The organism is Tenacibaculum mesophilum (assembly GCF_003867075.1).
Lineage (GTDB): Bacteria > Bacteroidota > Bacteroidia > Flavobacteriales > Flavobacteriaceae > Polaribacter > Polaribacter mesophilus.
Genome location: NZ_CP032544.1, coordinates 2,249,044 through 2,306,714, shown reverse-complemented (window position 1 = coordinate 2,306,714; position 57,671 = coordinate 2,249,044). Strand labels below are relative to the sequence as shown.

The window sequence follows — 57,671 nt, the reverse complement described above, 5'->3', positions numbered from 1 at the left end:
TATTGAAGTAGTGTTTTTAGGTATTTCTATATTTTCACTTATCATTTTAAAATGTTTTAAAACACGAAGTGTTCCGTTAATACCTTGTTTAATAGCATGCTCTTCAAGCCGTAACGATTCTCCTCCTTCATAAACAATTACAGGAATATTATTTTTATAACATTGATTTCTAAAAGACTTCGGAATAAGTTTAGAGCCAAACATAAATGGAGCATTGAAAATATTGGCTAGTTGAACTCCTTTTTTATCTTCAGGAGTGTATCGTATTTGTGGGAAGTTATTTCGTTGTTCACCTCCCGTATGAAAATCAATAGCAAAATCTACATTATTGGTAATTTCTTTCATTAAATAATACGCCATTCTACTAGCTAAAGAACCCGTTTTTGAACCAGGGAAACTACGATTTACATCTTTACCATGCATGTCTCTCGACATATTTAAAAAGCCAAACACATTAAGTAAAGGAACCACGATAACACAACCTCGGTGAATTTTGTACGATTTATCAATTAACATTCTTCTGACTAATTCAATACTATTTACTTCATCTCCGTGTAGACCACCCTGTAGTAGAATAGTAGGACCTAATTGATTACCATTAAAAATATACACAGGAATTTCTATTAGAGTACCTGTAGGTAACCTATCAATTGGAATCTTAATTAATTTAGATTCGCCTAAACCAATTTTTTGTCCACGAATTTCTATGATTTCGTTTTTAAAATTTTGTTCGAACATTTTCTTCTAAAAATTTAATAATAACTTTAGCAATATTGTCTTTGGTGTAGGATTCAATTCCTTGTAAGCCAGGAGTTGAGTTGACTTCAATTAATAGAGGTCCTCTTTTTGATCGAATCATATCAACGCCAGCAATAGGAAGTTCTAAGTGTTGAGCTGCTTTAATAGCTATTTCTTCTTCTTCGGGAGTTAATGTAACCTTGTGTCCGCTACCTCCTTTATGAATGTTAGAACGAAAGTCCCCCTCGAGCCCTTTACGTTTCATAGAAGATACCACTTTGCCATTTACAATAAAAGCACGAATATCTTCACTGTTACTTTCCTGAATAAATTCTTGTAGTAAAATACTGGTATTTGTTCCGTGCATAGTATCAATAATAGACATCGCAGATTTTTTGCTTTCAGCTAAAATTACTCCAGAGCCATGTGTTCCTTCTTGTAGCTTAATAATTACAGGAGAACCACCTAATAAATCTATTTGCTCACCAATATTTTCAGCGTCAACAGAAAAAACAGTCTGCGGAATAGGAAGTCCATTTCTACTCATTATTTGTAAAGTACGAGCTTTGTTCTGTGCATCAACAATACCTAAATAACTAGCAGTACTATATACTCCGTTCATTTCAAACTCTTTTACAACTGTTGTTCCATGTTTCATGGCTGAAACACCTATTCGAGGAATAATAACATCAGGAATATCAATAATATTTTTACCGTTGTATAGAATAGCAGGTTTACCATCGCCAAGTTTTATAAAACATTTTAAATGGTTTATAATTTCAACTTTATGTCCACGACGACTTGCCTCTTTATATATTCTTTGTGTTGAATAAATCTGGTCACTAACAGAAAGAATAAAAATAGTCATAACCTAAAAATTTTGAGGTTAAACAAAGCTACTAATTTTTTGTTTGACAAGAACTTCAAAAAGAAGTCTCTCAATATTCTGTTAATTTTTTTGAAATAGTTTTTGCTTACAGTATTTTCACTTCTTCTAAACCAAATTATAATGAGAACCTTAGCCAAAGCTTTAATAGCTTTATTTCCGTTTACAGTAGCTGCACAGCAACCTACATCTGCAGAGAAAATACAACAAGCTTTACAACAAAAAGAAGCATTAACTTTAACTTCTACAGTAAAAAATATTCCCTTTAAAAATATAGGACCTACAGTGATGAGTGGGCGTGTAGTGGATATTGATGTAAACCCAGCAAATACTACAGAGTTTTATGTAGGTTATGCTTCAGGAGGAGTATGGCATACTAATAACAACGGAACAACTTTTACTCCAATTCTAGACAACTCTCCTACACAAAACGTAGGAGATATTGCTGTAGATTGGAAAAATGGAACAATTTGGGTTGGTACAGGAGAAAATAATTCTTCTCGATCATCGTATGCAGGAATCGGAATTTTAAAATCTACCGATAAAGGTAAAACTTGGACAAACGTTGGGTTACTCGATTCACATCATATTGGACGAATTTTAATCAATCCAAAAAATCCTGATGAAGTAATAGTAGGTTCTATAGGACATTTATATTCATCAAACAATGAAAGAGGAATTTTTAAAACTACAGATGGAGGAAAAACCTGGATAAAAACCTTATTTATTGATGAAAATACTGGAATTATAGATATTCAACCTGTACCAAATAACTTCAATATTTTATATGCTGCTGCTTGGGAGCGTGAACGTAAAGCATGGAATTTTGATGGAGACGGAAAAAATTCTGCAATTTATAAATCAACAGATGCTGGGAGTACATGGACTAAAATTTCTGATAATAATGGTTTCCCTAATGGAGATGGAGTAGGAAGAATTGGTTTAGCAGTATATGATCAAAACACGGTATATGCTTTTCACGATAGTCAATTCCGAAGAAAAAAAGATGCTGCTAAGAAAGAGAAGGGAGCAGGAGCCTTAACAAAAGAGGAGCTTGTATCAATTTCGGCAGATGAACTTTTGAATATGAAAGACAAAAAATTGAATTCATATATCAAAATGAATGGTCTTCAAGAAAAATATCGTGCAGAAAATATTAAACAAATCATTCGCTCAAGTCCGGGAGAAATGAAGCCAAGTGATTTAATTGGTTATTTAAAAGATGCAAATGCAGCGTTATTTGATACTCCAGTAATAGGAGCGGAGGTTTTTAAGACTACTGATGGAGGAAAAACATGGAAAAAAACACATGAAGGGCATTTAGATGATTTATACTATTCGTATGGGTATTATTTTGGAGAAATTCGTGTTGATCCTCAAGACAAAAATGGAATCTATGTATTGGGAGTTCCAATTTTAAAGTCGAAAGATGGTGGAAAAACATTTACATCTATTAGTAAAGAAAATGTACATGCCGATCATCAAGCATTATGGGTGAACCCTAAAAAACAGGGACACCTAATTGATGGAAACGACGGAGGGCTAAATATTTCATACGATGATGGTGAGAGCTGGATTAAATTAAACCAACCAGCAGTTGGGCAATTTTATACTGTATATGCTGATAATCAAGAAAATTATAAGGTGTATGGAGGATTACAAGACAACGGAGTTTGGGTAGGAAACCACAATGCAAAAATTGATAAAAGCTGGCATCAAACAGGAAAAAACCCTTACGAAAGTTTAATGGGAGGTGACGGAATGCAAGTTGCAGTTGATGACAGAAATCCGAATATTGTGTACACAGGCTATCAGTTTGGAAACTATTATCGAATTGATAGAGCAACAGGAAAACAAACTTATATTCAGCCGAAACCTAAAAAAGATAAACCAGTATATCGATTCAATTGGCAAACTCCTATCCAGTTGTCAAAACACAATCAAGATATCTTATACTTAGGAGGGAATAAGTTACACCGTTCACTAAATAAAGGTGATGATTGGGAAGAAATCTCAGGAGATTTAACCAAAGGAGAAAAGGAAGGAAATGTAGCTTACGGAACATTAACTACTATTTCTGAAAGTCCATTTCAATTTGGATTAATCTACGTAGGTTCTGATGATGGATTGGTACAAGTAACTAAAAACGGAGGAGGAAATTGGGAGAAAATCTCTAATTCTTTACCCCAAAATTTATGGGTAAGTCGTGTAATAGCTTCAAAATATAAAAAAGAGCGTGTATATGTTACGTTAAACGGATATCGTTTTGATGATTTTACACCGTATGTATACATGTCTGATGACTATGGAAAAACATGGAAAAATATAAGTAGTAATATTCCAGCTTCTGCGGTAAATGTGATTAAGGAAGATCCTAAAAAAGAGAATGTCCTATACTTAGGAACTGACAACGGATTGTATGTTTCTTTCAATCAAGGTTCAACATGGGAAGCTTTTAGCAACGGATTGCCAAATGTTGCAGTACACGATTTAGTAATTCAACCTAAAGCAAAACATTTATTAGTAGGAACACATGGGCGTAGTTTGTACAAAGCGAATATTACTTCTTTACAAGAATTTGATAACAAAGAAGCTATTTTCAGTATTAAGGATATTAAGAAAAGAAAATCTTGGGGTAGTTCTTGGAGTAAATGGTTAGAACCAAATACACCAAAAATCACAATTCCTTTTTATGTAACTACAAATAAAGAAGTTGTGTTAGAAATATATTCGGGTAAAGTTTTGGTAAATACTATAAAGGCTAAAGCAACAAAAGGATTTAATGAAGTAGTGTATGATGTTTCTTTTTCTGAAAAAGGAAGAAAAAAGTACTTAAAGAAAAACAAAGAAGCTAAGGTAAAAAAAGCAAAGAATAACAAGTATTATTTACCTAAAGGGAAATATAAAGTAACAGTGGGTGAGTTAAGTCAAACATTTGAAGTTCTTTAACAAAGAGATTATAAAAGAGAAAAACAAAACTGTTTTTCTCTTTTTTTGAAATAAAATTTACACAACTTAATAAAGAAACATTACTATTTTTGCGGTATGGGAATAATACGTGTAAACGACATTCGTGTTTTTACAAATCACGGATGCTTAGATGAAGAAGCAAGAATCGGTTCGGAATATAGAGTTGATATTGAAGTAAAAGCTGATTTACAAACATCTGCAAAAACAGATAATTTGGTTGATACGGTAGATTATGTGCATTTGAATAAAATTGTAAAAGAAGAGATGGCAATTCGTTCTAAATTACTAGAGCATGTTGCTCAACGAATTTTAAGTAGAATTTTTAAAGAAATACAACTTGTTGATGAAGCGGAGGTTAGCGTAGCAAAAATTAACCCACCCATTGGAGGAAATGTTGCTGAGGTTGCAATTGTTTTATCAGAAGTGCGTAAAAAGTAAAAAAAGCTTGCAAAAAAAGATAAAAGCTGTAAATTTGCAGTCCTTATCAATATAAGGTGTCGTGGCCGAGTGGCTAGGCAGTGGTCTGCAACACCATCTACAGCGGTTCGAATCCGCTCGACACCTCAAAAAGCTCATCAATTATTGATGAGCTTTTTTGTTTTCCTTAACAAATTAATTCGTTAAAATTCTGCATCTTTGTAGCTATGCGAATTTATCCGATAGAAACAGGAAACTTTAAATTAGACGGAGGCGCTATGTTTGGCGTAGTTCCGAAAACAATTTGGCAAAAAACAAACCCTGCCGATGAAAACAACATGATTTCAATGGGCATGCGATGTATGTTGATTGAAGATGGAGATCGTTTAACGCTAATTGATACAGGAATTGGTAATAAGCAGTCAGATAAGTTTTTTGGATACTACTATCTGTATGGAGACTTTTCATTAGATACTTCTTTAGCAAAACATGGTTTCCATAGAGATGATATTACAGATGTGTTTTTAACACACCTACATTTCGATCATTGTGGAGGAGCAATTCAATGGAACAAAGATAGAACGGGGTATGAACCAGCTTTTAAAAACGCACGTTTTTGGAGTAACCAACGTCATTGGGATTGGGCAGTACACCCAAATGCGAGAGAAAAAGCATCTTTTTTAAAAGAAAACATCTTACCAATTGAAGAAAGCGGACAACTAAACTTTTTACATCTAAACGCAAAAGATTATGTTGGGTTTGATGTGTTGTTCAAAGATGGACATACCGAAAAACAAATGCTACCGAAAATAGAATATCAAGGAAAAACATTGGTGTTTATGGCAGATTTACTACCAACAGCAGGTCATATTCCTTTGCCTTATGTTATGGGGTACGATACAAGGCCACTACTTACCTTAAAAGAAAAAGAAGCTTTTTTAAACGAAGCAGCAGATAAAGAATTTTACCTGTTTTTAGAACATGATGCTTACAACGAAGTAATAACCGTAAAGCATACAGAAAAAGGAGTTCGTTTAAAGGAAACATTTAAGTTTACAGATATTTTTAATTAAGATAGAGATTATGAGAGTTTTAAAGCCCGTATTTTACTCGGCAATTGCAGTGGCTACCTTGGCTAGTTGTAAAACAGTAAGCAAAATCCCTGTGCCAGCAGGAAGTAATACCGTAGTGAACATTCCAGCGAAAAAAGCTGAATTAACAGACTATGAGCAAGAAAACTGGCAGCATTTAGACTTGGCTACAGATACTATTCCAGGAATGAGTGTAAATAAAGCCTATGAGTTTTTAAAAGGGAAAAAGAATGTAGAAGTTGTAGTTGGTGTCGTTGATTCTGGAACTGATTTAAAACATGAAGATTTAGTTGATGTAGCTTGGGTAAATACCAAGGAAATTCCTGAAGATGGAATAGATAATGATAAAAATGGATATGTTGATGATATTAATGGATGGAACTTTTTAGGAGACTCATACAAAGAGCACTTAGAATACGAGCGTATTTTAATGAAACCAGAAGTTGCAAGTGCAGAACTATTAGCTGAGGTGAAGAATTTTCATGCGAAAAAAGTTGAAGAAGCAAGAGTGAGAAAATTAAATATGGAAAACCGTTTAGCAAATGTTAAAAAAGCACAAGAACAAATAAAAAAGCACCTTAATAAGGATGTATACTCAGCTGAGGAGATAATGAGTATCAATACTAAAGATAAAAACGTAAAAGATGCAATTAGTATAGCTAAAATGTACTTTGGCTATGGTTTTTCTTCATTAAAAGAAACCAGTGATTATTTGTCTAGTGATATTAAAAAATCTATAGCTACGATAAATGAAGATAACTTAAAAACAGATTACCGTACTGTTGTTGGTGATAATGCGTATGATATTAACGATAAACCAGGATATGGAAATGGTAATACAGGTCATTCTGAAAAAGATGAAGCGCATGGTTCTCACGTTTCAGGTATCATTGGAGCAACAAGAAACAACGATAAAGGAATGAACGGGGTTGCCAATGTAAAAATCATGGCTGTACGTTCAGTTTCTGAAGGAGATGAGTACGATAAGGATGTAGCCTTGGGTATTCGTTATGCAGTTGATAATGGAGCGAAAGTAATTAATACAAGTTTTGGAAAGGCTTTTTCACCAAACAAAGAGTGGGTTTACGATGCAATTAAATATGCAGCATCTAAAGATGTATTAATCGTAAATGCAGCAGGAAATGACGGTAAAAATATTGATGTAGAGAAAACTTTCCCTAACGATGCACCAGATTTAATGAATGAAGTTGCAGATAACTTCTTAACAATCGGAGCAATGAGTGCAAACTATAATGAAGAATTACCAGCAGCTTTTTCAAACTATGGTAAAAAGAATGTAGATGTGTTTGCACCAGGGGTACAAGTGTATTCAACAACTCCAGACAATGAATACAAGAAGTTTAACGGAACTTCAATGGCGTCTCCAGCAGCAGCAGGAGTTGCTGCATTAGTGCGTTCTTATTATCCTGAGTTAACAGCGAGTCAAGTAAAGCATATTTTAATGAATTCAGGAACGAAGATAGACTTGGAGGTTAATAAACCAGGAACAGGAGCTAGATATGGTACTGCGCCTGTAAAAGTTCCTTTCTCAGAATTATCAGTATCAGGGCGTGTTGTAAATGCATACAATGCAGTAAGAATGGCTGATAGAATGGTAAACGGAAGAAAATAAAACCAGTATAAACAAGCTAAAAAAGAGCATTATTTTTTGATGCTCTTTTTTTGTTATAAGAAAACACATGCAACTAGAATTCAACAAAAAAACACAGGAATTAACAATAAAAGATGAAGTGCCAATGCATTCATGGTTAATAATCTCTTTGATGTTAATTAATGGAATTAATATGGGAGTTCAGTTGTATTTAATGAGTTATAAAAACAATGAAACTCTTTTTGTTTTTATGTTTTTACTTGCAGTAGTTTCTGTAGTAGTAATATTTTATTACGTGGTAAAAAGATCATGGAAATCTAAATACTTACTTAATGAAATAGAAGGGATAGAAACCCGAAAAACCAACGGAAGAGAACGGGTTTTTCTAAAATTACGTAATGGAAAAAGACGTAGTTTTCCAGTATTAAAAAATGAAAAAGAACTAAGTGATTTTAAGAGAACACTAACCTTAATGGGGATTAAATCAGTTTAAACATGAAGAAAATAATTTTAAGCCTTTTATTGTTACCGGTTATTTCTTGTGCTACCGTAAATAGTACAAAAAACAAAACTGTAGCAAAGACAAAAGTACACAAGCAATCTAGCCAAGGGTATTGGCAGCAACATGTTGATTATACTATTGATATTGATATGGATGTTAAAACATACCAATACAAAGGAACACAGAAATTGGTGTACACAAACAATTCACCAGATGCGTTAAATAAGGTATTCTATCATTTATATTTCAATGCGTTTCAACCAAACTCACAAATGGATGTTCGTTCAAGAAATATTCAAGATCCAGATAGAAGAGTAGGAGATCGTATTAGTAAATTATCACCTTCAGAAATAGGATACATTAAAGTAAGTTCTTTAAAACAAAACGGTTCGGTAGTAAAACACGAAACTGTTGGAACGATTTTAGAAGTTACATTAAACAAACCAATTCAACCAGGAGAAAGTGTAACGTTTGATATGATTTTTGATGCGCAAGTACCAAAACAAATCCGTCGTTCGGGTCGTAATAGTGCTGAAGGAGTTGCTTTGTCAATGACACAATGGTACCCTAAAATGGCTGAATATGATTTTGAAGGTTGGCATACACCACCATACTTAGGAAGAGAATTCCATGGAGTTTGGGGTAATTTTGATGTAACACTTCATATTGATAAAAATTATGTAGTTGGAGGAACAGGATATGTACAAAACCCACAAGAAGTAGGTCATGGTTACGAAGACAAAACAAAACCGTTAAACCTTCCGTCAGGAGATAAATTAACATGGAAATTCACTGCGCCAAACGTACATGATTTTACTTGGGGAGCAGATCCTGAGTTTATTCATGATACTTATAAAATGGATAATGGAATCGACTTACATTTCCTTTATAAGAAAACATTAGATGCTGAGTATTTAGAAAACTGGAAAAAGTTACAACCTAAAACAGCTGAACTAATGACGTATTTTAGTGAGCACATAGGTCAGTATCCATACAAGCAATACTCAGTTATTCAAGGAGGAGATGGAGGTATGGAATATGCAATGTGTACATTAATTACAGGACAACGTAAGTGGGGAAGCTTATTTGGAGTAACAGCACACGAATTAGCACATACTTGGTTTCAATTCTTGTTAGCAACTAACGAAAGTAAACATCCTTGGATGGATGAAGGATTCACCACTTATATTTCAAACAAAGCAGAAAATGAAATTTTAGGAGAAGGAAAAGAAAATCCACATGCTGGATCTTACCGAGGGTATAATTACGTGGTAAAAAATAATATTGAAGAACCTTTAACAACACATGCTGATAGGTATCATACAAATACAGCGTATGGAGTTGCGAGTTATTCAAAAGGAAACATTTTCTTATCTCAATTAGAATATATTATTGGAAAAGAAAATGTAGCAAAAACACTAAAGAAATATTTTGAAGACTTTTCTTTTAAGCATCCAACACCAAATGACATTAAACGTACAGCTGAAAAAGTTTCAGGACTTCAGTTAGACTGGTATTTAAATGAATGGACGCAAACAACACATACTATCGATTACGGAATAAAATCAGTAAACGGAAAAGAAATTACCTTAGAACGTATTGGTCTAATGCCAATGCCTATTGATGTTGAGGTAACGTACACAGACGGTTCAAAAGAATCATTTAATATTCCCTTACGTATGATGCGTGGAGAGAAACCAACCAATGCTACAGTTATTACAGATTGGACTTTTGCACATCCAACATACACTTTTACAACAAAAAAAGAGGTGAAATCAGTTGAAATTGATCCATCAAAACTAATGGCAGACGTAAATCAAGAAAACAATTCGTTCGGAAAGTAAGTTCAAACCAAATAAAATTATTAAAACGGAAAATCTATACAGGTTTTCCGTTTTTTTATTAAAAAAAATAATCCATAATTTTCTTTGTGTAATTATCTCATAGATTCTATGTAATTTTGTTGCTTAAACCTTTTAGGAAGCTCTTAATTGATTCTATTTTAAGAGAGAACAATAAGAAGGTAACAAAAATAGAACACGTACATAATTTATAAAGATGTCAGAAGAAAAGAAATCATTGAATTTTTTAGAGCAAATTGTTGAAGAAGATTTGGCAAATGGAATGCCAAAAGAAAATTTGCGTTTTCGTTTTCCGCCAGAACCAAACGGATACTTACATATAGGACATACAAAAGCTATTGGTATTAGTTTTGGTTTAGGAGAAAAATACAATGCTCCAGTAAACCTTCGTTTTGATGATACAAACCCAGCAAAAGAAGAGCAAGAATATGTAGACGCTATTAAGCGAGATGTAGCTTGGTTAGGGTATCAGTGGGAAAAAGAATGCTATTCTTCTGATTATTTCCAACAATTATATGATTGGGCAGTTCAATTAATTAAAGACGGAAAAGCATATGTAGACAACCAATCTTCTGAAGCAATGGCAGAACAAAAAGGAACGCCAACGCAACCAGGAGTAGCAGGTCCAAATAGAGATAGAAGTATTGAAGAAAATTTAGATTTATTCACACGTATGAAAAACGGTGAGTTTGAAGAAGGTTCTCATGTGTTACGTGCTAAAATAGATATGGCTTCACCAAATATGTTAATGCGTGATCCTATAATGTATCGTATTTTAAAGAAAGAGCATCACCGTACAGGAAGTGACTGGGTAATTTATCCAATGTACGACTGGACACACGGAGAAAGTGATTATATAGAGCAAATCTCCCATTCACTATGTTCATTAGAGTTTAAACCTCACCGTGAACTATACAATTGGTTTAGAGATAATGTGTATGAATATAGTCAATCAGAATACCCATTACCACCAAAACAAAGAGAATTCTCACGTTTAAACTTAAGTTATACCGTAATGAGTAAACGTAAGTTGATGAAGTTGGTTGAAGAAGGAATCGTTTCAGGATGGGATGATCCACGTATGCCAACTATTTCAGGATTACGTCGTCGTGGTTATACACCTGCTTCTATACGTAGCTTTATTGAAACGGTAGGGGTTTCTAAACGTGAAAACGTTATTGATGTAGCATTACTAGAGTTTAAAATTAGAGAAGATTTAAATAAAACAGCAAATCGTGTGATGGCAGTGTTGGATCCAGTAAAAGTGGTAATAGATAATTATCCAGAAGATCAAGACGAGATTTTAATTGCTGAAAACAATCCAGAAGATGAAAATTCAGGTACAAGAGAAGTTCCATTTTCAAGAGAGATTTATATAGAGCGTGAAGATTTTAGAGAAGAAGCAAACAAAAAATTCTTCCGTTTAAAATTAGGAAAAGAAGTGCGTTTAAAGAATGCGTATTTCATCACGGCTAATAGTGTAGAAAAAGATGAAAATGGAAACATTACGGTAATTCACTGTACATATGATCCATTAACAAAATCAGGAAGTGGAACAGAAGAAAGTAAGCGTAAGGTGAAAGGAACCTTACACTGGGTTTCTATAAAACATGCAGTAAAAGTTGAGGTGAGAGCGTATGATAGGTTGTTTTCAGATGAAGCACCGGATAGCCATAAAGACAAAGATTTTATGGAATTTTTAAATCCGAATTCGCTAGAAAAAATTACGGCTTATGTTGAACCAAGCTTACAAACAGCAAAGATTGGAGATCGTTTTCAGTTCCAACGTTTAGGATATTTTAATGTAGATGATGATTCAACAGCAGAAAATTTAGTATTCAATAAAACGGTTGGACTAAGAGATAATTGGGCAAAGAAGAACAAATAGTCCCTAAAGACATAAAAACAAATAAAAAATGCTGCTTTTTAACTTAAAAGCAGCATTTTTTTTAACAAAAAAATCAATTTTCACTTTTCATTAGAATATGTATCTTTACAGATTAAGGATAGTTGTTATAAAGTAAATTTTATACGACTGAAAATCAAATAATAAAAATATTTTTTGATACTGTAAATGCACAGGTTTAAAAAATATTTCAAAAAAATATATTATCGTATGAGTTGTAGCAGTTGCTCAACTAACAAAAGCGGTGTGCCAAATGGCTGTAAGAGTAACGGAAATTGTGCAACAGGCACATGTGGAAGTGGAAATAAGCTCGCTGTTTTTGATTGGTTATCGAACATGACTTTACCTTCAGGTGAAGCACCATTTAATATTTTTGAAGTCCGTTTTAAAAATGGACGAAAACACTTTTATAAAAATCCTGAAAACTTAACCCTTTCCATGGGAGATGTGGTTGCAGTTGAAGGATCTTCAGGGCACGATGTTGGTATTGTTTCTTTAGCAGGAGAGCTAGTAAGAGTTCAAATGAAAAAAAGAAAAATTACTGCGGATAGTGATGATGTAAAGAAAATTTACAGAAAGGCATCTCAAAAAGATATTGATGTTTGGCAGGAAGCCAGAGGAAGAGAGTTAGAAACACAACGAAAAGGAAGAGAAATAATTAGCCGTTTAGGCTTAAAAATGAAACTTTCTGATGTTGAATATCAAGGAGACGGAACCAAAGCTACTTTTTATTATACAGCAGACGAACGTGTAGACTTTCGTCAGTTAATTCGTGACTTAGCTAGTGCTTTTTCTATACGAGTAGAAATGCGTCAGGTAGGAATGCGCCAAGAAGCAGCTCGTTTAGGAGGAATTGGTTCATGCGGTAGAGAATTATGTTGCTCTACTTGGTTAACCGACTTTAGAAAAGTAAATACAGCAGCAGCCCGTTATCAGCAACTGTCATTAAACCCATTAAAGTTAGCAGGACAGTGTGGTAAACTAAAGTGTTGTTTAAACTACGAATTAGACACGTATTTAGATGCATTACAAAGCTTTCCGAAGCAAGATAAAGTGCTAAAAACAGAAAAAGGAGATGCTGTTTTCGTTAAAATGGACATATTCAAAAAATTACTTTGGTATACCTACAAGGAGGAAAGTTTTAAATGGTATAAACTATCGTTAGATCAAGTTCAAGAGATTATAGAATTAAACAAAAATAATGAACTTGCGTTACCGTTAGAAGAATATGAATTGGAGATAGCTGAAGAGGTTTCTGTCGATTTTGAGAATGTTGTAGGTCAAGATAGTTTAACGCGTTTTGATGCACCTAAAAAAAGTCGTAAAAACAGTAGGCGTAGAAAAAGAAAACCAGCAAATAAAGCGGAAGTAGAGAAACAGCCACAAACAAATAAAAGGCAAAAGAAAAAACCACAAGGAAAAACGGAAAAAACTGAAGGAGGCCAAAAAACAGAAAAAAAGAGAGTTGATAATAGGAAACCAAGACCTAAAAACAATCCAAAAACTAGAAAGCCAAAACCAGAAAGTAAAACAACTGATAAACCACAAGGACAACAAAAAAAACCGAGAAATCCCAGAAGAAAAAACAACAATCAACGAAAAAGAAATAATAGCGATAATAAAAACAATACCAATAATGAGAAGTAAAATTGGCATCATTTTTTTAGTAGCCATACTATTAGCTTCATGCGACTCAAATAGTGAGTTTGACAATTATATTGCGCTTCCTAAAAGCTCATGGAATAAAAAAAATGCAATACAGTTTACATTTCCAATTAATGACTCTATTGGTAAGAAAAATCTTTTTATAAACCTTAGAAATAATAAAGATTATGCATACAGCAATCTTTTTTTAATTACGCAAATGAATTTTCCTGACGGACAAATAATCATAGATACATTGGAATATGATATGGCAGACGTTACAGGGAAATTTTTAGGACAAGGTTTTACAGACATTAAAGAGAATAAACTTTTTTATAAAGAAAACATAACGTTTCCCCGAAAAGGAGAATATACTTTTAAGGTTCGACAAGCCATGCGAAAAAATGGAAAGTTGGAAGGAATTGAAGAATTAGAAGGAATAACTCATGTAGGGTTTAGAATAGAAAAAATAAAGTAATGACAGAGAAAAAAACAACAAATTTTAGCAAGTACATTAAATGGTTTTGGGGTATCATTTTAGGAGGGTTCTTATTTGTTTGCCTACTATTTTTACTAGCTTCTTGGGGAGTGTTTGGTGCACTACCTACTTTTGAAGAGTTAGAAAACCCAGAGAATAATTTAGCTACAGAAATTATTTCAGCTGATGGTAAAACTTTAGGTAAGTACGCTGTTGAAAACAGAACACCTATAAAATATAAAGACATTCCACAAAATATGGTAAAAGCGTTAGTTGCAACAGAAGATGAGCGTTTTTATGAACATTCAGGAATTGATTTTAGAGGAACAGCAAGAGCCGTTTTAAAACCAGGAAGTGGAGGGGCGAGTACAATAACCCAACAACTAGCAAAAATGTTGTTTACAGGAAAAGCTTCTCGCAATATTTTCAAAAGAGTACTTCAAAAGGTGAAAGAATGGGTAGTAGCTGTTAAGCTAGAGCGTCAATACACTAAAGAAGAAATCATAACCATGTATTTGAATAAATATGACTTCTTAAATCAAGCAGTAGGTGTTCGTTCAGCAGCTCGAATTTATTTTGGAAAAGAACCTAAGGAGTTAGACGTAGAAGAATCAGCAATGCTAGTAGGAATGCTTAAAAACTCTTCCCTTTTTAATCCTTTAAGGAGAAAAGAGATGGTAAAACAACGAAGGAATGTTGTTTTAAAGCAAATGAATAGAAGTGAGTTTATTACTTTAAAACAAAAAGACTCATTACAAAAATTAGGTCTAGGACTTAATATAAACAGAGAAGGGCATAGTGACGGTTTAGCAACATATTTTAGAGAGCATTTAAGAAGTATCTTAAAAGAGTGGGTTAAAGAAAACCCAAAACCAAATGGAGAAGAGTATAATATTTATAGAGATGGATTAAAAATTTACACTACTATAGATTCTCGTATGCAAAAATATGCTGAAGAAGCGGTTTATGAACACATGGAAAACCTTCAATCATATTTTGATAAAGAACAAAAAAGAAATAAAAAAGCTCCTTTTTATGATATAGGGAAAAAGGACATAGAAAAAATAATAAGAAGAGCAAAACAAAACTCAGACCGCTATAAGCGAATGAAAGCAGCAGGTAAGTCTGAAAAAGAAATAGATAAGGTGTTTAACACAGCTACTGATATGCGTATTTTTACGTGGAAAGGTGAACGTGATACAGTAATGACTCCTTATGACTCAATACGTCATTATAAACACTTCTTGCGTTCAGGTTTGGTGTCTATTGAACCTCAAACAGGTCACATTAAAGCATGGGTTGGAGGAATTAATCATAGATACTTTAAATATGATGCAGTTGAGCAACAAAAACGCCAAGTAGGTTCTACATTTAAACCTTTTGTATATGCTACTGCAATTAATCAATTAAAAATGTCACCTTGTGATAAATTACCAAACACACCATACACCATTCCGAAGGAAAAATATGGAATGCCAGAAGATTGGACACCAAAAAATGCAGGAGGTAAATATGGAGGTGAATTAACGTTAAAAGACGCCTTAGCAAAATCAGTAAATGTGATTACAGCACAATTAATTGATAAAGTCTCACCTATAAATGTAGTTCGACTAGCAGAGTCTTCAGGAATACAATCCAAATTAGAAGCAAATCCGTCTATTGCATTAGGAGCAATTGATTTATCTTTATTAGAAATGGTTAGTGCATATTCAACTTTTGCGAACAAAGGGTTACGTGTTAGTCCACTAATGGTTACTCGAATTGAAGATAAAAACGGAACAGTTTTAGAAGAGTTTGTTCCTGAGACAAAAGAAGTGTTAAGTGAAGAGTCAGCTTATGTGATTTTAGATTTAATGAAAGGAGTAACTCAAGTAGGTTCCGGAGCTCGTTTAAGATCAACATGGACATCAGGAGGAGATGCAGTAACAGGTTTCCCTTATAAATTTACGAATCCTATTGCAGGTAAAACAGGTACAACACAAAATCAATCAGATGGTTGGTTTATGGGAATGGTGCCAAACTTAGTAACTGGAGTATGGACAGGAGGAGAAGATAGAGCAACACACTTTGCAGGACTAAGATATGGTCAAGGGGCAACAATGTCACTACCAACATGGGGAATATTTATGAGAAAATGCTATGAAGATAAAACGCTAGAGGTTAGTAAAGGAAATTTTGAAAAACCTAAAGATATAAGTATTAATTTAGACTGTTCAAAAGTTGAAGAAGCTAAAGAAGGAGAAGAAGAAACAGTACCAGACGATACGGATTTTTAGTAAATTGTAAAGTATTTAAAATCTCACCTAGTAGGATAAAGCTTAAAACAACAACTATAATGATAAATAAAAAAGTAAATAACGTACAAGAAGCATTGCAAGGTGTGCAAGATGGAATGACCTTTATGTTAGGAGGGTTCGGTTTATGCGGAATACCTGAAAATGCTATTGCTGAGTTAGTAAAAATAGGAGTAAAAGATGTTACTTGTATTTCTAATAACGCAGGAGTTGATGATTTTGGCTTAGGGTTGTTATTGCAAAATCGTCAGATAAAGAAAATGATTTCTTCTTATGTAGGAGAAAATGATGAATTTGAGCGTCAAATGTTATCCGGAGAATTAGAAGTAGAATTAACACCTCAAGGAACTTTAGCCGAGAAATGTAGAGCAGCACAAGCAGGATTTCCAGCATTTTATACTCCAGCAGGTTATGGAACAGAGGTAGCAGAAGGAAAAGAAACTCGTGAGTTTGACGGGAAAATGTATGTATTAGAGCCAGCATTTAAAGCAGACTTTGCTTTTGTAAAGGCATGGAAAGGTGATGCTGCTGGAAACTTAATTTTTAAAGGAACTTCAAGAAACTTTAACCCTAATATGTGTGGGGCAGCTACAATTACAGTTGCTGAGGTTGAAGAGTTAGTTCCAGTAGGAGAATTAGATCCAAATCAAATTCATATTCCAGGAATTTTTGTACAACGCATTTTCCAAGGAGAAAAATATGAGAAGAGAATTGAACAACGAACAGTAAGACAAAGAAGCTAGTTATGTTAGATAAAAACGGAATAGCGAAAAGAATCGCAAAAGAAGTAAAAGACGGATATTATGTAAACCTTGGTATCGGAATTCCAACATTAGTAGCCAATTTTGTTCGTGATGATATTGAAGTAGAGTTTCAATCAGAAAATGGAGTATTAGGTATGGGACCTTTTCCTTTTGAAGGAGAAGAAGATGCTGATATTATCAATGCAGGAAAACAAACTATAACAACTATGCCAGGAGCTAGTTTTTTTGATTCTGCTACTAGCTTTTCAATGATTCGTGGTAAACATGTTCACTTAACTATTTTAGGAGCTATGGAAGTAGCTGAAAATGGAGATATAGCAAACTGGAAAATACCAGGAAAAATGGTAAAAGGTATGGGGGGGGCAATGGATTTAGTAGCCTCTGCCGATAACATTATTGTAGCAATGATGCATACCAATAAAAGAGGAGAATCGAAGCTACTTAAAAAATGTTCCTTACCATTAACAGGTGTAGGTTGTGTAACTAAAATTGTAACCAACCTAGCGGTATTAGAAATTAAAGACAGTAAATTTTACTTATTAGAAAGAGCACCGGGAGTATCTGTAGAAGAAATTCAAGCAGCTACAGAAGGAACTTTAATAGTCGAAGGAGACATTCCAGAAATGAATATTTAACAAAATTATAGGATAAAAAAAAGACGTAAAGCGTTAAGCTTTACGTTTTTGTGTTTTAAAAATAGATGAAAATAATCTCATACAACGTAAACGGAATTAGAGCAGCATTAAAAAAAGGGTTTATCGATTGGTTACAAGCAGCGAACCCTGATGTAATATGTATTCAAGAAACCAAAGCTCATAAAGAACAATTAGATGTAACTGAGTTTGAAAACGCTGGGTATCCATACCATTATTGGTTTTCAGCAGAGAAAAAAGGGTATTCATCAGTAGCAATTTTTTGTAAAGAAGAACCAAACCATGTAGAGTATGGTACAGGAATAGAATCTATGGATTTTGAAGGGAGAAATCTTCGTGTAGATTTTGATGAGGTCTCTGTAATGAGTATGTATTTACCTTCAGGAACTAATAGTGCTCGATTAGACTATAAGTTCAACTACATGGATGAAATTTTAACCTATGCTACAGAGTTAAGAAAAGAAATTCCTAACTTGGTTATTTGTGGAGATTACAACATCTGTCATGAAGAAATAGATATTCACAACCCGAAAATGAAAGGAGTATCTGGGTTTTTACCAGAAGAGCGTGAATGGCTAGGGAAGTTTATCAATAGTGGATTTATTGATAGTTTCCGTCACTTGCACCCAGAAAAACAAGAGTATTCTTGGTGGAGTTATCGAGCAAATGCAAGAGCGAATAATAAAGGTTGGCGTATTGATTACAACATGGTAACCGAACCATTAAAAGATAAAATTTCAAGAGCATATATTTTACCAGAAGCAAAACATTCAGATCATTGCCCAATTGCAGTTGAATTAGATTTATAAAACCAACATGAAGAAATTATTAACACTACTACTTTTTACAACTTCAATTTTTGCGCAACAACCTGTTGATAGTCTTTTTATAGCTAAAGACAGTATTGATGTTGTGGTAAATGACTCTATAAACTTATCGCAAAACCAAGAGCTATTTTCTACAGAAGATTTAAAGATGATTGATAGCTTATTGATTGAAGAAAAATTTAATTCATCGTTGTTTGACAGTATTCAATATGTAATTAACGATAAAGATATTTTAGGAAATACAACCACAATTCTAACAACAGATTTATTAAAGAAAAGATTACAAGACCTAAACGTAAAAACACCGTTTCATTTAGAGTATAATCCTGCGTTAGAAAAAGTAATAAACAGTTATTTAAAATACCGAAAAAAATACTATCCAGCATTAATGGCTCGTGCTCAATATTATTTTCCAATGTTTGAGCAATACTTAGATCAATATGATATTCCGTTAGAAATGAAATATTTGGCTATTGTTGAGTCAGCATTAAGACCAGACGCTCGTTCTTGGGTGGGAGCTACAGGTTTATGGCAGTTTATGTATGGAACAGGTGTTCAGTTTGATTTGAAAGTAAATTCGTATGTAGATGAACGTCAAGATCCAGTAAAATCAACAAAAGCAGCTTGTCAATACTTAAGTCAACTATATAAAATTTTTGGTGATTGGGATTTAGCTTTAGCAGCATATAATTCGGGTCCAGGAAATGTATCAAAGGCAATAAAGCGTTCTGGAGGATATAAAAACTATTGGAATATCCGCCCTTTTTTGCCTCGTGAAACAGCAGGGTATGTACCAGCATTTTATGCAACGATGTATATTTTTGAGTATGCAGAAAAGCACCATATTTACCCTGAAGCACCGAAAATATTCAATTTTGAGACAGATACAGTTCGTGTAAAAAGAACCATTAGTTTTGATCAGATTTCAGAAAAAACAGGGATAGATTCTGATTTATTAGCGTTTCTAAACCCGTCGTATAAGCTAGATATTATTCCATATGTAAAAGAAAAAAATTATGCAGTTCGATTACCTCGAAGAAACTTAATGGACTTCTTAGAAAAGGAAAAAGAAATATATGCTTTAGCAAATGAAGATGACGCTAAAAGAGAAAAGCCATTACCAAAGTATTTTGAAATGGATAAACGTATTCGTTACAGAGTTCGAAGTGGAGATTATCTAGGTAAAATAGCTAATAAATTTGGAGTACGAGTAAGTGATATTAAACGTTGGAATGGTTTACGCACACATCATTTAAAAATAGGTCAGAGATTAAGTGTTTATCCTAAAAGAATGGCTGTTCCAAAGAAGGTTTCAAAGAAAAAATATAAAGCACCAACAGGTAAGCATGAGGTGTATGTTGTTAAAGAAGGAGATTCATTATGGACTATTTCAAAAAAATATCCATCAGTTTCTGTTGATGAAATTAAAAAATGGAACAATATTTGGAGTGTTAAGAGTTTGAAACCAGGAATGAAACTTAAAATATTTAAAAGCTAAAAAACAACTACTAAACACCACAAACTATGAATAAACTAATAGCATTATTTGCCCTGATTTTTATAACAGTTTCGTGTAAAAATAAAGGAGAGAAAAGCGACTATGTTTTACCAACATCAAATGGAAATACTAATAAAATATTAGTAGTAATTAAAGGAAATGATTGGGAAGGTAAAATTGGTGACGAAATTCGCTCTGTTTTTGGGGAGCATCAGGTAGGATTACCACAGCCTGAAACATTACTTTCAGTAGGACAAATAGACCCTATAGGATTTAAAGGTTTTATAAGGAATGCAAGAGCTGTTTTGATTCTTAGAGAAGGAGAAAAAGAAAAAATAGCAGTAGAAAAAAACAAATATGCTGAACCTCAAATTTTAGTTTATGCAACAGCTAAAAGTAAAGGAGCTTTGGTTGACTTGATTCGCAACAGAGGAAAAGAGATTATTAAATTATTTAAAGATGAAGATGTAAAATTTACTCAAAACATTTTTAAAAAAGAGAAATTAGACGAAAGCCAATTCAAAACAATAAAAAAATTAGGTATTTCATTAACCATTCCTGAAAGGTTTAAACTTGTTGAAGATACGGGAGACTTTTTATGGTTACGTCAACACTTAAAAAGCGGAATAGCAAGAGGAGATGGAACCAACAATATTTTAGTGTATAGTTATCCATTAGAAGATGAAAGCAAAGTAGAAGATAATATAACAAGAATGCGCGATACGATTGGTAAAAAATATATTCCAGGAAGTAAAGAAGGAATGCACATGATTACCGAACAAGCATATACACCATTTACTTTCGATGCAGAAATTGATGGAAGAAAAGCTTATGAAACTAGAGGTAAATGGGAAGTAAAGAATGATTTTATGGCAGGACCGTTTATTAATTACTCGATAATTGATAAAGAAAACAACCGTGTGCTTGTTTTTGAAGGCTTTACTTATGCACCTTCAGTAAATAAAAGAGATTTTATATTTGAGTTAGAAGCAATAGCAAAATCTTTAAAAATAAAATAAAAGATAAATCATAACAACGGTAGAAAAGCATCAATTTTTAAATTGATGCTTTTTTTATGTAACAAAAAGTTGTAGAAAAAGACAAATAAGATAATCAACCAAATACAAAACCAAATGATTGCACATTTTTTAAAGTTAGAGTGGAAGCAGTTTTTTCGCTCTTCTTATTTCGGAAAAAGTATTGCATTAAAAATTATCATGGGCTTTTTTGCATTGTATATGCTAGTTTCATTTTTAATGATAGGAATAGGAGGGTATTTTTTCATTAAAAAAGAATATCCAAATACAGATCCACTTTTTTTTGTGAATGGATTTCTTGTTTTTTTATTACTTGGAGATTTAATTTTTCGCTACTTAATGCAAAAATTACCAGTACTAAACATTAAGCCGTTTCTAAACTTACCGGTAAAAAAAGAAAAGTTAGTCCATTTTGTATTAGGAAAATCAGCAGTGTCATTCTTCAATATAATGCCGTTGTTTTTTTATGTGCCTTTTTCAATAGTATTAATAGGTCAAGGCTATGATATTATGGGGGTTTTAGGATGGTTGTTTTTAATGGTTATGCTAGTGTTAAGTGCTAACTACGTAAATTTTTTAATAAATAAAAACAATTATGCACTAGGAGTAATGATTGTTGTACTAGCAATATTGTTTTTTGGAAATAAATACCAGCTGTTTAACGTAAATGATGTGTTTGCTCCTGTTTTTCAATCAGTATATAACCTTCCTGCTTTTGCATTAATAGGAGTGGTTCTATTGATAGGTTTATATTATATAAACTTTAAATTATTAAGAGAAAAAGCATATTTAGATGACGCTATAAAAAGTAAAGAAGAAGTAGCAAAAGAATCAGACTTATCTTTTGTTGATAGATTAGGAGATGTCGCGCCATTTATTAAAAATGATATTCGTCAAATTTGGAGGAATAAACGTACCAAAACAGTATTTTTTATGTCGTTTATATTTCTTTTTTACGGAACTATTTTCTTTGGAGAAGAAACATATCGAGAAAAAATGCCTGCTTTCTTAGTCTTTGCAGCAATTTTTGTGACAGGAGGTTTTACGATAAATTATGGACAATTTATTCCTGCGTGGGATAGTGAGTACTACAACATGCTTATGAGTCAAAATATTCGTTACCGAAAATTCTTAGAAAGTAAATGGTATTTAATGGTTGTAATGTCAGGAGCATTATACCTATTGAGTATTCCTTATGCTTATTTCTATGGAGTAAATATTTTTTTAATGATAACCGCAGGAGCAATATTTAATATTGGTTTTAACTCGCTCTTTTTGTTATTTGCAGGTTCTTTTAACCGAAAACGTATAGACCTAAATAAAAGTGGGTTTTCAAATTATCAAGGAACCAGTGCAACCCATTTTTTAATCATAATTCCCATAATCGGAATTCCTATGTTCTTATTCTGGGTTTTCAACAAGTTTGTGAGTTTCAATGCAGGAGTTTTAGCAATTGCAATTGCAGGAGCTTTAGCCTTAGCATTCAAAAACTACTTTATGAACATTATAGAAAAAAGGTATATTAAAAGTAAGTACGCATCAATACATGCATTCAGCCAAAAATCATAACTAACCAAAAACTAAACAAAATGATATCTATACATAATATTTCAAAAACATACGGAAGTACACAAGTCTTAAACATAGAAGAGTTGAAGATTCCAAGCGGACAAGCTTTTGGGCTAGTAGGGAATAATGGAGCAGGAAAAACAACCCTGTTTAACCTGTTATTAGATTTAATTAGACCAACCACAGGAGAGATTGTAAATAATGAAGTAATTGTAAACAAAAGCGAGAATTGGAAAACGTTTACAGGGTCGTTTATAGATGAAACTTTTTTGATAGGATATTTAACACCAGAAGAATATTTGGATTTTGTTGGAGATTTACGCGGGATGAATAAAGCTGATGTAAAAGCTTTTTTAGCTCAGTTTGACGAGTTTTTTAATGAGGAGATTTTAGGAAAGAAAAAATACTTACGAAGCTTAAGTAAAGGAAACCAAAAAAAAGTAGGTATTGTTGCTGCAATGATGGGAAATCCACAAGTGATAATTTTAGATGAACCTTTTGCAAACTTAGACCCTACAACACAAATTCGATTAAAAAAAATAATTAAAAAATTAACAGAAAATAATGATGTAACTGTATTAGTTTCTAGTCACGATTTAAGTCATGTAACGGAGGTGTGTGGGCGTATCGTAGTCTTAGATAAAGGAAATGTTGTAAAAGATATAAATACATCACAAGAAACTTTAAAAGAGCTAGAAAGCTATTTTTCTGAATAAAACAAGGTAAAAATCACCTTATAATTATTATTTTTACCTCTTTACGTACAAAAAATGCAATTATTACGTTGTTGTACTGTAAAAGTAATAGTATATGAAAAAAGGGGTAAAGATAATAGTATTCAGTGTTTTAGGAGCTATCGTGTATTCGTGTAGTGTTAAAAAGGATGCTTTTTTGAATAGAAGTTACCATGCCGTTACTACTAAATACAATGTGCTTTTTAATGGGGAACAAGCGTATTTAAAAGGACTTGAAGAACTTCAAGAAAAGCACGAAGACAATTTTTCGAAGCGCTTACAATTAGAACCTATAACTTTTGATGAAAGTAAGTTAGCTACAAAAGTACTTACACCAGGTACAGGGTTTAATACTGACGAGGAGGAGGAAGACAAAAACCTAACTCCTTTTGAAAAAGCAGAAGAAAAAGCAATAAAAGCCGTTCAAACACATTCAATGAATATTAATGGCTATGAAAAAAATAGTCAGATAGATGATGCTTATTTATTGTTAGGAAAGTCAAGATATTATACCCAGCGTTTTATTCCAGCATTAGAAGCCTTTAACTACGTAATAGTTAATTATCCAAAAGCAAATTTAAATTATGAAACAAAAATTTGGAGGGCGAAAACAAATATTCGTCTAGGTAATGAAAAAAGAGCTATAGAAACATTAATGTTGTTATTAGATGTTTTAGATGAGAAAGAAAAAATAAATAAAACGGTAAAAGAACAAGCTTATACAGCCATGGCAATGGCATATGAACAAACCGATACCATTCAAAAAATGGTAGATTATTTAAAATTAGCAACTAAAACACGTTACAATAAAGAGCAAACAGCAAGAAATATGTTTGTGCTAGGTCAGGTTTACAGCGAATTAGATAGAAAAGACTCTGCAAGAATGGTGTTTCGAAGATTATCAGAATTTAAAAGAGCACCAGACAAGTTCCGTATTCGAGCAAATATTGAACTTGCTAAAAATACTCCAAATGATTCAACATCAATATTAATGTTGGCAAGGTTAAGAAAGCTGATTAAAAACTCTGATAACCGCAAGTTTTTAAACGAGTTATACTACCAAGCAGGGGTGATTCAAGAAGGGAGAAATAATCCTGAAGCGGCAGCAGAATATTATAAAAAATCTTTACAAGCGAAGCATAACAACAATTACCAAAAAACATATGCATATGAACGCTTGGCAAATATAGCTTTTGAAAAAGAGAATTATTTGTTAGCAGGCTCATATTATGATAGCGTATTGCAGGTGGTTTCCAAAGAGTTTGATCAAGAAAAAAGAATTCGTAGAATTCGTAGAAAGAGTAAAGGGTTAACAACTTTAAGAAAATATGAGGAAACTGTTAAAAATAACGACAGTATTCTTAGTTTAGTTGGAATGACGCTAGATGAAAGAACTTCTTTTTTTGAGACATATATAGAAAAAATAAAGAAAGAAGACGAAGAAAAAAGACAACAAATGCTCAATGCTCAGAACTTTGGAAATGGTTTTGGAGGCGGTGTATCTATAAATAATAGTGCAAATAAAGGGAAGTGGTACTTTTACAATACTCAAGCATTAGGATTTGGAAGAGCAGATTTTCAAAAAATATGGGGAACACGCCCTCTAGAAGATAACTGGCGATTATCAGACAAATCTATTAGCGTCACAGAAGATGTGTCTGATGATACTAATGGAAAAAAAATCAACAAAAGATACGAGCTTTCAACATATCTTGAAGCTATACCAACTGATGACAATGTAATTAATGACCTTGTAAAAGAGCGAAATGATGCATTATATCAATTAGGACTAATTTATAAAGAGCAGTTTACAAACACTACACTAGCAATTAAAAACCTAGAACGCTTAAGACAGGTGAGTATAAATAATAAGTTGGAACTGCCAATAAGTTACCACTTGTATCAAATATATAAAAAGCAAGGAAATGTAGCTAAGTCAAATGATTATAAGAACATTATCCTAGAAAAGTATCCAGAAACAAGTTTTGCTCAAATAATTTTAAACCCAGATAAAAAACTTGTTAAAAAGAAGAAAGAAGATGAGGTTTTAAATAAGTATAAAGAAATATATTATTTATATAAAGAAAATAAATTTGAAGAGGTTGTTAGTGAAATAGATAAATTTTCAAGTACACTAAAAAATTCAAATTTAATCCCTAAATTCGCACTTCTAAAAGCCTTGGCGATAGGTAAATATCAAGATAAAGAGACCTATAAAAAAGCGCTAGAGTTTGTTGCAGTTAGTTATGCTACTACTCAAGAAGGTAAAAAAGCAAAAGAAATTATAGAACTATTAAATAAAGCATAACCCCTTAAATTCCCCGAATATGTTTGGTAAAGAGAGTAAAAAAACAGGAGAAAACAAAGTTGCAGAGAGAAACATTATAGGAAAAAACACTAAAATAATAGGTGAGATTATTTCAGAAGGAGATTTTAGAATAGATGGAATATTAGAAGGAACCATAGAAACTAAAGGAAGAGTAATAATTGGAAATACTGGTTTAATTAAAGGAAAAGTTGAATGTACTAATGCAGATATAGAAGGAGAGTTTTCAGGAGAGCTTTTTGTTTCAAACACTCTTACAGTAAAATCTTCAGCAAATATTAATGGTGATGTAATTATAGGAAAATTATCTGTAGAACCAGGAGCAGAATTTAATGCCACTTGTGCCATGAAAGGAGCGGTAAAAGAATTAAATAAAAATGAGCAAGGACTCAAAGAAAAAACCGCTTAATAAATACATACGATTCACAGGAGTCGCACTTCAAATGGGATTAACTATTTACCTAGGAAGTTTGCTAGGTAAATGGTTAGACCAAAAATATCCAAACAACAACCAACTTTACGTAAAAATTTGTACACTTGCAGCAGTTTTTGGTGCTATTTACTCTGTAATACGCCAAGTAATTAAGATAACCGACAATAATGAGTAAACGAATTTTAGTATTTTCTTCTATTATATTAGTATTAGGTATAGGAGGCTTCTTTTTAAACAGTTTTTTGCTTTCTAATGCGGGTGTAACACTTTCTTTTTCTGTATTACAAGTATACTGTTTTAATGTAATAGCAACTATTTTAATTTATTCTTTAATAGAATGGGTACTTGGATATTTACCAAATGAAACAGGATATTTATATTTAGGAATGTTAATGGTAAAATTCGGAATTTTTATTTTACTATTCCAAAAGAGTATTTTTTCAGAAGCAGGGTTAACAAACCCAGAAAAAGCAACCTTATTAATTCCTATTATGGTGTTTTTAGCTATCGAAACTGTAGCGTTGTCAAAAATACTTAACACTAAATAGATGAGTTGTTTATGGCGATGTGTGGTGTTCTTTAAAACTAAGCAAAAAAAGGGTTTGTAGTTTTAATTAAATGTGTACCTTTGCACCGAAATTTACAGACCCAAAATCTATATTTAGTAAAGGTATGATGGTAGCAAACAAAACTATCAAGTTTTTAACACTTTTAACACTTGTGTTTTCATCGTTAACTGCATTTGCAGGTGGAGACGATACAACTTCTAATGATAGTGGTAGAATTAACACTAAAGAGTCAATAGATGCTTATATTAAGCATCACTTGGCAGATTCTCATGATTTTAACTTGTTTTCATATACAAATGATGCAGGAGAGCGTAAGCATATAGGCTTTCCATTGCCCGTTATAGTGAAAACTACTAAAGGAATTAAGTTTTTCATGTCGTCAAAATTTCATCATAACGATGATGGTACATTGGTTGTGGATGCAGGTGATGTGAAATTGGTGAAAATACATAGTAAAATATATGAATTAAATGCGGGTGAAGAAGTGGTTGCTTTTGATGAGGAGCATCATGCTACTAACGCACAGAAAGTATTGGATTTGTCTATTACCAAAAGTGTGTTTGGTATGTTTTTGGCAGGTTTGTTAATGTTCTTTGGATTTAGAAGTTTGGCTTCTGGGTACAAAAAAGGACCAATACCAACAGGTGTAGCACGTATATTAGAACCTTTAGTTTTGTATGTAAGAGATGAAATTGCACGTCCTAATATTGGAGAGAAACATTACCGTAAATTTATGGGGTTCTTATTAACGGTGTTTTTCTTTATTTGGGTTTTAAACTTATTAGGATTAACCCCGTTAGGTTTTAACGTAACAGGTCAAATAGCAGTAACAGTTTGTTTAGCCTTATTTACATTTGTTATCGTACAATTTAGCGGAAATAAAGATTATTGGAAACATATCTTCTGGATGCCAGGTGTGCCAGTCTTAATGAAATTAGTATTAGCACCAATTGAGGTGTTGGGTATGTTAACTAAGCCATTTTCTTTATTTGTGCGTTTGTTTGCGAATATTACTGCAGGACACTCAGTAGTTATGGGTATCGCAGCGTTAATGATTTTATTAAAAGCAAAGTTTGGAACAGCGGGAGCAACAGGAATCTCTTTCTTTTTAACCTTGTTTTTAACTATTATAGAGTTGTTGGTAGCTTTTCTACAAGCTTATATTTTCACCATGTTATCATCGTTATTTATTGGTATGGCGGTAGAAGAACATGACCATCACTAAGAACTAGAATCAAAAATTTGTTTAATTATATATAAATCAATTATTATGACACTTAATTTAGTTGGAGCAGGATTAATCGTAATCGGAGCAGGATTAGGATTAGGGAAAATCGGTAGTAGTGCAATGGAAGCTATTGCTCGTCAACCAGAAGCTGCTGGTAAAATCCAAACTGCAATGATTATTATTGGAGCATTATTAGAAGGTTTAGCATTCGGTGCTTTACTTTTAGGATAAGCAACAAAAAACAAACAAATTCCTGTAACGGTTGGTTGCAGGAATTGTTTACACAATTAAACAAAAACACACAAAAATATATATAATAATGGGAATATTTAATGACTTTTCTGTAGGGTTGTTTTTTATGCAACTAGTAATTTTAGCTTTATTAATCTTTATAATGGCAAAGTTTGCATGGAAGCCTATTTTAAATGCGTTAAATGAGCGTGAGGAAGGGATTCAAGGTGCTTTAGATGCTGCAGAAAATGCACGTAAGGAAATGCAAAACTTGCAAGCGGATAACGAAAGATTAGCAAAAGAAGCCAGAGCAGAGAGAGATGCAATGATGAAAGAAGCTCGTGAGATAAAAGATAAAATTATAGCTGATGCTAAAAAAGAAGCAGAGGATCAGACTACTATAATGATAGATAATGCAAAAGCTACAATAAAACAAGAGCAACAAGCAGCTATCGCTGAGTTAAAGAAAACAGTAGGTAACTTATCTATCGAAATAGCTCAAAAGGTAGTAAGAAAAGAATTAGCTTCACAAGATGAACAATTAAAGCTTGTGGAAGGAATGTTAGAAGAGGTTACTTTAAACTAATCAGTAGATGAAAGAATCAAGAGCAGCATTACGTTACGCCAAAGCAATTTTAAATTTAGCTAAAGAATCAGGAAATGAAGCTTTAGTAAATGATAACATGAAGTTAATCGTAGATACAATTGCCGAAAGCGCTGATTTAGATGTTATGCTTAAAAGTCCTGTAATTAAAGCTGCAGATAAGCGTAAAGTTTTAAATGCACTTTTTGGAGATAAAGTAGACAACATAGTAAAAGGGTTGTTTAATTTATTAGAGGAAAATAAGCGTATGGTGATGTTAGACCCTATTGCTAAGCAATATGCAGTTATATATGATCACTATAAGAACACAAAAATTGCCAGAGTTACAACCGCAGTAGCTTTAACAAAAGAGTTAGAAGATAAAATACAAGCTAAAATTGTAGCCCTTACAGGAAACAATGCAAGTATTGAGAATATAGTAAATCCAGAGATATTAGGAGGATTTATCTTACGAGTTGGAGATGTGCAGTATGATGCAAGTATCTCTAGTCAATTTAATGAGTTAAGGAGAGAGTTTGACAACGGTCATTACATTCCAAAAATTTAATTATACATCAAAAGAAATAAGATGGCAGCAATTAAACCAGCTGAAGTATCAGCAATTTTAAAGGAACAATTAACAAATTTTGAGTCTAAAGCTTCATTAAATGAAGTAGGGACTGTATTACAAGTAGGTGATGGTATTGCACGTGTTTATGGATTATCTAACGTACAATACGGAGAATTAGTAGAATTCGATAACGGATTAGAAGGTATCGTATTAAACTTAGAAGAGGATAATGCAGGTGTTGTATTATTAGGAGCTTCTACTTCAGTAAGAGAAGGATCTACTGTAAAACGTACAGAAAGAATTGCTTCTTTAAAAGCTGGAGAAGGAATTGTAGGACGTGTTGTTAACACTTTAGGGCAACCAATCGATGGTAAAGGACCAATCGAAGGGGAAACTTTTGAAATGCCTTTAGAGCGTAAAGCACCAGGAGTTATCTTCCGTGAGCCTGTAACTGAGCCAATGCAAACAGGTATCAAATCTATCGATGCAATGATTCCAGTAGGACGTGGTCAACGTGAGTTAATCATTGGAGATCGTCAAACAGGTAAATCAACTGTTGCTATTGATACTATCTTAAATCAAAAAGAATTTTATGATGCAGGACAACCAGTGTACTGTATCTACGTAGCTATCGGTCAAAAAGCTTCAACAGTAGCAGCAATTGCTAACATGTTAGAAGAAAAAGGAGCGTTAGCATATACAACTATCGTTGCTGCAAATGCATCTGACCCTGCACCTATGCAGGTATATGCACCATTTGCAGGAGCTGCAATTGGAGAATATTTCCGTGATACTGGTAGACCAGCTTTAATTGTTTATGATGATTTATCTAAGCAAGCAGTAGCGTATCGTGAGGTATCTTTATTATTAAGAAGACCTCCAGGACGTGAGGCTTACCCAGGGGATGTATTCTACTTACACTCAAGATTATTAGAACGTGCTGCTAAGGTAATTGCTGATGATTCTATTGCAAAAGATATGAATGATTTACCAGAATCATTAAAATCTAAAGTAAAAGGAGGAGGATCTTTGACTGCATTACCAATTATCGAAACTCAAGCAGGAGACGTTTCAGCATATATTCCAACAAACGTAATTTCGATTACTGATGGTCAGATATTCTTAGAGTCTGATTTATTCAACTCAGGGGTTCGTCCAGCAATTAACGTAGGTATTTCTGTATCACGTGTAGGAGGTTCGGCTCAGATTAAATCAATGAAGAAAGTATCTGGTACACTAAAGTTAGATCAAGCTCAGTACCGTGAATTAGAAGCATTCGCTAAGTTTGGTTCTGACTTAGATGCTGCAACTTTAAATGTAATTGAAAAGGGTAAGCGTAACGTAGAGATCTTAAAGCAAGCTCAAAACGATCCTTATACTGTAGAAGATCAGGTAGCTATTATTTATGCAGGTTCTAAGAACTTGTTAAAAGATGTGCCTGTAAACAAGGTAAAAGAATTTGAAAAAGATTATTTAGAGTACTTAAATGCGAAGCATAGAGATACTTTAGATACTTTAAAAGCAGGGAAATTAACTGATGAAGTAATTGATACTTTAAGAGACGCTGCTAAAGAAATTTCAGCTAAATTTTCAGCTTAATAAAAACAAAAAAGGCATCCCCGTGTTACAACGGGGGTTTTATAAATTTTAAGTTCAATTAAATGGCAAACTTAAAAGAAATACGTAACAGAATTACTTCGATTAAATCAACAATGCAGATTACCTCTGCCATGAAAATGGTATCGGCTGCAAAGTTGAAAAAAGCTCAAGATGCAATTACAGCAATGCGTCCGTATTCATCTAAGCTTACCGAATTATTACAAAGCTTAAGTGCTACATTAGATAGCGATGCAGGTGGAATATATTCAACAGAAAGAGAAGTAAATAAAGTATTGTTAGTTACTATAACTTCAAACAGAGGTTTATGTGGAGGTTTTAATTCATCTATCATTAAAGAAACAGTTAAAACAATTAACGAGAAATATAATAATACTGCTGTTGAATTATTAACAATTGGTAAAAAAGGAAACGATATTCTATCAAAAGATTACACCGTTGTAGAAAATAGAAACGATATTTTTGATAACTTAACTTTTGATAACGTTGCTGAAGTTGCTGAACAGTTAATGAATTTATTTGTAGATGGTTCTTACGATAAAATAGAAATCATTTACAACAGATTTAAAAATGCAGCGACTCAAATACCACAAGTAGAACAATTCTTGCCAATTCAACCTATAGAAGGAGAAACAAATGCTAATTTAGATTATATTTTTGAACCGTCTAAAGAGGAGATTATTTTAGAATTAATTCCTAAGTCATTAAAAACGCAATTATACAAAGCAATTCGTGATTCATTTGCTGCCGAACACGGTGCTCGTATGACTGCAATGCATAAAGCAACAGATAATGCAACAGAACTACGTGATGAGTTATTATTAACTTATAACAAAGCACGTCAAGCTGCAATTACAAACGAGATTTTAGAAATAGTTGGTGGGGCAGAAGCTTTAAATAACTAGAATAATATTTTCAATCATTTAAAAGGTCAAAGCTTATTTAAGTTTTGACCTTTTTGTTTTCTAAGCTATTCTTATATAGATATAAGTATACTAATAAAGGAACCAACCCGTGAGGAAGCCTATATATTGTTAAGTATAAGTATTGGTGCATAATACTCAAAGAAAAATCATAGTGAAAAGCGCTAAAAATTCTAGCCAAAGCAGTTACACCCCCCCAAAAACAAGCATATAGCAGGACTGGTTTTGAAAGTTTGGGAATAAATATAGCAATAGCAATGATAAAATCTAAAACACCAGCTACGAATAATAGGTTTTTAGCCATTTCTTCTTGTACAGGTAAGATGTTTAAGGTCATAGTAACAAAATTACCAGGTAATGGATAAAAAATACCAATAGCGTACATTCCATGACATATAAAAGCTAGGGCGATAAAAACTTTAAGATAAAAAAGTAAAAGAAGTGCGTTTTTGTGTTTTAAGAAATATAATAAAGCAATAGGAACTCCAAACTGAATAGTGTGCTCAAAAAACATTATAAGGTGAAAAAACTTATTCTTGGTAATCATTAAAGCTAAAAAAATTAAACTTACTGCACCTAATTTTAAGATACAACGCATCCATTTTTTTGAATTTTCATTTATTATTATTGAAATGATTGCACATACTAAGTATAAAACACCAATACTTCTAGTTAAAATTTGGATAGCTAAATCTGTATTTAGGTTTGTAACATACGACTGCCAACTAATGTCAAAAACAAAATTAATCACAGGTTCTAATAAGTGTTGGTCCCAAAAGAAACTTCTGTATGGAGCATCCCAAAATAAATGCTGGTAAGCTCTACCGAAAAAAATAAAAAAAGAAGAAATTTTTAAAAAAGAAAGAAGGGTTTTAGTACTCATAAAGTAAGGTTTAAACAAAAGTAAAAATAGAGGATATCTAGTTTGTTAAAATAAGATTAGTAAACTATAAAAGAATAGTTAGGTTAATGTTAGTCAGGTTATTATATAATTAATTTTAATAAAAACAAACGATTAACTTGAAAGGTAAAAAATATATTTGTGATAACTAACTAGTAAACTTAAAAGCCCCCTCACCATGAAAAAAATTATTTTAACACTGTTATTTTTAGCAGTTTTTAGTACTTACGCCTCTAATGATAAGTACCGATTAATCATCACAGACAATCCAGCAGCAACTATAATGATTGGTTGGAACCAAATTTCAGGATCTAACCCAATTGTATACTATGGAACGACTGATAATGGAACTAACTGGTCAAATTATCCAAACTCTAAATCTGTAGACCGTTCAGTTTCTTATAAAGGAATGAGTAATACTTTTGCTAAACTAACGGGTTTGAGTCCTAACACAAACTATTATTTTGTAATTAAAGATAGCCAAGGGGTGAGTAGTCGATTCTGGTTTAAAACAGCTCCAAGCACCAATGATAAAATGTCGTTTATTGCAGGAGGAGATTCAAGAAACAATAGAACACCGAGAAGAGATGCTAACTTATTAGTTTCTAAATTAAAACCAACTGCAGTGTTTTTTGGAGGAGATATGACTAATGGAGACTCTAGCTCTGAATGGCAAGATTGGTTTAACGATTGGCAATACACAACAGCAAGTGACGGAAGAATGTTTCCTATTGTACCAACAAGAGGAAATCACGAAGGCTCAAATAATAGTATTTATAACTTGTTTAATGTTCCTTCAACGAGTGTTTATTACGATATCACATTTGGAAATAACTTGTATACAATTTATACATTGAACTCTGAGATTTCTGCAGGAGGGAGTCAGTATTCATGGCTAAGTCAAAAGTTGAATGCTAATAACTCTATTTGGAAGTCGGCTCAATACCATAAACCGATGCGTCCACACGTATCATCAAAATCAGAAGGAAATGATGAATACGCTAGTTGGGCTCAATTATTTTATGACAAAGGAGTGAACTTGGTATTTGAATCAGATTCTCATACAGTAAAAACTACATGGCCAGTAAAACCTTGTTCCAGCGGAAGTAATTGCGATGAAGGCTTTGTTAGAGACGATGTAAACGGAACCGTTTATGTAGGAGAAGGTTGCTGGGGAGCACCTTTACGCTCTTCGAATGATTCAAAAAACTGGACGAGAGATGCGAGTACCTTTAATCAATTTAAATGGATTTTTGTTGAAGAATCTAAAATAGAGGTTAGAACGATTAAGGTAGATAATGCGAGTAGTGTAGGTTCAGTTTCAAATCAAAATCCATTCACAATACCCTCTAATTTAGATATATGGAACCCATCTAACGGAAGTGTAGTAACAATTATAAGTAGTAATGTTAGCTATCCAGAAGTTACAATTACAAATCCATCATCAGGCGCATCACATACCGTAAACACTCCAGTAACAATTTCTGCTACTGCAACCGATAGTGATGGAACTATTTCAAGTGTTAAGTTTTACGTAAATAATACTTTAGTAGAAACTGATATGAGTACTCCTTATTCTTATAACTGGACACCAACAAATAATAACCAATCATATACTATTAAAGCAATAGCAACAGATAATGATGGATATGAAACTACTTCTGAAGAAGTTTTAGTTTTTGTAGGAAACGTTTCTAAAACTGTTACTTCAACAATCAATAGTACCAATGATGATGCTGAACAATATGAATCGTCAGGGCAAATGTATATGAACAGTTCTGATTTAGAATTGGTTTATGATGGAAGCTCAAAAGGAAACCAGCATGTAGGAATGCTATTTAGAAACTTAAATATACCTGCAAATGCTACGATAACGAATGCGTATATACAATTTACAACAGATGAAACAAATTCAGGAAGCACATCATTAACAATCAAAATTCAAGATTCGTCAAATGCACCAGATATTACTTCTCAAAGCTATAATATAACTTCAAGAAGTTATTACAGTCAATCGGTTGCTTGGAATCCTAGTTCTTGGAGTTCTGTTGGAGCATCTGGAACAGCACAAAGAACTCCTGATTTAAAATCACTGGTACAATACGTTGTGAACAAGTCCAATTGGAGTTCTGGTAACTCTATGATGTTTTATATTTCTGGAACAGGTGAACGAACGGCAGAATCATATGATGGAAGTAGTGCTAGTGCTCCAAAATTGATGGTTACTTATAGTACAGGATCTCCTGATAATGGTGGAGGAGAGATTCCAGAATGTGAGGATATAAACGTAACAATTACTTTTGATAAATATTCTTACGAAACTTCTTGGACCTTGAAGGATAACAATGGACAAACAGTGATAAGCGGAGGTGATTATACTCAAGGAAATGGAGAGTCTATTACTGTGTCAAAATGTATACCTGTAGGATGTTATGATTTTACAATTAATGACGAATATGGTGATGGTATATGTTGCAGTTATGGAAGTGGTTCATATGAAATAACAAATAGCAAAGGTGACGTATTAGCTTCAGGAGGAAGTTTTGGCTCATCTGAAACCAAACAAGTTTGTTTGAATACTTCTACTGCTGCAAAGGAGCAATTAAGAAGTAAAAAAACAGAAGAAACAAACAATTCAGAAATGAGTATTTATCCAAACCCAGCTGTTGATAGGATTTATATTAAAGGAGGAAAGAATACATTTTTATGGATTGCAAAAATAGTAGACGTATCAGGAAGAAAAGTAATAGAAATACCTGTAATTAATAACTCAATAGATGTTTCTACAATTTCAAATAACTCAATTTATATTGTTGAAATATATGATGAATTAGGACAAAAGAAACTTTCTGAAAAGATAATGAAGAAATAGATTTTGAAATAAAGAGTTAAAAAGCGAACCAAGTTGGTTCGCTTTTCTTTTATAATAAATCTTGAATTGTTTTTTTAATTGAATTAACATTTATTCCACAAACTTCTTGTAATTGTTGAATCGTACCGTGATGTATAAACTCATCAGGAATTCCTAATAGTTTCACTTTTCCTTGGTAGTTTACTTCGGAAGCATATTCTAATACTTCACTTCCAAATCCACCTTTGATAGTGCCATCCTCAACAGTGATAATGGTATCAAATTTGTCGAAAATAGTATCTAAAAGTTGGGCATCTAAAGGTTTTACAAAGCGTAAATCGTAATGTGCAACCAATTCTTTATTTTCAAGCTGATTAACCGCTTCAGAGATATTATCAGCAATAGTTCCTACAGACAACACAGCTACTTGATTTCCTTCTTTTAAACAAGCTCCTTTTCCTATTTCAATGTTTTCAAAAGAAAGCTGCCATTGTTCTAGTTTTCCCTTACCTCTTGGGTAACGAATTGCAACTGGATGCTCTAACCCTTGTTGAGCGGTAAACATCATATTACGCAACTCAATTTCGTTACGAGGAGCAAATATAATTAGGTTAGGTATACAACGTAAATATGCCAAATCAAAAACACCGTGATGTGTTGCTCCGTCTTCACCTACTAATCCAGCTCTGTCTAAACAGAAAATTACAGGTAAGTTTTGTAGAGCTACATCGTGAATTACTTGGTCGTAAGCCCGTTGTAAAAAGGTAGAATAAATATTACAAAAAGGAACCAATCCTTGAGTAGCCATACCTGCAGCTAAGGTTACAGCATGTTGTTCAGCAATACCTACATCAAATGTTCTATCAGGAAACTCTTGCATCATAAATTTTAACGAACTTCCAGTTAACATAGCAGGCGTAATTCCTACGATTTTTTCGTTTTGTTGTGCTAGTTCAACAATGGTTTTTCCAAAAACATCTTGAAATTTGGTGTATTTACTTTCTTCTTTAGGTAATACATCCCCAGAAACTTTATCAAATTTTCCAGGAGCATGATATTTTACTTGATCTTGTTCTGCTTGTCGTAACCCTTTTCCTTTGGTAGTAATTACGTGTAAAAATTTCGGACCTTGAATCTTTTTTAATCGATCTAGTTCACGTAGTAACTCTTCAAAATTATGTCCGTCTATAGGGCCTGAATAATCGAAGTTTAATGCTTCAAAAATATTATGCTGTTCAATCTCTAATCGAGGGGCTTTGATTTTTGTTAGATAATCTTTTAACGCACCTACCGATGGATCAATTCCAATCGCATTATCATTGAGAATAACCAACAAATTAGCATTAGTGTCTCCCGCATGGTTTAACGCTTCAAAAGCCATTCCACTTGCGATAGAGGCATCACCAATCACCGCAATATGATGCTTTTCAATGTCTTGTAATTTTGAGGCAATTGCCATTCCTAAAGCAGCTGAAATAGCAGTAGAAGAATGTCCTACACCAAAAGTGTCGTACTCACTTTCTGAGCGTTTAGGAAATCCTGAAACTCCGCCAAATTGACGATTAGTATGAAAAACGTCTTTTCTTCCTGTTAAAATTTTATGTCCGTATGCTTGATGTCCTACATCCCAAACTAGTAAATCGTTAGGAGTATCAAATAAATAATGAAGTGCTATGGTTAGTTCAACCACACCTAAGCTTGCACCTAAATGCCCTTCTTTTGTGGAAACCACATCAATAATAAACTCACGCAATTCCTTTGCTAGTTGCGGTAGGTTTTCAGGTGTTAATTTCCTTACATCCGAAGGAAAATCAATATTTTTTAACAGCTTTTTTGGCATAGGACAAATGTAAGAAAACTTTGTTGTAGCTTTGTTGTATGAGTAAACTGTATTTGGTACCTACACCGATTGGAAATTTAGAAGATATTACGCTAAGAGCACTCAATATTTTAAAAGAAGTAGACTATATTTTGGCGGAAGATACACGTACAAGTGGGAAGTTGTTAAAGCACTATGATATTGCTACACCTATGCAATCTCATCATATGCATAATGAACACAAAACGGTTGAAACGATTGTAAAACGTTTGCAGAGTGGTGAAACTTTTGCTTTAATTTCAGATGCAGGAACTCCTGCAATTTCAGATCCTGGTTTTTTACTTACCAGAGCTTGTGTACAAAACGATATAGAGGTGAAATGCTTACCAGGAGCGACCGCTTTTGTACCTGCATTGGTAAACTCAGGTTTACCGAATGATAAATTTGTTTTTGAAGGCTTTTTACCTGTAAAAAAAGGACGTCAAACACGTTTACAATTCTTAGCAGAAGAAACACGTACTATGATTTTTTATGAGAGTCCGCATAAATTATTAAAAACGTTAGCAAATTTTGCTGAATATTTTGGAGAGGACAGGCAAATATCTGTTTCTAGAGAATTGACAAAATTGTTTGAAGAAACCAAACGAGGAAGTGTAAAAGAAGTGCTATCATATTATACTGAAAAACCTGCTAAAGGTGAAATTGTTATTGTTGTTGAAGGGAAAAAATAGGTTAGATTTTTGTATTATTTATTTCTTAAATTTTTAATTGTTGGTAAATTTATATTCTGGATACTGTTCTTCGAGAAGTTTTTTAGCTTTATTGGGTATGATTATTAAACTTATGTAACCAATAATAATTGCTAGTGTAGTAACAAAAGCTATGATTACAGAAGTAAAACCACTTAGGTTTTCATATGAACTAGGAGTTATAAATTGAAAAATGTAAAATAATAGAAATACAACATTTCCATGATTTTGAGTTTGTATAATATCCTCCAACATCCATTTTTTTCCTGTTTTTTTGAATTTTACATTTAATTTTTTCCTTTTTTTGAACAACATAAAAAACTCTATTAGGATAACTATAAAGAAAAATCCATTAAATAAATTTTTAGAAAAAGAAAACTGTAATAAAAGATAGAAGCAATAAAACATAGAGAATGTTAATACTATTTTAGGAATAGAAAACCACTGTTTTACAAAACCTAAAATAATTAGAAAATATTTTTTATTCATCTGTTTTTGTTTTTCTTCTACTACATTCATAAATCCAAACACACCAAATTTTTTAAACGATTTATCGCGAGCTTGCTCAAAAGTTAGTGTTGGATTTTCTTTCCAAATTTGTTCAATATCGTTAGCAAGATGGTCTACTAACTCAGTTTGCACATCATAATGCTCAACAAAATGTTGACGTGTAAACTTGTATAATTGTTTTATATGTTGGTCGGTTAGTTGCATAGCTATTGAATTAAATACTGATATTTTTTTTCAATAAAATCTCTTTTTTCTAGAAAACTTTGAGAGAGTAAGTAATTAAAAACAAAAGCAGTTAGATAAACATATATAGCACTTTTTTGATAATTACCATTATAAAAAATATCTAAAAAATTAGGAAAGTTTAAAGCAATAATAATAACAACTGAGCTTACAAAAGAGTAAGTTTTTACAATTTTAAGAAGCTTATATTTCTTTGTGAAATTATAGGAAACATATGACGTATATACAAGATTTAGCATTAATGAACTAAAAATAAAAACAGAAGTTTCTTTAACATATTTAGGACCAAAAAAGAAGCATATAAACGAAAAGAAAAGTATAACGAGTACATTTTTAGGATATATGACTTTTTTTAAGATGTCTTTTAAAATAGTTTTAGTATAATACCAATGTAATTTTTTAGTTTGTTTTTCATATCGGTTTTTTAGAGCTTTTTTTCTGCTCAACATATACTTTATAAAAGGTACTTGAAAACCTTTGCCTTCAAAAAAAGCATTCGTATCTTCAACTGTATTTTCAATATCAGTAGCAATATGATCTACCATTTCAAAACGGATCTCGATATATTCAATTCCTATTCCTTCTAAGAAGATATCTATTCTTTTAATTTGTTCTTTTGTTAATTCCATAGCTAAAAAAATTACTCCAAACTAAACTTAGGATTTACCAATTGTTGCATGGTGTTTAAAAACTCCTGCATTTCAGAAAGACGATTAACTGTTTCTTTTGTGCCGCTTTCCGTGAGTTTATAATATTTACGTAAGCGATTGCCAACTTTAGCAACTTCAACATCCAACAATCCTTCAGCTTCTAATTTATGTAAAGCTGGGTATAAAGCTCCTTCAGTAATTTTTAATTCACCTTTGGTAAGCTCTTTTACTTTTTGTGTTATTTCATACCCGTACATTTTATCATTTTGAGCTAATAATTTTAAAATAATAGTTTGTAATGATCCTTTATATAGTTTTTGATTTCCCATGATTATGAGTTTTCTTATACCTAAGATTTTTAGGTATACAAATATACATAATTTACTTATGTATGAAAATCTTAAATGTACTTTTTGTAAAACCCTAACTTTTGTTCGTGTTGAGTTTGTTATTTTTGCTGTTCAAATTAGACTACATGAGTACTTTTTATAAATTAACAATAGAAGAAATAATAAAAGAAACAAAAGATGCTGTTTCAATACTTTTTAATGTTCCTGCAGATTTAAAAAGCAAGTTTCAATTTATAGCAGGACAATACATTACTTTAAAAACAATAATTAAAGGAGAAGAAGTTCGTAGAGCTTATTCTATATGTGCTGCACCGAAAAGTAATCAACTAAAAGTAGCAGTAAAGGCTGTTGAAAACGGGAAATTTTCAACATTTGCAACTACTCAATTAAAAAAAGGAAATGAATTAGAAGTAGCAGCTCCTGAAGGAAAATTTATATTAACTCCTGAAAACAACAAAAATTATATTGCTTTTGCAGCAGGTAGTGGTATTACCCCTGTGTTATCAATGATTAAAAGCGTTTTAGAAGATTCATCATCAACCTTTACGCTAGTTTATGGTAACAAAAGTATTAATGATACTATTTTTTATAATGATTTAAATTTATTACAACAAGAGTATCCTGATCGATTTAATTTACATTACGTGTATAGTAGAGAGCGTAAAGAGAACACATTGTTTGGAAGAATTGACAAAGGACACATAAACTACTTTGTAAAGAATCTTTATAAAGAAGTAGTATTTGATGAAGCTTTTTTATGTGGACCAGAAGAAATGATTAAGATAGCTTCTGAAACACTTAAAGAAAATGGTTTATCAAAAAGCGCCATTCACTTTGAATTATTTACAGCTTCTACAGCTGAGGAAAATACAGATTTAATAAAAGAAGGAGAAACAGAAATTAAAGTAGTATTAGATGATGAAGAGACTAGCTTTACAATGAAGCAAACAGATACTATTTTAGCTGCAAGTTTACGAAATAAATTAGATGCTCCTTATTCTTGCCAAGGAGGTGTTTGTAGTAGTTGTATTGCAAAAGTTACAGAAGGTAAAGCTGTTATGACCAAAAACTCTATTTTAACTGATGATGAGTTAGAAGAAGGTTTAATACTTACTTGTCAAGCGCATCCTACGACGCAGAAAGTTGTAGTAGACTTTGATGATGTATAAGTAAAACCGTAACTTTATAAAATGGATTTTTACGACTTTAAAAACGCCTTCTTTGTTGGTGTTTTCATGGCTTTTATGATAGGGCCAGTATTTTTTATGCTCATTAAAACAAGTATTTTAAAAGGTGCTCGTGCGGCAATAGCCTTTGATATAGGTGTGATCTTAGGTGATATTTCATTTATGTTAATAGCCTATTTTGGAAGTAGAAGTCTGTTGGAAAAAATAAAAGATGATCCACGCTTGTTTCTTATTGGAGGATTGGTGCTTATTATTTATGGGTTAATTACTTATTTAGATAAAAATAATAAGAAAGAAGCAGAAGCTCCTGATGTTGTTTTACCAGAAAGCAATAATTATTTAAAGCTTCTTTTTAAAGGTTTTTTCCTAAATTTTATAAATATAGGTGTATTAGCCTTTTGGCTTGGTTTAATCGTGGTTATAGGACCAACATACGATATGAATCCTAAGTACTTAGTTTGGTATTTTGGTACTGTAATAGCAGGCTACGCAATTACAGATTTAGGAAAAATATTACTTGCTAAACAATTAAAAAGTAGGCTAACTCCATTAGTTATTTATCGAATAAAACGAGGAATGGGAGTATTGTTAATTGTTTTTGGTGCTGTATTAATGCTAAAAGGATTTATTCCTGAAAGTAAGATTGATAACCTGATAGAAAAAGTAGAATCAATAGATTAAAAACCAATAATTATTTTGGCTATTGAAAAGTAGATTAAGATTCCAAAAATATCATTACTTGTTGTAATAAAAGGTCCTGTAGCAATAGCTGGATCTATGCCTCTTTTATCTAAAAATAAAGGAATAAAAGTACCCACTAAACCAGCAACAATAATTACTGCAAATAAAGAAGATGAAATAGCAGAGGCAATTGTTATGTCTCCTTTCCAAACCCAAATAAAGAAAAACAAAATAATAGCTAAAACAAGTCCGTTTACAGCAGCTAAAGACATTTCTTTTAATAACCTATTAGTAACACTTCCTTTTACATCATCATTAGCTAAGCCTTGAACAATAATGGCAGAAGATTGTACCCCTACATTACCAGCCATAGCAGCAATAAGAGGTGTAAACATAAAGAGAACAGCATTATCTTCTAAAGCACCTTCAAAAAAACCCATAATTCTTGCTGCTCCAATACCTCCAATTAAACCTAAGAATAACCATGGTAATCGAGCTCGCGTTAATTGTAAAATGCTATCTTCGGAGTCAACATCTTGAGTAATACCTGCGGCTAATTGATAATCTTTTTCAGCTTCTTCTTTAATTACATCAACAATATCATCAATAGTAATTCTACCTACCAAAACACCTAATTCATCCACAACAGGAATAGCTTCTAGGTCATATTTACGCATGATGTTAGCTACATCTTCGGCATCGTCGTGTACATGAACAAAATCTACTTTTGGAATGTAGACATCTGAAATTTTAGAACGAGTAGATGCCATTAACAAGTCTTTCAAAGACAAACGTCCTTTTAGCTTACCTTCATCATCAACTACATAAATAGAATGAACTCTAGTAACCTCTTCTGCCTGCAGTCGCATTTTTTTAACACAAGTAAGCACATTCCAATTCTCATTAACTTTTACAAGCTCTTTTGCCATTAAACCCCCAGCAGAGTCTTCATCATAACGAAGTAGCTCTACAATTTCTTTAGCGTGCTCTCTGTCTTCAATTTTTTGAATAACAGCTTGTTTTCGCTCTTCAGGAAGTTCGGCAATAACATCGGCAGCATCATCGGTATCAAGTTCATTAACCTCTTCGGCAATTTCTTTGGCAGAAAGTTGTTCAAAAACTTTTTCACGAACCCCTTCATCAACTTCCATTAATACATCTGAAGTTGTTTCGCTATCTAATAAACGTATAATGTAAACTGCTTCTTCAAAAGTGAGTTCATCTAAAACTTCAGCAATATCAGCATAGTGAATATCTGAAAAAACTTCAGAAAGAGCTGTGTCTTTTTGTTGCTGAATCAGTTCTTTTACGTTTTCTAATAAGTCTTTTGTGATTTCTAGTGCCATTACTTGCAATTTTGCTCGATTATCGAGGTTTTGAATATGTTGAAATCTAATTCAAAAAGAAGACTTGTTCTTGTCTAAAAAGGACTCTTAACTATTATTTTGAGCTATTTTTTGTGTCAACTCAATGAATTTTTGCACCGATAATTGTTCGGGACGCATCGCAAATATAGGGTCTTCTTTTAAGGTATCCGAAAGATTAAAAGATTTTAAACTGGAACGTAACATTTTTCTTCGTTGATTGAAAGCTGTTTTTACCACTCTAAAAAATAATTTTTCATCAACAGGAAGTGTATAGTTCTCTTTTCTGATAAGTCTAATAACTCCAGAATCTACTTTTGGTGGTGGATTGAATACAGAAGGAGGTACGGTAAATAAGTATTCAGCATTGTAAAAAGCTTGTGTTAATACCGAGAGTATTCCGTAGGTTTTGCTTCCTTTTTTTTCTGCAATTCGTTGAGCAACTTCCTTTTGAAACATTCCTGAAAACTCAGGAACAAATTCGCGGTTTTCAATAGCTTTAAAAACGATTTGAGAAGAAATGTTATAAGGAAAGTTACCAATAATGGCTACTTGTTGCTTATCAAATATTTTGGTAAAGTCTTTTTTTAAAAAATCACCTTCAATAATGGTAAACTTCTCTTTTGAAGTGTCTAACTTAATATGTTCAACAGGAAATGTTTCTTGTAAATAGGTTACCGATTCTGAATCTAGTTCCATTACGGTAACCTTAGTTTTTTTTTCTAATAAATACTTTGTTAAAACCCCCATTCCAGGACCAATTTCTAATACATTATTGTATCCGTTTTCAGTTAAAGTATCAGCTATTTTTTTTGCAATGTTTTCATCGTTTAAAAAATGCTGTCCTAAATGTTTTTTAGCTCTTACGGTCATTTTTATTGTATCTATTTGGTTGGCGATTTTATTGTTAACGCTATAAATGTTAGTCCAAAACCTATCCCACTAATTACTCCACTAATGGTTTCCCAAGGATTATTTTCATAAGTGCAATACCCCATGACTCCACCTAAAGTTGCTATGAGTATGCCTATTATTATAAGTAGTTTTTTCTTTTGATAGATTTTTTCTTGCATCTCTAGTTACTATTCACTGTAGGATAAAATTCATTTACTATTTTCAATTCAGTTCGAAAAGCAAGCATTTTATCAGCAAACTTTTTTAATCCGTCATTACGTAGTTTGTCTGCGCTATATTTATAATAGTTATCTAAATCTTCACGTGTTTTCGCGGTATATTGAATAGAGTAGGTAATACCTCCCATTTCTTCCTCAACCAACACTTGTGTCATTTTAGCACTTAAAAAGTGTCCTGTAGCTAATACTTCAGGTATATGGCTTTCAATCCATGTTAACCATTCTGCATGTATACTTTCGTCTATATTTATTGTTACATTGTATATGTACATTTCTTTTAATTTGGAAGTTTGAAAATAAAGTAATTGATAAATTTTCAAACTTGGTTTATTAAATATCGTCTCCTCTTAATTTTCTAAATTTTTTTCGAGCTTCTACTAGGTAGATACTCGACGGGTGGTCAAAAATAATCTTTTGATAGTATTCTTTAGCCTTTTCTAAGTTATTTAATTCGTTATTATATAATTCAGCCATGTGATAATATACATCGTCAACGTAAATGCCTTTTTTATCTAGGGCTATTATTTTAGTGTAATTTAAAATAGCCTTATCATATTGTTTCTTTTTAACAAATAATTGAGCTTGTTTAAATAAGGCTTCATCTTCAATAGGTTGCCCACTGTAATTAGTAATTATATTACTTAAAATAGCTATTGCTTCGTCATTTTTATTTTGATAAGCTAATAAATCAGCTTTCGCATATTCTTTTAAACCTGTACCAATGCTATCTTTAGGCTCGTTATCTGAAATTGTTAAGAACAAATCGGCAGCATCATTGGCAATAAGCTGTGTAGCAGATCCTTTTAGAACTTTTAGTTGAGCTTTTGCCCAAGTAAAATCATTTTTAAAGTAGGAAGCTTGCGCTACTTTAAAGCGGGCTTCTTGACCTATGTAATTATTTTTGAACAGTGTTTGAACTTGAGAAAAATAAATTAGCCCTTTGTTAAACTTACCCATATAAACAAAAACATCACCAAGTTTAAGTTTTATAGTTGCTTTTATAAATTTTGAATTGGTAAAGTTTAAGGCATTCTTTAAAATGATAGATGCTTCTTCTGGATTGTTTTTTGTAAAGGTTAAGTAATTAGCATACTCTATTTGTGTGAAAAGTGTTTTTGAGTTAATTCCGTATTCTTTGAAGATGGAATTAAAACGCTCCTCTACATCAGGTTGTTTTGTCTCAATTGCTATTTTTAGGTTGTTGTTTATGGCATTGAACTTATCTCTTGGGTAATTCGTTTTCTCAATAATAAGATCAAAGCACTCTTTTGCAGTTTCATAGTCTTTATTCTCTAAAGCTATTTTACCTAAATCATTAATTTTACCCAAATTATCAGGGTTTCTTGCAAGTAATGCTTTGTTTTGAATAAGGGCTTTGCTGTATTGCTTTTGCCTAATAAATAACCAAGAAAGTAAATCGTTCCAAATATCTTTGGGGTTACTTATCGACTTTCGTAATAGCGCTTTTTTAAACAAAATGTTATTTTCCTCTTCGCTATCATCAGTTAAATATTTACCAGCATAACGTTTTACATTGTTGAGGTAGCCTTCGTTTTTATCAACCAGATCAATATACGACTTGAACATTTGTTCAAAATCTCCTTTTTCACCATAAATTTGTGCTAATTGAAATCCATAATTAGCTTTTGGGTTAATTTCCATTACTTTATTAAAAGCTTCAATAGCTAAATCTAACTTGCTGTAATTTTTAAATAAACCAGCTATTAAAGAACCATAATTAGCTTTTTTATTAATGGACTCAATTGCTTTTTGATAGTATTCATTAGCATCTTCTATTTTTTCTTGTCGTTCACTATTATAACCTAGAATTACATATAAGTAAGATAAATTGGGTCGTTCTTTTAGTTTTTGAGTGAGTAAATTTTCAGCAGCTATAAATTGTTCTGTTTCTTGATAACAAGTAATTAGTTTTTTTAAATAGGTTGTATTATAGGGGCTTTGATCATACAGCCTTTTGTATAATTGAATGGCTTTTTCATACTCATTATTTCTAAAATAATTTTCAGCAATAATAAACTCATTTTGTTGTGCGTGACAAAATAAGCTTAAAATGAGTAAATTAAATAGAATAATGATTTTCTTCATTTTGGAAAAGTTTAAGCGTTTTGCTTTATGTTTAATTCAGCTAAGAGCGGTTTTATCTACCAAAAATACAGAACATAATTGTTAAAATACTATTAAAAGAGATGCTTTTTTAAATAGAAGTGTAACATTTTGGCACGAACTTTGTCTTATTAATAAAACAACTAAACAGTGTAAACTATGAGAAATTTTACGACACAATATGAGTTAGCAAAGCAGAATGCAAATGAATTTATGAGAAAAGGGCAAATACCTCAGTATTTTGAAGCTTTGTTAGAAATGAATAAATACAAGAGATTAATGGTAGCAGTAGTTGCCAATTAAACATATTTTTTTCAATGGGGATTGATTAATTAAAAATCCCAAGCATCGTAATTGAGGCTTGGGGTTTTTTCATTTTTTATATTATAATTGATTAATCAATTATATCAAAACCACAATAAGGAACTAGTACTTCAGGAATTTTAATTCCATTTTCAGTTTGGTAGTTTTCTAAAATACCAGCCAATACACGAGGTAAAGCTAAAGAACTACCATTTAGTGTATGTACTAATTGACTTTTACCTTCTTTATTTTTGAAGCGTAACTTTAAACGGTTTGCTTGAAAAGTTTCAAAATTTGAAGCAGAACTAATTTCTAACCAACGCTCTTGTGCTGTTGAGTATAATTCAAAATCGAATGTTAAGGCAGAAGTAAACCCTGTATCTCCACCACATAAGCGTAAAATACGATATGGTAATTTTAACTCACGTAAAATATCTTTAATGTGTTCTACCATTCCGTTTAAAGCATTGTATGAATTGTCAGGGTGCTCAACACGAACAATCTCAACTTTATCAAATTGATGTAAACGATTTAATCCACGAACATGCGCTCCATAACTTCCTGCTTCTCGACGAAAACAAGGAGTGTAACCTGTAACTGTAATAGGTAAATCAGCCTCTTTAACTAAATCGCCTCTAAACATATTAGTTACTGGAACCTCAGCAGTAGGAATCAAATATAAGTTATCTCCAGTTACATGGTACATTTGTCCTTCTTTGTCAGGTAATTGTCCTGTTCCAAAACCAGAAGCTTCATTTACTAAATGAGGAACCTGTACTTCGTTATACCCAGCAGCGGTATTTTTATCTAAAAAATAGTTGATTAAAGCACGTTGTAAACGAGCTCCTTTTCCTTTATAAACAGGAAAACCTGCACCCGTAATTTTAGCACCTAAATCAAAATCAATAATATCATATTTCTTCGCTAATTCCCAGTGAGGTAATGCATTTTCTCCTAAATTAGGAACAATACCTTCTTTAAAAACTTCTTCATTATCTTCTTCATTCTTTCCTGCTTTTACTGATGGGTGAGGAATATTAGGGATTTGATATAATAATTCGTTTAATTTCTCTGCAGCTGAATTTAATTCTTCTGTTAACTGTTTAGATTGCTCTTTTAATTCACCTGTTTTTGCTTTTAGTTGATTTGCTTCTTCAACTTTACCAGACTTAAAAAGCCCGCCAATTTCTTTGGATATTTTGTTAGATTCAGCTAAAATAGTGTCTAAAGAAACTTGTGTAGTTCTACGTGTTTCATCAGCAGTTAATACTTCTTCAATAATTGTTTCGGCATTAGCAAAATTACGTTTTGCTAATCCGTCTAAAACAGTTTGTTTGTTTTCTCTAATAAACTGAACCTGTAACATCTTTTTAATTTTTTAAGAAAAGCAAAGATAAAAGAAGCTATAGACTTAAGCAATGTGTTTTGTGTACTAAATTTCTTCGAGCATTACAAAGAAGTCAGATAAAGTAATATTAAAATAGTCGCATATTTTTTGAAGAGTGGTGATAGTAACATTTGTTTTTCCTTGTTCTATTCTAGCTAGGTGTATTCCAGTATCAATATAAAATTCACTTGAAGTAATGTGGTATTCTTCTCTTAAAGCTTTTACACAAAGTGCTACCTTTTTTAAAGTAACCTCTTTTTTTGACAGCATCATTCTTTTTTTGATACAAATTCTTAAAAACATATGAAATACATAATGACATACTTGTCATTATATAGGGGTTAAAAAAATTAACTTTGCGTGTAGTTACGTCAATAATACTAATTCTAAAAATATTTGAAACCGGGGGGCTTTAAGTATAGTTTTAAGGTTAGGGTTTGACGTAACTTTTTAGAAAAAGTAACGAATTCTGTTTATCTTTTTTCAGTTGAGAAATTAAACAAGAAACAGAATCAAATTTTTGTTCATTTCTTAAATAGTAAAGTAATTCAATAGTTAATTCTTTACAATATAGATTTTGGTTAAAATTGAAATAGTGTACTTCAATTGTTTGGTGTTCACCGTCAACTGTTGGTCGATTACCAATATTCATCATTCCATAAATAGTAGTGTTTTCAATAATAGATTTTATTATATAAACACCTGTTTTAGGAATTAATTTATAATCTTCAGGGATATCAATATTTGCGGTAGGGAAACCTATTTTTCCTCCTAGTTGTTTGCCATTCACAACTTTTCCAGTAAGAGAAAAATTATATCCCAAGTAATTATTAGCTGTTTTTAAATGCCCGTTAGCAAGAGCTTTTCTAATTTTGGTAGAACTAACTGATACATCATCAATATCTTGAGCGGGAATTTCTTGAACAGTAAAATCATATAAATGAGAATACTCTGTTAATTGTTCAATATTACCTTCTCTATTTTTACCAAAATGGTGATCGTAACCAATAATCAGTTTAGAAATATTTAGTTGATTAACTAAAATATCACGAACAAAATCTAAAGCGGTAAGTCTTGAAAACTCTTTACTAAAAGGATGAATTATTAAATAATCTAACCCTAATTTTTCTAGGTGTTGAGCTTTTTCGGTAATAGTATTGATTAACTTAATAGAAACATCTTTTTGTAATACCATTCTTGGGTGAGGAAAAAATGTTAGTAACACCGACTTTTTATTACTAGCTTTTGCTTCACTAACTAACTTTTCAATAATCTTTTGATGCCCAATATGCACTCCATCAAAAGTACCGATGGTGATTATTGTTTTTTGAGAAGGGTTAAGGTCAAAAAGAGAATGTATAACTTCCAAGATAACTAATAAATTTAAGCAAAAATACAATTTGTATGAGATGATAAATAATAAAAATTTAAATAAAATGTAAAATTTGTTTTTGGTAAGTTTTTCGATGTATAATTAGTATAATTGTAAAAAAACAGGGTAAATATTCTGTAAATGAAAAAAAATTGTATTTTGCACTACAGTTAACAAATTACTTTACATTATGATGAAAAAACTATTACTTGTTGCATTTGTGCTATTTGGTACAGCAATAATGGTTGCTCAAACTACTATTACAGGTACGGTTAGTGATGCTTCGCTTGGCGGACCATTACCGGGAGCAAACATTAAAGTTTCGAGAAAGACAGTAGGAACGTCTACTGATTTTGATGGTAAATTTACAATGACGGTAACAGATACTCCTCCGTTTACTATTGAAATTTCTTCCTTAGGGTATCAAACAAAAACAGTTGAGATAACAAAAAACAACCAAGTTGTTGAAATTAGCTTAACAGAAAACGCAACCTCTTTAGATGAGGTAGTTGTATCAGCTTCAAGGACTCCAGAACGAGTTATGGAATCACCTGTAACAATTGAGCGTTTTGATTCAAGAGCAATAAAGAATACAGCTTCTGCTTCATATTATGATGGATTAGAAAATTTAAAAGGAGTTGATATTAACTCAGGAGGCTTAACATTTAAAACAGTAAATACACGTGGTTTTGCTACCTTTGGTAATGAGCGTTTTGTACAGTTAGTTGATGGTATGGATAATGCTTCACCAGCATTAAATTTTGCCATAGGAAACTTATTGGGAATCTCTGAAGTAGATGTAAAAAGCGTTGAAATTTTACCAGGAGCAGCTTCAGCTTTATATGGAGCTAATGCTTTTAACGGTATTATGTTAATGCGTAGTGAGAACCCGTTTAACGAGCAAGGTATTAGTGTTGGTCTAAAAACAGGCTTAACAAGTCAAGAAGCAGCAGGAGATAATGGATATTATGATGCTACAATTAAAATGGCACATGCTTTTGATGATTATTTTGCAGTTAAAGCTAGTTTTTCTTACTTAAAAGGAGAAGAATGGCATGCAACTGATTACAGAAACACAACAGGTATCGGTGGTACATATATTCCAGGTATGAATCATACTGATGATCCAAATTATGATGGAGCAAATATATATGGAGATGAAGTATCTGTTAATTTAGGAGGAGCAATAGGAAATGTTAGTAGAACAGGGTATAGAGAAGTAGACTTAATGTCTAACGAAGCTAAAAGTGTAAAGTTTAATGGAGCTATTCATTACCGTCCATTGGGAAATGACCGTGTTGAAATAATTTGGAATTCAAAATACGGTACAGGTAATACCATTTATCAAGGACAAAACCGTTATAATCTTGCTAACTTCTTTATGGAGCAACATAAACTAGAAGTAAGAGGTAAAAACTTTTTTGTAAGAGGGTATTATGCAGGTGAAGACGCTGGAGATTCTTATGATACTCGTTTTGCTGCAATAAATATAAACAGTAAATGGAAAGAGAACTCAGTTTGGTTTGGAGAATATGCAGCTGCGTATTTAGGATCCGTTCCTGGAGTACAGGCAAGCAATCATAATCAAGCAAGAGCTTTTGCTGATAGGAACAGACCAGAAGCAGGTTCTGCTGAGTTTACAAGACTATTTAATGAAGTAACTGCTGATCCAGATTTAATGACAGGGTCTAGATTTAGAGATAATACAAGTTACTATCATGCAGATGCAAACTTAAACTTACGTGATTACATTGATTGGGCTGAAGTTCAAGTAGGAGGTTCTTACAGGCAGTACAAGCTTAACTCTTTTGGTACTATTTATACTGATAGTGATGGGCCTATTAAATATGGAGAGTACGGTGTATATACACAAGTTCAGAAGAAAATGATGGATGACCGTTTGAAGTTTACAGGATCTATCCGTTATGATAAGTCTGATAATTTTGATGGAAATGTTACACCAAGAGTCTCTTTAGCCTATGCAGCAGGAGAAAACAAGAACCATAACTTTAGAGCGTCTTTCCAAACAGGTTTCCGTAACCCAACTACCCAAGACCAGTATATTGGTTTGGCAACAGGAGCAGGCTTTATTTTAGGAACAGCTCCTGACAATATTGATCGTTTTTCAACTGCTGTTCAAACAACTACAGGAACATTTACTTTAACGGGTCAAGATGCTCTTAATAGAGGGTATTCTGCTGCTTCAATTAGTAGAAAAGCGAATGAACCAAATAATCCAAATATTCCTGATCCTACATTAGTTAAGACAGCTTTAGTACAGCCAGAAAAAGTTAAATCTTTTGAAGTTGGATATCGTGCGGCACTTCCCTTAGGAGAAAACAAACTATCTATTGATTTTAGTACATATTATAATATGTATTCTGACTTTATTTCTAATAAAGATGTAGTTGTACTAGTAGACCCAAATACGCCAGCTACCATAAATAACTTAACTAATAGAGACTTAGTAAGAACATTTAGTGTAAAAACAAATTCAACGGCAGATGTTAATTCTTATGGAGTAGGGTTAGGATTAAACACAAAAGTATTTAACGGGTTTGATGTTGGATTAAACTATACATGGTCTAAGTTTGATTTTGATCAAGCTTCTGATCCTGATTTTGAAGCTGGATTTAACACACCAGAGCATAAAGTAAAAATGCAATTTGGACATACAAATTTATTTGAAAACTTTGGATTTAATGTAAGTGCTCGTTGGCAAAATGAATTTTATTGGCAGTCTACTTTCTTAGAAGGAACAATTGAAGAAAGAACAGTTCTTGATGCTCAAATTAATTATTCTGTTCCTTCAATTAAATCAGTATTTAAAGTAGGAGGATCTAATTTAACAGGTGAAGAATACTTAAGTGCGCCAGGAGTAGGAGCTGTAGGTTCTCAATATTACATTTCTTGGACTATCAATAACTAAAAAAGAAACAATGAAAAATACAATTAAATATACTTTTTTGTCTGCGTTATTTTTAGGGTTAGCCGCCTGTGACGTAGATAATACATTACCTGAGATTAAAGGAGAAGCGGAAAACAATGTAACACTAGAAGCTGGTAGTGTAGATTTTTCTAAATATGTAGCAGTAGGAGCCTCTTTTACAGCAGGATTTTCAGATGGGGCTTTATTTAAATCTTCTCAAGAAAACTCTTTTCCAAATATTTTAGCTAGTAAATTTGCTATGGTTGGTGGAGGCGATTTTACACAACCTTTAATGAATGATAACATAGGTGGTTTTTTAATAGGAGGAGAAGAAAAAGGAGAGCCAAGGTTTTATTTTAATGGTGATGGGCCAGCAAGGTTATCAAAAACACCTACAACAGAGATAAGTAATATACAAACGGGACCATATAATAACATGGGAATCCCTGGGTTAAAAAGCTTTCACCTAGGAGTAGAAGGTTATGGAGCATTAGCAGCTTTACCAAATGCAAACCCTTATTATGTAAGAATGGCATCTAACCCTATGGCAAGTGTTATACAAGATGTATTAGTACAGCAACCAACATTTTTTACATTATCTGAAATAGGAGGAAATGATGTTTTAGGATACTCTATAGCTGGTGGTGTAGGAGAAGATCATAATGAAACAGGAAACTTAGATCCAACAAGTTATGGAGCAAATGATATTACTAATTCAAATCTTTTTGCTTCTGTTTTTTCAAGTACCGTTGATGCTTTAGCAGCGGGAGATAGAAAAGGAGTCGTAGCTAATTTACCTTATATAACATCGTTACCTTACTTTACAACAGTTCCTTATGCGCCATTAGATCCTAGTAACCCTGATTTTGGAGCGCAAATACCAACATTAAATAATGTTTTTGGGGCTATTAACGGAGTTTTTGAAGCAATTGGTGTTCCAGAAAGATCAATTGTTTTTACCACAGATGCTGCAAATGCAGTTGTAATTAAAGATGAGTCTTTAGATAATAAGACAGCTCAAATTGTTGGAGCTTTATTAGCAAGTCCTACTTTCCCTCCTTTTGTGGCAAGTTTTGGATTACCTACTGATGCAACTACATTACAAAAAGTAGCAGGTTTATTAGGTACTTATTACGGTCAAGCAAGACAAGCAACAGAAGAAGACTTATTAGTATTACCAAGTAGTGCGATTATAGGTGAAGTTAATACAGATTCAGTTGCGTTTTTAATGTCACAAGGTTTATCACAAGAACTAGCAGGAATGTTTTCTGTAGAAGGAGTTTCATTACCTCTTGAAGATAAATGGGTATTAACAAAAGATGAGGTAAGTAGAGTTAAGAATGCTACGGATTCTTATAATGCAACTATTAAATCGGTGGCTGAAGCAAAAGGGTTGGCTTTTGTAGATTTTAAAGCTATTTTACAAGAAGCTTCTACTACTGGATTAGAGTTTGGGAATTATAATATGAATACTAGTTTAGTAACAGGTGGTTTAGTTGGTTTAGATGGAATTCATTTAACAGCTAGAGGATATGCGTTAATGGCTAATAAAATGTTAGCTGCTATTGATGCTACATACGGATCTAATTTTACCTTAGGTAAAGACGGTTTAGCTAAACCAGATGATTACCCAACAAATTACTCACCTACCTTACAATAGAGAGCAAAATAAAGTAAAAAAGCTGAAGATTAATCTTTAGCTTTTTTTTTGTCTTTATCAGAGTTGATAATATATTTTTTATACTTACCATCTTTATATCTATAGTAGATAAATAAAGGCATTAATATAAAAGACATGTATAAAACACCTAGTCCTATTACTACTTGTGCTTTAGGGTGCTCTGTGTTTAAAAGGTAAGCACCAGTTATCATCCAAAGTAAAAAGATGATGAATAATATTTTAAGTATAGTTTTCATTCGTATTTATTTCAAGAGAAGTTATTTACTATTGCAAAAGTAAAAATCCTAAACAGTTACGTTTAGGATTCTTGCTTTATTTTGACGTTTTTTAGATTTATGCTTCCGTTTTTTGTAACCAAGAGCGTACATCTACCTCTTGTTTAATAATATTGCTTAAATCTTCTATTTTAACTCGTTTTTGCTCCATAGTATCTCTATGACGAATGGTAACAGTGTTGTCTTCTATAGTATCATGATCTACCGTAATACAGAAAGGTGTACCAACAGCATCTTGACGACGATACCTTCTTCCAACAGCATCTTTTTCATCATAAACAACATTGAAGTCCCATTTTAAATCGTTAACAATTTTACGAGCGATTTCTGGTAAACCATCTTTTTTAACTAATGGTAAAATAGCTGCTTTGGTTGGTGCCAAAACTGCAGGCAACTTTAAAACAGTTCTTGTTGAACCATTTTCTAGCTCCTCTTCTTGTAAAGAGTTAGAGAAAACAGCTAAGAACATTCTGTCTAAACCAATAGAAGTTTCAATTACGTATGGTACATAACTAGTGTTGTCCTCGTGGTCAAAGTACTGTAGTTTTTTTCCAGAGAATTTCTCATGTTGACTTAAGTCAAAATCAGTACGAGAATGGATTCCTTCTAATTCTTTGAACCCAAAAGGAAATTTAAATTCAATATCAGCAGCGGCATCAGCATAATGTGCTAATTTGTCATGATCGTGAAAACGATAATTTTCTTCTCCCATTCCTAAAGACATATGCCACTTTAAACGAGTTTCTTTCCACTTTTCATACCATTCTTTTTGAGTTCCTGGCTTTACAAAAAATTGCATTTCCATTTGCTCAAACTCTCGTTGTCTAAAAATAAATTGGCGCGCAACGATTTCATTACGAAAAGCTTTACCAGTTTGTGCAATTCCGAAAGGAATTTTCATACGTCCAGTTTTTTGTACATTTAAGAAGTTTACAAAAATACCTTGTGCAGTTTCAGGACGTAAATATACTTGCGTTGAACTATCTGCTGACGCTCCTAATTGCGTTCCAAACATTAAATTAAATTGCTTAACTTCTGTCCAGTTTTTAGAACCAGAAACAGGACATGTAATGCCTAAGTCTATAATTAAATTTCTAAACCCTTCTAAATCGTTTTCTTCTTGAACTCTAGTTAATTCAACTGTTATCTCGTCAATTTGTTTTTGACGTCTTAAAACATTAGGGTTTGTACTTCTAAATTCATCTTCATTAAAAGCTTCACCAAAACGTTTTTTTGCTTTGGTTATATCTTTTTGAATTTTTTCGTTGATTTTTTCTCTAAAATCTTCAACTAAAACATCAGCTCTATAGCGTTTTTTAGAGTCTTTGTTATCAATTAAAGGGTCGTTGAAAGCATCAACGTGGCCTGAGGCTTTCCAAGTAGTTGGGTGCATTAGTATTGAAGCGTCAATACCTACAATGTTTTCATGCATTTGTACCATTGCTTTCCACCAATAATCACGAATATTCTTCTTTAATTCTACTCCGTTTTGAGCATAATCATACACTGCGCTTAAACCATCGTAAATTTCAGATGATTGAAATACATAACCGTATTCTTTTGCGTGTGATAATACTTTTTTAAATTGATCTTCTTGTTTTGCCATATTGCAAAAATAAAATAAGGATTTAAACTAAGGGTATGGAAAAAGAAAAAAGTGAAGAATAAATTAAGCTCTTCACTTTTTTATTAATAATTAATAGTTATGGTTTTATCTTAGCTTTATTGTTGTATTTCCAGAGTAAACACCATCAACAAAAGCACTAATTATATACTTTCCTTTTTTAATATCGTCTCTGTTTACTAATATTAAAGATACAAGACTTAAACGGTTATTGTTGTAGTTAACTTCTAAAGAGTCTGTGTATTGAACTTTTTGTCCGTTTTTTAAGTCAGTTTTACCTTTAGGAGCGATTACATTTTTGTTTTCATCAATAATTTGAATGTATACGCGTTTTTCACCAGCACTAGTAATTGGGTTTTCTAACAAATCGAAATTAATTCTAAAAGCATCAGTTCTGCTAGATCTACTTGTAGATGTTAGCTTTCCACTACTTCGTTCTTTCATTGCAATAGCTTTTACTGGACTAGTTTTAATAATTCCACCAATAGCTACTTTTGCCTCTAATTCTTTGTTTTTTTCTGTTAGAGTTTCATTTACACTATCTTTTTGTTGTAAAATTTCATTAGCAATAACATTTTCTTGTGTTAAAGCATCATTCGCACTGTTTAAAGAATCTATCTGAATGAAAAGTTTCTTATTCTCACGTTCTAAGCTAGCAATTCTACTTCTGTACTTTCTTATAAGTCCAAAGTTATCAGATTTTAAGAGCTTTATTGAGTCTCTTAAGTTCTTCATTTTAATTAGCTCTACTTCTAACCTGTCAGCTAAACGTTTTTTACCAACAACAACATCTGTGTAATCTTTAATCATTTCGTCTAGATCTTGTTGTAACTCAGCTTTTTCTTCTAAAAAAATATTTTGAAGGTTTTCATTTTCATTTGATTTTTGATGAGAATAAAAAAATAGGAAAAGTAATAAGATAATTAATACTAAAATTAAAACATTTTTGGTTTTTTGTTGATTCATAAGTTAAGGGGAAATTGATTATATTAAGTTATTTATTAAGGGGTGTTTTACTTTAATGCTAGAGATTTATTACCAGTATAAATACCGTTCACAAATGTATTTATATGGTATATTCCTGCATTAATTTTATTTTTTATATTGATAAAAGAAATCATAGATAGTTGTTCGTTATTGTATTCAGCTATTAAAATATCACTACACCATATTTTTTTATTGTTTTGTAAATTTACTTCTTTATATGGGGCAATCACATTTTTATTCATATCTGTTATCTGAATGTAAACTTCTTTTAAACCAGGTGGTGTTACTTTATTTTGCATTAACTCAAACTCTATTTTAAAAGCACTTACTTTTGTCGATTTTGAAGTAGATGTAAACTTTCCGTTTCTTTTTTTTCTCATTGCCTCTGCTTTTATAGAAGAAACTTCAATAAGTTCAGCAGTGGCTATTTTTTTCTTTAAAGCTAACTTTTCATTACTTAAAAAGCGATTTATGTTGGTAAGTTTAGTGTTTTGTTTTTCTTTTATTAATAATGCTTCTTTAACACTATCGTTCTTTATAATTAGTTTGTTATTTATAGTGTTTAAGTGACTTACTTCAGTAAAAAGC

The 57,671-nt window shown here is 32.3% G+C and carries 53 protein-coding genes and 1 tRNA gene (2 of these 54 only partly in view); 35 read left to right on the top strand and 19 right to left on the bottom strand.

Annotated features, from left to right (window positions below; all coding sequences use genetic code 11):
• Positions 1–738, bottom strand: partial view of a succinylglutamate desuccinylase/aspartoacylase family protein gene (locus D6200_RS10430; protein ID WP_073182408.1) — the 5' portion only. The gene continues 228 nt to the left of window position 1, outside the view; the window shows 738 of its 966 coding nt (coding positions 1–738); the start codon lies at positions 736–738; the stop codon falls past the left edge of the window.
• On the bottom strand, positions 719–1,606 hold the full coding sequence (locus D6200_RS10425) for a RimK family alpha-L-glutamate ligase (protein WP_073182409.1): 888 nt from the start codon (positions 1,604–1,606) through the stop codon (positions 719–721). Before D6200_RS10425 ends, D6200_RS10430 begins: the two co-directional genes overlap by 20 nt.
• A gap of 141 nt (positions 1,607–1,747) precedes the next feature.
• On the opposite strand from D6200_RS10425, the gene D6200_RS10420 reads away from it, so the two are divergent.
• From D6200_RS10420 to atpG, 28 genes are all read left to right on the top strand, one after another.
• A complete protein-coding gene (locus tag D6200_RS10420; RefSeq protein ID WP_073182410.1) occupies positions 1,748–4,573 on the top strand; it encodes a VPS10 domain-containing protein in 2,826 nt (941 codons plus the stop codon).
• A gap of 96 nt (positions 4,574–4,669) precedes the next feature.
• Positions 4,670–5,032 carry a dihydroneopterin aldolase gene (gene folB / locus D6200_RS10415; RefSeq protein WP_047788131.1) on the top strand — a complete coding sequence of 121 codons (363 nt, stop codon included), beginning with the start codon at positions 4,670–4,672 and terminating at the stop codon, positions 5,030–5,032.
• A gap of 55 nt (positions 5,033–5,087) precedes the next feature.
• Positions 5,088–5,158 (top strand) — tRNA-Cys (locus D6200_RS10410).
• Positions 5,159–5,238: 80 nt separating this feature from the next.
• Positions 5,239–6,084, top strand: coding sequence for an MBL fold metallo-hydrolase (locus tag D6200_RS10405; protein ID WP_047788132.1), 846 nt, complete (start codon positions 5,239–5,241; stop codon positions 6,082–6,084).
• A gap of 10 nt (positions 6,085–6,094) precedes the next feature.
• A complete protein-coding gene (locus D6200_RS10400; protein ID WP_073182411.1) occupies positions 6,095–7,735 on the top strand; it encodes a S8 family serine peptidase in 1,641 nt (546 codons plus the stop codon).
• Positions 7,736–7,802: 67 nt separating this feature from the next.
• Positions 7,803–8,207, top strand: coding sequence for a hypothetical protein (locus D6200_RS10395; protein WP_073182412.1), 405 nt, complete (start codon positions 7,803–7,805; stop codon positions 8,205–8,207).
• Positions 8,208–8,209: 2 nt separating this feature from the next.
• Positions 8,210–10,060, top strand: a complete 1,851-nt coding sequence (locus D6200_RS10390; protein WP_073182413.1) for a M1 family metallopeptidase — start codon at positions 8,210–8,212, stop codon at positions 10,058–10,060.
• Positions 10,061–10,274: 214 nt separating this feature from the next.
• On the top strand, positions 10,275–11,966 hold the full coding sequence (locus tag D6200_RS10385) for a glutamine--tRNA ligase/YqeY domain fusion protein (protein ID WP_073182414.1): 1,692 nt from the start codon (positions 10,275–10,277) through the stop codon (positions 11,964–11,966).
• Positions 11,967–12,194: 228 nt separating this feature from the next.
• On the top strand, positions 12,195–13,631 hold the full coding sequence (ricT, locus tag D6200_RS10380; RefSeq protein WP_047788137.1) for a PSP1 domain-containing protein: 1,437 nt from the start codon (positions 12,195–12,197) through the stop codon (positions 13,629–13,631).
• Positions 13,621–14,106: a gliding motility lipoprotein GldH gene (locus tag D6200_RS10375; protein ID WP_073182415.1), complete on the top strand. Its 486-nt coding sequence runs from the start codon at positions 13,621–13,623 to the stop codon at positions 14,104–14,106. Before ricT ends, D6200_RS10375 begins: the two co-directional genes overlap by 11 nt.
• Complete coding sequence (locus D6200_RS10370) at positions 14,106–16,382, top strand: penicillin-binding protein 1A (protein WP_073182416.1); 2,277 nt, start codon at positions 14,106–14,108, stop codon at positions 16,380–16,382. The genes D6200_RS10375 and D6200_RS10370 overlap by 1 nt, the downstream gene beginning before the upstream one ends.
• Positions 16,383–16,441: 59 nt before the next feature.
• A complete protein-coding gene (locus D6200_RS10365; RefSeq protein WP_073182417.1) occupies positions 16,442–17,143 on the top strand; it encodes a CoA transferase subunit A in 702 nt (233 codons plus the stop codon).
• Between the two features lie 2 nt (positions 17,144–17,145).
• A complete protein-coding gene (locus D6200_RS10360) occupies positions 17,146–17,799 on the top strand; it encodes a CoA transferase subunit B (RefSeq protein WP_073182418.1) in 654 nt (217 codons plus the stop codon).
• 65 nt (positions 17,800–17,864) lie between these two features.
• Positions 17,865–18,626 (top strand): exodeoxyribonuclease III, encoded by a 762-nt coding sequence (locus D6200_RS10355; protein ID WP_047788142.1) that lies wholly within the window; start codon positions 17,865–17,867, stop codon positions 18,624–18,626.
• Positions 18,627–18,633: 7 nt separating this feature from the next.
• Positions 18,634–20,142 (top strand): lytic transglycosylase domain-containing protein, encoded by a 1,509-nt coding sequence (locus D6200_RS10350; protein WP_073182419.1) that lies wholly within the window; start codon positions 18,634–18,636, stop codon positions 20,140–20,142.
• 26 nt (positions 20,143–20,168) lie between these two features.
• On the top strand, positions 20,169–21,161 hold the full coding sequence (locus tag D6200_RS10345; protein WP_073182420.1) for a DUF4837 family protein: 993 nt from the start codon (positions 20,169–20,171) through the stop codon (positions 21,159–21,161).
• 114 nt (positions 21,162–21,275) lie between these two features.
• Positions 21,276–22,748 carry a DUF5687 family protein gene (locus D6200_RS10340; protein WP_073182421.1) on the top strand — a complete coding sequence of 491 codons (1,473 nt, stop codon included), beginning with the start codon at positions 21,276–21,278 and terminating at the stop codon, positions 22,746–22,748.
• A 20-nt stretch (positions 22,749–22,768) separates the two neighbouring features.
• A complete protein-coding gene (locus tag D6200_RS10335) occupies positions 22,769–23,464 on the top strand; it encodes an ABC transporter ATP-binding protein (protein WP_073182422.1) in 696 nt (231 codons plus the stop codon).
• A gap of 94 nt (positions 23,465–23,558) precedes the next feature.
• The gene (porW, locus tag D6200_RS10330) at positions 23,559–25,790 is read left to right on the top strand and encodes a type IX secretion system periplasmic lipoprotein PorW/SprE (RefSeq protein WP_073182423.1); all 2,232 of its coding nucleotides are present in this window, start codon (positions 23,559–23,561) and stop codon (positions 25,788–25,790) included.
• 19 nt (positions 25,791–25,809) lie between these two features.
• The gene (locus D6200_RS10325) at positions 25,810–26,217 is read left to right on the top strand and encodes a bactofilin family protein (protein ID WP_047788147.1); all 408 of its coding nucleotides are present in this window, start codon (positions 25,810–25,812) and stop codon (positions 26,215–26,217) included.
• Entirely contained in the window at positions 26,186–26,416 is a 231-nt protein-coding gene (locus D6200_RS10320; RefSeq protein WP_073182424.1) for an AtpZ/AtpI family protein, read from the top strand. The genes D6200_RS10325 and D6200_RS10320 overlap by 32 nt, the downstream gene beginning before the upstream one ends.
• On the top strand, positions 26,409–26,789 hold the full coding sequence (locus D6200_RS10315) for a DUF6168 family protein (RefSeq protein WP_073182425.1): 381 nt from the start codon (positions 26,409–26,411) through the stop codon (positions 26,787–26,789). The genes D6200_RS10320 and D6200_RS10315 overlap by 8 nt, the downstream gene beginning before the upstream one ends.
• 124 nt (positions 26,790–26,913) lie before the next feature.
• Positions 26,914–28,035 carry a F0F1 ATP synthase subunit A gene (gene atpB, locus D6200_RS10310; RefSeq protein ID WP_073182743.1) on the top strand — a complete coding sequence of 374 codons (1,122 nt, stop codon included), beginning with the start codon at positions 26,914–26,916 and terminating at the stop codon, positions 28,033–28,035.
• A 45-nt stretch (positions 28,036–28,080) separates the two neighbouring features.
• On the top strand, positions 28,081–28,269 hold the full coding sequence (gene atpE / locus D6200_RS10305; RefSeq protein WP_028891526.1) for an ATP synthase F0 subunit C: 189 nt from the start codon (positions 28,081–28,083) through the stop codon (positions 28,267–28,269).
• A gap of 88 nt (positions 28,270–28,357) precedes the next feature.
• Positions 28,358–28,855, top strand: a complete 498-nt coding sequence (locus D6200_RS10300; RefSeq protein WP_047788149.1) for a F0F1 ATP synthase subunit B — start codon at positions 28,358–28,360, stop codon at positions 28,853–28,855.
• A 7-nt stretch (positions 28,856–28,862) separates the two neighbouring features.
• Entirely contained in the window at positions 28,863–29,420 is a 558-nt protein-coding gene (gene atpH, locus D6200_RS10295; protein ID WP_047788150.1) for an ATP synthase F1 subunit delta, read from the top strand.
• Positions 29,421–29,441: 21 nt separating this feature from the next.
• Positions 29,442–31,022: a F0F1 ATP synthase subunit alpha gene (gene atpA, locus D6200_RS10290; protein WP_047788151.1), complete on the top strand. Its 1,581-nt coding sequence runs from the start codon at positions 29,442–29,444 to the stop codon at positions 31,020–31,022.
• Positions 31,023–31,084: 62 nt separating this feature from the next.
• Positions 31,085–31,945 (top strand): ATP synthase F1 subunit gamma, encoded by an 861-nt coding sequence (atpG, locus tag D6200_RS10285; RefSeq protein ID WP_073182426.1) that lies wholly within the window; start codon positions 31,085–31,087, stop codon positions 31,943–31,945.
• A gap of 37 nt (positions 31,946–31,982) precedes the next feature.
• On the opposite strand, the gene D6200_RS10280 is transcribed toward atpG, so the two are convergent.
• Positions 31,983–32,846, bottom strand: coding sequence for a hypothetical protein (locus tag D6200_RS10280; protein ID WP_073182427.1), 864 nt, complete (start codon positions 32,844–32,846; stop codon positions 31,983–31,985).
• 196 nt (positions 32,847–33,042) lie between these two features.
• Here D6200_RS10280 and D6200_RS10275 point away from each other — a divergent pair, with 196 nt between their 5' ends.
• Positions 33,043–35,736 carry an Ig-like domain-containing protein gene (locus tag D6200_RS10275; RefSeq protein ID WP_073182428.1) on the top strand — a complete coding sequence of 898 codons (2,694 nt, stop codon included), beginning with the start codon at positions 33,043–33,045 and terminating at the stop codon, positions 35,734–35,736.
• Positions 35,737–35,785: 49 nt separating this feature from the next.
• On the opposite strand, the gene dxs is transcribed toward D6200_RS10275, so the two are convergent.
• Entirely contained in the window at positions 35,786–37,555 is a 1,770-nt protein-coding gene (dxs, locus tag D6200_RS10270) for a 1-deoxy-D-xylulose-5-phosphate synthase (RefSeq protein WP_073182429.1), read from the bottom strand.
• A 38-nt stretch (positions 37,556–37,593) separates the two neighbouring features.
• Between dxs and rsmI the strand changes: the two genes are divergently transcribed.
• Positions 37,594–38,265, top strand: a complete 672-nt coding sequence (rsmI, locus tag D6200_RS10265) for a 16S rRNA (cytidine(1402)-2'-O)-methyltransferase (RefSeq protein ID WP_047788156.1) — start codon at positions 37,594–37,596, stop codon at positions 38,263–38,265.
• A 33-nt stretch (positions 38,266–38,298) separates the two neighbouring features.
• Here rsmI and D6200_RS10260 read toward each other — a convergent pair whose 3' ends face one another.
• The 3 genes from D6200_RS10260 to D6200_RS10250 are packed head-to-tail and all read right to left on the bottom strand — an operon-like array spanning position 38,299 to position 40,015.
• Positions 38,299–38,997 (bottom strand): hypothetical protein, encoded by a 699-nt coding sequence (locus tag D6200_RS10260; RefSeq protein WP_073182430.1) that lies wholly within the window; start codon positions 38,995–38,997, stop codon positions 38,299–38,301.
• Between the two features lie 2 nt (positions 38,998–38,999).
• Positions 39,000–39,665, bottom strand: a complete 666-nt coding sequence (locus D6200_RS10255) for a hypothetical protein (protein ID WP_047788158.1) — start codon at positions 39,663–39,665, stop codon at positions 39,000–39,002.
• An 11-nt stretch (positions 39,666–39,676) separates the two neighbouring features.
• Positions 39,677–40,015, bottom strand: a complete 339-nt coding sequence (locus tag D6200_RS10250) for a PadR family transcriptional regulator (protein ID WP_047788159.1) — start codon at positions 40,013–40,015, stop codon at positions 39,677–39,679.
• A 146-nt stretch (positions 40,016–40,161) separates the two neighbouring features.
• On the opposite strand from D6200_RS10250, the gene D6200_RS10245 reads away from it, so the two are divergent.
• Both D6200_RS10245 and D6200_RS10240 read left to right on the top strand, forming a co-directional pair.
• Positions 40,162–41,205, top strand: coding sequence for a ferredoxin--NADP reductase (locus tag D6200_RS10245; RefSeq protein ID WP_073182431.1), 1,044 nt, complete (start codon positions 40,162–40,164; stop codon positions 41,203–41,205).
• A 21-nt stretch (positions 41,206–41,226) separates the two neighbouring features.
• On the top strand, positions 41,227–41,904 hold the full coding sequence (locus D6200_RS10240; RefSeq protein ID WP_047788161.1) for a LysE family translocator: 678 nt from the start codon (positions 41,227–41,229) through the stop codon (positions 41,902–41,904).
• Here the strand turns inward: D6200_RS10240 and mgtE are convergent.
• The 5 genes from mgtE to D6200_RS10215 form a co-directional block, all read right to left on the bottom strand.
• Entirely contained in the window at positions 41,901–43,250 is a 1,350-nt protein-coding gene (gene mgtE / locus D6200_RS10235) for a magnesium transporter (protein ID WP_073182432.1), read from the bottom strand. The genes D6200_RS10240 and mgtE overlap by 4 nt on opposite strands.
• A gap of 87 nt (positions 43,251–43,337) precedes the next feature.
• Positions 43,338–44,141 carry a 16S rRNA (adenine(1518)-N(6)/adenine(1519)-N(6))-dimethyltransferase RsmA gene (gene rsmA, locus D6200_RS10230; protein WP_073182433.1) on the bottom strand — a complete coding sequence of 268 codons (804 nt, stop codon included), beginning with the start codon at positions 44,139–44,141 and terminating at the stop codon, positions 43,338–43,340.
• 11 nt (positions 44,142–44,152) lie between these two features.
• Positions 44,153–44,341 carry a hypothetical protein gene (locus D6200_RS10225; protein WP_047788164.1) on the bottom strand — a complete coding sequence of 63 codons (189 nt, stop codon included), beginning with the start codon at positions 44,339–44,341 and terminating at the stop codon, positions 44,153–44,155.
• A gap of 2 nt (positions 44,342–44,343) precedes the next feature.
• Positions 44,344–44,673 carry a DUF4286 family protein gene (locus D6200_RS10220; RefSeq protein WP_047788165.1) on the bottom strand — a complete coding sequence of 110 codons (330 nt, stop codon included), beginning with the start codon at positions 44,671–44,673 and terminating at the stop codon, positions 44,344–44,346.
• Between the two features lie 58 nt (positions 44,674–44,731).
• Positions 44,732–46,507, bottom strand: a complete 1,776-nt coding sequence (locus D6200_RS10215; protein ID WP_073182434.1) for a tetratricopeptide repeat protein — start codon at positions 46,505–46,507, stop codon at positions 44,732–44,734.
• Between the two features lie 177 nt (positions 46,508–46,684).
• Between D6200_RS10215 and D6200_RS15320 the strand changes: the two genes are divergently transcribed.
• Positions 46,685–46,828, top strand: coding sequence for a hypothetical protein (locus D6200_RS15320; protein ID WP_164505161.1), 144 nt, complete (start codon positions 46,685–46,687; stop codon positions 46,826–46,828).
• A gap of 91 nt (positions 46,829–46,919) precedes the next feature.
• On the opposite strand, the gene serS is transcribed toward D6200_RS15320, so the two are convergent.
• The 3 genes from serS to D6200_RS10200 form a co-directional block, all read right to left on the bottom strand.
• Entirely contained in the window at positions 46,920–48,194 is a 1,275-nt protein-coding gene (gene serS / locus D6200_RS10210; RefSeq protein ID WP_073182435.1) for a serine--tRNA ligase, read from the bottom strand.
• Positions 48,195–48,260: 66 nt separating this feature from the next.
• Positions 48,261–48,488, bottom strand: coding sequence for a helix-turn-helix domain-containing protein (locus D6200_RS10205; protein WP_047788168.1), 228 nt, complete (start codon positions 48,486–48,488; stop codon positions 48,261–48,263).
• A 157-nt stretch (positions 48,489–48,645) separates the two neighbouring features.
• Complete coding sequence (locus D6200_RS10200; RefSeq protein ID WP_047788169.1) at positions 48,646–49,584, bottom strand: bifunctional riboflavin kinase/FAD synthetase; 939 nt, start codon at positions 49,582–49,584, stop codon at positions 48,646–48,648.
• Between the two features lie 193 nt (positions 49,585–49,777).
• On the opposite strand from D6200_RS10200, the gene D6200_RS10195 reads away from it, so the two are divergent.
• Positions 49,778–52,516, top strand: a complete 2,739-nt coding sequence (locus D6200_RS10195) for a TonB-dependent receptor (protein ID WP_125064412.1) — start codon at positions 49,778–49,780, stop codon at positions 52,514–52,516.
• 10 nt (positions 52,517–52,526) lie between these two features.
• Positions 52,527–54,176, top strand: coding sequence for an SGNH/GDSL hydrolase family protein (locus D6200_RS10190; RefSeq protein ID WP_047788171.1), 1,650 nt, complete (start codon positions 52,527–52,529; stop codon positions 54,174–54,176).
• A gap of 29 nt (positions 54,177–54,205) precedes the next feature.
• Here the strand turns inward: D6200_RS10190 and D6200_RS10185 are convergent, their stop codons facing one another.
• The 4 genes from D6200_RS10185 to D6200_RS10170 form a co-directional block, all read right to left on the bottom strand.
• The gene (locus D6200_RS10185; protein ID WP_047788172.1) at positions 54,206–54,433 is read right to left on the bottom strand and encodes a hypothetical protein; all 228 of its coding nucleotides are present in this window, start codon (positions 54,431–54,433) and stop codon (positions 54,206–54,208) included.
• Between the two features lie 97 nt (positions 54,434–54,530).
• The gene (locus tag D6200_RS10180) at positions 54,531–56,078 is read right to left on the bottom strand and encodes a glycine--tRNA ligase (protein ID WP_047788173.1); all 1,548 of its coding nucleotides are present in this window, start codon (positions 56,076–56,078) and stop codon (positions 54,531–54,533) included.
• A 105-nt stretch (positions 56,079–56,183) separates the two neighbouring features.
• On the bottom strand, positions 56,184–57,062 hold the full coding sequence (locus tag D6200_RS10175) for a hypothetical protein (RefSeq protein WP_073182437.1): 879 nt from the start codon (positions 57,060–57,062) through the stop codon (positions 56,184–56,186).
• 47 nt (positions 57,063–57,109) lie between these two features.
• Positions 57,110–57,671, bottom strand: partial view of a hypothetical protein gene (locus tag D6200_RS10170; protein WP_073182438.1) — the 3' portion only. 341 nt of this gene lie beyond the right edge of the window; the window shows 562 of its 903 coding nt (coding positions 342–903); the start codon falls outside the window, past its right edge — the gene reads right to left on this strand; its stop codon occupies positions 57,110–57,112.

What these genes read in the sequence shown, in the direction of transcription:
- D6200_RS10425 (WP_073182409.1), bottom strand. Translation starts at nt 1,606, where the DNA reads ATGACTATTTTTATTCTTTCTGTTAGTGACCAGATTTATTCAACACAA.
- D6200_RS10420 (WP_073182410.1), top strand. Translation starts at nt 1,748, where the DNA reads ATGAGAACCTTAGCCAAAGCTTTAATAGCTTTATTTCCGTTTACAGTA.
- folB (WP_047788131.1), top strand. Translation starts at nt 4,670, where the DNA reads ATGGGAATAATACGTGTAAACGACATTCGTGTTTTTACAAATCACGGA.
- D6200_RS10405 (WP_047788132.1), top strand. Translation starts at nt 5,239, where the DNA reads ATGCGAATTTATCCGATAGAAACAGGAAACTTTAAATTAGACGGAGGC.
- D6200_RS10400 (WP_073182411.1), top strand. Translation starts at nt 6,095, where the DNA reads ATGAGAGTTTTAAAGCCCGTATTTTACTCGGCAATTGCAGTGGCTACC.
- D6200_RS10395 (WP_073182412.1), top strand. Translation starts at nt 7,803, where the DNA reads ATGCAACTAGAATTCAACAAAAAAACACAGGAATTAACAATAAAAGAT.
- D6200_RS10390 (WP_073182413.1), top strand. Translation starts at nt 8,210, where the DNA reads ATGAAGAAAATAATTTTAAGCCTTTTATTGTTACCGGTTATTTCTTGT.
- D6200_RS10385 (WP_073182414.1), top strand. Translation starts at nt 10,275, where the DNA reads ATGTCAGAAGAAAAGAAATCATTGAATTTTTTAGAGCAAATTGTTGAA.
- ricT (WP_047788137.1), top strand. Translation starts at nt 12,195, where the DNA reads ATGAGTTGTAGCAGTTGCTCAACTAACAAAAGCGGTGTGCCAAATGGC.
- D6200_RS10375 (WP_073182415.1), top strand. Translation starts at nt 13,621, where the DNA reads ATGAGAAGTAAAATTGGCATCATTTTTTTAGTAGCCATACTATTAGCT.
- D6200_RS10370 (WP_073182416.1), top strand. Translation starts at nt 14,106, where the DNA reads ATGACAGAGAAAAAAACAACAAATTTTAGCAAGTACATTAAATGGTTT.
- D6200_RS10365 (WP_073182417.1), top strand. Translation starts at nt 16,442, where the DNA reads ATGATAAATAAAAAAGTAAATAACGTACAAGAAGCATTGCAAGGTGTG.
- D6200_RS10360 (WP_073182418.1), top strand. Translation starts at nt 17,146, where the DNA reads ATGTTAGATAAAAACGGAATAGCGAAAAGAATCGCAAAAGAAGTAAAA.
- D6200_RS10355 (WP_047788142.1), top strand. Translation starts at nt 17,865, where the DNA reads ATGAAAATAATCTCATACAACGTAAACGGAATTAGAGCAGCATTAAAA.
- D6200_RS10350 (WP_073182419.1), top strand. Translation starts at nt 18,634, where the DNA reads ATGAAGAAATTATTAACACTACTACTTTTTACAACTTCAATTTTTGCG.
- D6200_RS10345 (WP_073182420.1), top strand. Translation starts at nt 20,169, where the DNA reads ATGAATAAACTAATAGCATTATTTGCCCTGATTTTTATAACAGTTTCG.
- D6200_RS10340 (WP_073182421.1), top strand. Translation starts at nt 21,276, where the DNA reads ATGATTGCACATTTTTTAAAGTTAGAGTGGAAGCAGTTTTTTCGCTCT.
- D6200_RS10335 (WP_073182422.1), top strand. Translation starts at nt 22,769, where the DNA reads ATGATATCTATACATAATATTTCAAAAACATACGGAAGTACACAAGTC.
- porW (WP_073182423.1), top strand. Translation starts at nt 23,559, where the DNA reads ATGAAAAAAGGGGTAAAGATAATAGTATTCAGTGTTTTAGGAGCTATC.
- D6200_RS10325 (WP_047788147.1), top strand. Translation starts at nt 25,810, where the DNA reads ATGTTTGGTAAAGAGAGTAAAAAAACAGGAGAAAACAAAGTTGCAGAG.
- D6200_RS10320 (WP_073182424.1), top strand. Translation starts at nt 26,186, where the DNA reads ATGAGCAAGGACTCAAAGAAAAAACCGCTTAATAAATACATACGATTC.
- D6200_RS10315 (WP_073182425.1), top strand. Translation starts at nt 26,409, where the DNA reads ATGAGTAAACGAATTTTAGTATTTTCTTCTATTATATTAGTATTAGGT.
- atpB (WP_073182743.1), top strand. Translation starts at nt 26,914, where the DNA reads ATGATGGTAGCAAACAAAACTATCAAGTTTTTAACACTTTTAACACTT.
- atpE (WP_028891526.1), top strand. Translation starts at nt 28,081, where the DNA reads ATGACACTTAATTTAGTTGGAGCAGGATTAATCGTAATCGGAGCAGGA.
- D6200_RS10300 (WP_047788149.1), top strand. Translation starts at nt 28,358, where the DNA reads ATGGGAATATTTAATGACTTTTCTGTAGGGTTGTTTTTTATGCAACTA.
- atpH (WP_047788150.1), top strand. Translation starts at nt 28,863, where the DNA reads ATGAAAGAATCAAGAGCAGCATTACGTTACGCCAAAGCAATTTTAAAT.
- atpA (WP_047788151.1), top strand. Translation starts at nt 29,442, where the DNA reads ATGGCAGCAATTAAACCAGCTGAAGTATCAGCAATTTTAAAGGAACAA.
- atpG (WP_073182426.1), top strand. Translation starts at nt 31,085, where the DNA reads ATGGCAAACTTAAAAGAAATACGTAACAGAATTACTTCGATTAAATCA.
- D6200_RS10280 (WP_073182427.1), bottom strand. Translation starts at nt 32,846, where the DNA reads ATGAGTACTAAAACCCTTCTTTCTTTTTTAAAAATTTCTTCTTTTTTT.
- D6200_RS10275 (WP_073182428.1), top strand. Translation starts at nt 33,043, where the DNA reads ATGAAAAAAATTATTTTAACACTGTTATTTTTAGCAGTTTTTAGTACT.
- dxs (WP_073182429.1), bottom strand. Translation starts at nt 37,555, where the DNA reads ATGCCAAAAAAGCTGTTAAAAAATATTGATTTTCCTTCGGATGTAAGG.
- rsmI (WP_047788156.1), top strand. Translation starts at nt 37,594, where the DNA reads ATGAGTAAACTGTATTTGGTACCTACACCGATTGGAAATTTAGAAGAT.
- D6200_RS10260 (WP_073182430.1), bottom strand. Translation starts at nt 38,997, where the DNA reads ATGCAACTAACCGACCAACATATAAAACAATTATACAAGTTTACACGT.
- D6200_RS10255 (WP_047788158.1), bottom strand. Translation starts at nt 39,665, where the DNA reads ATGGAATTAACAAAAGAACAAATTAAAAGAATAGATATCTTCTTAGAA.
- D6200_RS10250 (WP_047788159.1), bottom strand. Translation starts at nt 40,015, where the DNA reads ATGGGAAATCAAAAACTATATAAAGGATCATTACAAACTATTATTTTA.
- D6200_RS10245 (WP_073182431.1), top strand. Translation starts at nt 40,162, where the DNA reads ATGAGTACTTTTTATAAATTAACAATAGAAGAAATAATAAAAGAAACA.
- D6200_RS10240 (WP_047788161.1), top strand. Translation starts at nt 41,227, where the DNA reads ATGGATTTTTACGACTTTAAAAACGCCTTCTTTGTTGGTGTTTTCATG.
- mgtE (WP_073182432.1), bottom strand. Translation starts at nt 43,250, where the DNA reads ATGGCACTAGAAATCACAAAAGACTTATTAGAAAACGTAAAAGAACTG.
- rsmA (WP_073182433.1), bottom strand. Translation starts at nt 44,141, where the DNA reads ATGACCGTAAGAGCTAAAAAACATTTAGGACAGCATTTTTTAAACGAT.
- D6200_RS10225 (WP_047788164.1), bottom strand. Translation starts at nt 44,341, where the DNA reads ATGCAAGAAAAAATCTATCAAAAGAAAAAACTACTTATAATAATAGGC.
- D6200_RS10220 (WP_047788165.1), bottom strand. Translation starts at nt 44,673, where the DNA reads ATGTACATATACAATGTAACAATAAATATAGACGAAAGTATACATGCA.
- D6200_RS10215 (WP_073182434.1), bottom strand. Translation starts at nt 46,507, where the DNA reads ATGAAGAAAATCATTATTCTATTTAATTTACTCATTTTAAGCTTATTT.
- D6200_RS15320 (WP_164505161.1), top strand. Translation starts at nt 46,685, where the DNA reads ATGAGAAATTTTACGACACAATATGAGTTAGCAAAGCAGAATGCAAAT.
- serS (WP_073182435.1), bottom strand. Translation starts at nt 48,194, where the DNA reads ATGTTACAGGTTCAGTTTATTAGAGAAAACAAACAAACTGTTTTAGAC.
- D6200_RS10205 (WP_047788168.1), bottom strand. Translation starts at nt 48,488, where the DNA reads ATGATGCTGTCAAAAAAAGAGGTTACTTTAAAAAAGGTAGCACTTTGT.
- D6200_RS10195 (WP_125064412.1), top strand. Translation starts at nt 49,778, where the DNA reads ATGATGAAAAAACTATTACTTGTTGCATTTGTGCTATTTGGTACAGCA.
- D6200_RS10190 (WP_047788171.1), top strand. Translation starts at nt 52,527, where the DNA reads ATGAAAAATACAATTAAATATACTTTTTTGTCTGCGTTATTTTTAGGG.
- D6200_RS10185 (WP_047788172.1), bottom strand. Translation starts at nt 54,433, where the DNA reads ATGAAAACTATACTTAAAATATTATTCATCATCTTTTTACTTTGGATG.
- D6200_RS10180 (WP_047788173.1), bottom strand. Translation starts at nt 56,078, where the DNA reads ATGGCAAAACAAGAAGATCAATTTAAAAAAGTATTATCACACGCAAAA.
- D6200_RS10175 (WP_073182437.1), bottom strand. Translation starts at nt 57,062, where the DNA reads ATGAATCAACAAAAAACCAAAAATGTTTTAATTTTAGTATTAATTATC.